The following is a 55,302-nucleotide window of genomic DNA, read 5'->3' as shown; positions in this document are numbered from 1 at the left end:
GTGACAGGGGCGGCCGGCGTCGCTCGGTGCCGGTCGGCGAGAAGTCCGAGGCAACGTCGCCTTTGCTCCGTGTCTGTCGCCAGCTCCACGCCGACCTGGGCGAGGGCGATGGCGGCGTCGAGTACGGCGCGGTCCGCTCCGGGCGAGTCGCCGTACCGGGCGAAGGGCGTGGTGTGGTGCAGGGCGCCTCCGGTGTCGTAGCCGATGGTCGGGTGGAGCGCGGGCAGGATGTGGGAGACGTTGCCCATGTCGGTGGAGGCCATGACCTCGCCCCGGCGGTCTACGGGGTCGCGGCCGAGAAGGCGGGCCGCGCGGGTGTAGGCCTCGGTGAGGAAGTCGTCCTGGCGCAGGTCGGCGAAGTCGGCTCCGTGCGAGGTGAGTCGGAGTTCGGCGCCGGTGGCCAGGGCGGCCGCCTCCAGGCAGGCCCGCACCTTGCGGCGGACGTGGGCGAGGTCCTCGGTGGTACGTGCGCGCAGTTCGTAGCGCGCACGGGCGATGTCGGGGATGACGTTGACCGCGTGACCGGCTTCGAGGACGACGTCGTGGATCAGGGCGCCCGGCGGGAGTTGTTGGCGCAGCAGGCCGACCGCGGTGCGGGCGAGGGTGATCGCGTCCAGGGCGTTGATCCCTTCCCAGGGGGCGAGCGCGGCGTGGGCCGGCTTCCCGCGGTAGGTGACGTCCCAGGCTCCGATGGCCAGCGACGAGGCGCCGACGGAGTCCTCCGGTGCGGCGTGCGCCATGAACGCGGCGGCCACGTCGTCGAAGACGCCGGCCTCCAGCAGCAGTGCCTTGCCGCCGATGTCCTCCTCGGCGGGCGTACCGATGAGTTTCACGGTGATCCCGAGGACGTCGACGACGGCGGCGAGGCCGAGGGCGGCCCCGACCGAGGCGGCGCCGTTCACGTTGTGTCCGCAGGCGTGCCCGATGCCGGGCAGCGCGTCGTACTCGGCGCACAGCGCCACCACCAGCTCGCCGGTGCCGCGGGTGGCGACGAAGGCGGTCGGCAGGCCGGCCACCCCGCGGGTGACCGTGAAGCCGGCGTCCTCGGCGACGGCGGCGATCTTGGCGGCCGACTTGTGCTCCCGCATGGCTGTCTCGGGTTCGGCGTGCAGGCTGTGGCTGAGCGCGACGAGAGTCTTTCCGTGCGCGCGTACGGCGGCGGCGGTCTCGGCGAGGGCGCGCTCGCGCGCCTGTGAGATCGTGGTGGTCACGCGGTCCTCCCCGCGGGGACGGCGCCGGCTTCGGGTGTCAGGGGCGCGGACGGGGTGCGGAACAGCAGGCCGACGGCGGCTCCGGCGAGCGCCACGATCGCGCAGGCGGCCCATGCCCACCGGTAGCCCGCGTCGGTGACGGCTCCGTGGGCGGTGGTGTGGCCGGACCACAGGGCGCCGATCACGGCCGCCCCGATCGCCGCGCCGAGGGAGAGCGCCATCTCGTTGACGCCGACGGACAGCGCGGTCTCCGCCTCGTCGACCACCTCGACCGACAGGGTCCGGGTGACGGCTTCGAACATGCCGGTGGCCAGGCCCACGATCAGCGCGCCCGCCACGTACTGCGGCACCGAGGAGTGGAAGAGGACCAGGCTCAGGAACCCGATCGCGCCGACGCAGCCGCCGGCTCCGAGAACCGTGCGGTCACCGGTGGTTCGCGCCAGGCGTGGCGTCAGGGTGGAGCCGACGAAGCCGACGGCGACCATGGCGAGGGAGATCAGGGAGATGTCCTGGGCGCCGAGTCCGAGCCCGAACCCGTGGCCGTCCGGCTCGGTGCCGAGGTAGACGGCGTTGGCGCCGAGGAAGCCGATCGCGCCGAAGGCGATGCAGAACGTGTGGGCGCTGACCGCGGCGAGGCGGGGGTTGCGCAGCAGGCCGAGGTCGACCAGCGGATGCGCGGAGCGCTGCTCGACCCGGATCCAGGCGGCGAGCAGCAGCAGTGCCGCGAGGATCGTCAGCAGGGACCAGGCCGATGCCCAGCCCCAGGACGCGCCTTCGGTGAGGACGAGCATCAGGGCACCGAGACCGAGGGTCAGCAGCAGCGCGGCGGCGGAGTTGAAGCGGCCTGCGCGGGCGGTGGTGCTCGTCGGCAGGGCGATGGCGGCGGCCATCGCGAGGGCGCAGAAGGGGACCGCGGTCCACAGCCCGGCGAGGGCGTGCTCGTCGCTGAGTGTCCCGGCCACGTAGCCGCCGGCGCCGATGGACAGCAGCAACGCGCCGACCAGTACCGACATGCCGATCCGGCCGTGCTCGGGCGAGCGCGAGCGCAGGATGCCCGCGAGCAGCGGGAAGAAGCCGACCACGGAGCTCTGGAGCACCATGCCGACGGCCAGGCTGGCGGTGGTGGGCCACACGGCGATCGTCAGTGAACCGGCGGCGACCATGGCGACGGCGATCAGCAGCAGCCGCTTGTGGCCCCACATGTCGCCCCAGCGCGACAGCAGCGGGGTGAGGACGGCGAAGGCGACCTGCGACAGCAGGTACAGGTTGTTCTGGCCCACGCCGCCGATGCCGACGTGAGCGCCCACGACCGGCAGCAGCGGAGTCAGATACCCCTGGACGACACCACTGCAGACCACGACCACGCACATCGTCGCGATCAGTCCCCGGCCCCGGCTGATGGGGTTCGTCACGGTCTCACCCTCTTTCCCTTGGCTGGAATACGCGTGGTGGCTAGGGTGCGGCCGAGGTGCGAACGGGATGGGAAAACGACAGAAACCTTCGAGCGACAAGGGCTTGGTGTTGGAATCGGTCATGGTGAGCGAGCTGGATCTCGCTCTCGTACACGCGTTGCAGGTACGGCCCCGGGCGGCCTGGACGGATCTGGCCCCTCTGCTCGATGCCAGCGCGGTGACGCTCACCCGCCGCTGGCAACGGCTCACCGCGCGCGGACTGGCCTGGGTGTCGGCGGTGCCCGGACCGGTCTTCGCCCGCAGCGGCTGCACGGCCTTCGTCTTCGTCCGCTGCGTTCCCGGAGCCCGGCGGCGTCTGGCCGCGCGGGTGGCGGCGCTGCGGCAGGCGGTGACGGTCGAACTTCTCGCCCCGGGGCGCGCCGACCTCATGCTGGACGTGCTGGCGCCCGATCTGCCCGGCGTCCACCGCTTCGTCGACGAGGAACTGTCGGTGCTGCCCGACGTCCTGGAGGTGGAGTGCGTCGTCGCCACCTCCCTGTACCAGGAGGGCACCCGCTGGCGCCTCGGCTCCCTGGACTCCTCCCAGTTGTCCGTGCTGGGGCGGGCCGCGGGCCCGGACGGGGCGCCGGGTACGGCCGTGGACCTCGGGGAGGCGGATCGGGCCATGCTCGACGCGCTGGTGCGGGACGGGCGCGCCCGGTTGTCCGATCTGGCCGCGCTCACCGGCAGCAGCGCGGCGACCGTCCGGCGGCGCCTGGGCCGGCTCACCGCCGCGGGGGTCGTGGCGTTCCGCTGCGACGTGGCCCCGGCGGTGTCCGGTCTGCCGGTGTCCGTCACCTTCCGCGGCCGCGCTGCGGCCGGCGACGTCAACCGCCTGCACCGCACCCTCGCCACCCTGCCCGAGTGCCGCCTGCTCGCCGCCGTCACCGGCCCCGCCAACGTCCTCGCCACCTACTGGCTGCGCGACACCGGCGCCGTGCAGCAACGCGAGACCGCGGCCTGCGCCCATCTGCCGAGCCTGGAAGTCACCGACCGTGTTCTGGGCGTGCGCACCGTCAAGCGGATGGGGCATCTGCTGGACGACGACGGGCGGCGGGTGGGAGTCTGCCCGATCCGGCCTTGGTGAGGGCGGAACACGGGCGGGACGGCCGGGCAGCCGCAGATCGCGTCGAAGGCGGGGTCTTCCTGGGCGGGGTGGTTCGTCTCGCCGGCCGGCGGCTCGGTCCAGGCACGCAGGGTGCCGTCGGCCAGGTGCTCGCGCCAGGGTGCCGGTGGGGCGGGTCAGACGTGGATCGCGGGGGTGGACCGGAGCTTCGGAACCCAGCCGTTCTCCGTCTGTCGCGCGGCCTTGACGGTATTGGTCTGCGCCAATAACGTCTGTCTCGCACAAAACTCCACACGGATCAACACCGCCGACTCCCGAGGGAGTTGACGTCGCATCCACCGGCTCGGAGACGGGAGCCCGACGAGAGCCCGGCCGCCTGCCATCGCGGGACAGCCCGTCGACGGCGGCCCGGGCACCGGCCGTCGCCCCCGTTCACCGTGACCCGGATCCGCAAGGGCGCGTGCACTGCTCACCGTCGCTGGAGCTCACCGGAGGCGGCGCAGCGAACAGACACGATCATGTCCTTCCTTCGGAGGCCAGACCTATGCACATACCCCCCGCAAGGGCACGGCGCGGCGGCTGGAAGAGAGCGCTCTCTCTGATTCCCGTCGTCGTGATGACGGTGGCCGCGACCGTCACCACGACACTGAACGCCCAGGCGGCAGTGCCCCCGACACCGTCGGGCTTCACACTCACCTGGAGCGACGACTTCAACGGTGCGTCCGGCACCGGCATCGATCAGAGCCTGTGGAAGTACGACACCGGCCCGGGCAGCAGCTTCGGCACCGGCGAGATCGAGACGATGACCAGCAGCACCTCGAACGTCCACTACGACGGTCAGGGCCATCTGGTGCTCCAGGCCCTGCACTCGGGTTCCGACGCACGCAGCGGTTGGACGTCCGGGCGCGTGGAGACCCAGTCGGCGGGCTTCGGCGCCCCGGCCGGCGGCGTCGTACGCATCGAGTCCGTCCTCCAGCAGCCCAACGTCACCACCGCCGACGGCGCGGGCTACTGGCCGGCGTTCTGGATGCTCGGCGCGCCGCTGCGCTCCGGGGTGACCTGGCCGAAGTCCGGCGAGGTCGACATCATGGAGGACATCAACGGCCGCGGCTCCGTCTTCAGCACCCTGCACTGCGGAGTGAACCCGGGCGGGCCGTGCAACGAGTCGACCGGTATCGGTTCGGGTGAACGCCCCTGCCCGGGCTGCCAGACCGGCTTCCACGACTACGCGGCGGAGATCGACCGCTCGGTGTCGCCGGAGCAGATCAGGTTCTACCTCGACGGGAACAACTTCTTCACCGTCAACGCCAACCAGGTGGACGCCACGACCTGGTCCGACGCCGTCGACCACCCCTTCTTCATCATCTACGACCTGGCGATCGGCGGCGGCTTCCCGGACGCCTTCGGCGGGGGCCCGAACGCGTCCACGGTCTCCGGCGGCAAGCTCGTCATCGACTCGGTGGCCGTCTACAACAAGGCGCCCGGCTCCGGAGGCGGTGGCGGCGGCGGTTCGGTGAGCGGCCAGACGATCACCGGACCCGGCGGCAAGTGTGTGGACGTGGCGGGTGACGACACCGGCGGCGACGGCACCGCGGTCCAGCTCTGGGACTGCCAGTCGGCGGCCAAGGACCAGCACTGGACCTGGAGCGGCCAGACCCTGCAGACCCTCGGCAAGTGCCTGGACATCGCCGGCGGCAACAGCGCCGCCGGTACGAAGCTGCAGCTCGCCACATGCAACAGCGGTGGCTACCAGTCATGGGTGCGGCAACCCGACGGCTCGCTGCGGAACCCGACCAGCGGCCGGTGCGTCGACTCGCCGTCGGGGGCCACCGCGAACGGCACACGCCTGCAGATCTGGGACTGCAACGGCTCCGCGGCCCAGAAGTTCGCCATCGGCACCCCGATCTACGGACCGGGCGGCAAGTGCGTGGACGTGGCGGGTGACGACACCGGCGGCGACGGCACCGCGGTCCAGCTCTGGGACTGCCAGCAGGCCACGTCGCTCGACCAGAAGTGGACCTGGAACGGCCAGACCCTGCGGACGCTGGGCAAGTGCCTGGACATCGCAGGCGGTGTGAACGCGGCCGGTACGAAGCTGCAGCTGGCCAACTGCAACGGCGGCGGCTACCAGAACTGGGTCGCCAACGCCGACGGCTCGATGTCCAATCCGACCACCGGCCGGTGCGTCGACTCGCCGTCGGGGGCCACCGCGAACGGCACACGCCTGCAGATCTGGGACTGCAACGGCTCCGGCGCCCAGCACTTCTCACTGGCGTGAGCCGCCAGAACACCGTCTGAATCGAGGAAAGGACACGTCGGAGGGGTGCGCCTCGACCGGTGCGGCCCTCCGGCGTATCCGCCGCGCGGGTGACCGCCGGGTTCCACGTCGCGCGAGCCGGCCCCGCACGGGCGCCGTCACGGTCCGCTTCCGCGCTGGATCCACCTGCGTTGTGGCCGACTTGCCCGGCGGAGGAGCCTCCCGCCGCGCCGACTGCGCGCCACCGACGTGCCGCACAGTCGGGGCTTCGTCCTCTCCGAGGAGGAATGTGGGCAGACGGCGCCGGGGTCGGCCGCCCGCCCTGCGGGAGTCGCCCACCGCGCGGGCTGGTGGGCATCGCCGGGCAGCCCATCGGGAGATCGGAGGCCACGTCGTCCGAAGCCCCTCGTTTCCTTGCGGGCGCGATGCTCACGGATCGCATGGACGGGTCCGGACCGCCGGCCCCGTGCGCGGTCGTAGGCGCTCGCCCTGCGGTCCGAACATGATCAGGTACTCGACCGGACCGCCGCGGCCGGTGTTCGCCACCCCGTGCGGGGTGCGGGTGTCGAACTCGGCGACGTCCCCCGGGGTCAGGACGAGGTCCTGGTCGCCGAGCGCGAGCCACAGCCGCCCGTAGAGGACGCACAGCCACTCGTAACCGTCGTGGGAGACCTGACGGGGGCGCGCGGGCGGGTCCTCACGGGCGGGCAGCACATGCTTGTGGGCGTGCAGGCCGCCGACGTAGCGGGTCAACGGCAGCACCGCCTTGTCGTCGCCGAAGCTCAGGGGCGCCGTGGCGCGCGGCTCGGCCGCGGGGGCGGGCGCCGTGCCGGCCAGCTCGTCCAGCGAGACGCCGTACTCCTTCGACAACTGCAGCAGCACCTCCAGGGTGGGCTTGCGCCGGCCGGTCTCGATCCGGGACAGCGTGCTGGTCGAGATGCCCGTCGTGCGGCTGACACCGGCGAGCGTCGCGCCGTGCCGCTCGCGCGCGGCCCGCAGCCGGGGCCCCATCGAGGCCGGCGTGCCGTCCACCTCGTCGACCGCCACCTTCCCGCTCCTTCCCACCGTGCCGCTCCAGCCCTCTGTCCTGGCAGTTTGCCAGGCCGGCAAGGCTCATCGCGTCGGACAGGCGCCGCGCCGCATGATCGACGGGTAGCCGCGTCCGCCGCGAACCGAGGAGAAGGCCCATGGAGCCCGAGCCGACCACCGAACTCCGCCACCGCACCGTCGAGGGCCCGGCCGGGCGCCTGCACCTGGTCGAGCAGGGCGCCGGCCCGCTGGTCCTGCTCGTGCACGGCTTCCCGGAGTCCTGGTACTCCTGGCGTCGTCAGCTCCCGGCCCTGGCCGCGGCCGGCCACCGGGCGGTGGCGATCGACGTGCGCGGTTACGGCCGCTCCTCCAAGCCGGAGGCGACCGACGCCTACCGGATGCTCGACCTGGTGGAGGACAACGTCGCCGTCGTGCGCGCCCTCGGCGAGGAGAACGCGGTGGTCGTCGGCCACGACTGGGGCTCCAACATCGCCGCCGCCTCCGCCCTGCTCCACCCCGAGGTCTTCCGCGCCGTCGGCCTGCTGAGCGTGCCCTACGCGCCGCCCGGCGGCCCCCGCCCCACCGAGGTCTTCGGCCGGATCGGCGGTCCCGAGCAGGAGTTCTACGTCTCCTACTTCCAGGAACCCGGCCGCGCCGAGGCGGAGATCGAGCCCGACGTCCGGGGCTGGCTCGCGGGCTTCTACGCGGCCCTGTCCGCCGGCACCATGCCCGTCCGGGGCGAGGCCGACCCGCACTTCGTCGCGCGCGACGGCGGCCGGCTGCGCGACCGCTTTCCCACGGGGGTCCTCCCGGTCTGGCTGAGCGAGGACGACCTCGACGTCTACGCCGGGGAGTTCGAGCGCACGGGGATCACCGGCGCACTCAACCGCTACCGCAACATGGACCGGGACTGGGAGGACCTCGCCCCGCACCGCGGAGCCCCGATCACGCAGCCGTCCCTGTTCATCGGCGGCGTCCTGGACGCCTCGACCACCTGGATGTCCGACGCCGTCGACGCCCACCCCACCACCCTGCCCGGCCTGTCGGCCTCCCATCTCTTGGACGGCTGCGGCCACTGGACCCAGCAGGAGCGCCCCGCCGAGGTCAACCGCCTGCTGACGGACTGGCTCGCCACCCTCCGGGGCTGAATCAGGCGGGCGGGCCGACCCCACCGCCCGAACAGCGTGGGACGGGGCCCCACCGCCGGGCCCCGCTCCCTGATCCGGCCTGATCCCGATGAAAGACCCTAGTCGGGGGTGTGGGCGCGGATGCGGGCGAGGAGGGCTCGCAGGTGGGCGCGGTCGTCGTCGTCCAGGGCCGCGGTCGCCTCGGCGAGGGCGAGGCGGTCGATCTCCTCCGCCTCGCGGTGGCAGCGCAGCCCTTCCTCGGTGAGCCGGACCAGCAGCGCCCGCCGGTCCCGCGGGTGGGGGATCCGCTCCACCAGGCCGTCGCGTTCCAGGCTGTCCACGATGGTGGTGGCGGTACGGGCCGCGATGCCCGCCATCTCGCTCAGTTCCCGCATCCGCAGCGGTTGCCGGGCCCGGGCCAGCATGCGCAGGGCGCGCAGGCGGGCCACCGAGGCGCCCTTCTCCCGCAGCCGGGCTTCCACGAACTGCCGCAGCCGGTACGTCGTCTCGTACAGCTCGTCGACCAGGACGTCGCTGCTGCCTTGCACTGCCATGGTGCCCAGTCTCCCGTGTCCCGCGCCGCCCCTGCACGTGCCCCGTGTCGGCCGAGCCACTGCCGCACCGCGAGAAAGCGATGTACTGAGCAAACACATAGTGAGTATGCTCAGTATATGCGACGACGACTCACCTTGTTCCCGGCCGCCCCGTCGTTCCGGCTCAGCCAGCGTCTGGTCGTCCCCGTCGTGTGTGTCAGCGTGACGTTCATCGCGATCGTCGACGGAGCGATCACCACCGTGGCGCTGCCCTCGATCGCCCGTCAGTTCGGGCTTTCCGTCACCGACTTGGACGGCGCGGTCGTCGTCTACCCGGTATGCCTGGCCATGGCCATCCCGGCCTCGGCGTGGCTGGTCGAGCGATTCGGCGGCAAGCGCGTCCTGCTCACCGCCCTGGCCGGTTTCCTCGCCTCGTCGCTGCTGTGCGGGGCGGCGCTCGGGATCGGTCAGCTCGTCGCCTACCGCGCGCTGCAAGGGCTGTCGGCCGGCGTGCTCTTCCCGGCCTCCACCGCGCTGCTGTTCGGCACCTTCACCTCGGCCGAGCAGATACGCGTCTCCCGCTACATGATCGTCCCCCAGCAGATCGCTCCGGCCGCCGCCCCGGTCCTGGGCGGCCTGCTCGTGGACGACCTGTCCTGGCGATGGGTCTTCTACGTCAATCTGCCGGTGGGCCTGCCCGCGCTGCTGTTCGGCGCGCTGTTCCTGGCGGACGGCCGCGGCAGCCGGCCGGGCCGCTTCGACCTGCCCGGCTTGCTGCTGAGCGCGGGCGGCTTGAGCGCGGTGATGTTCGGCGTGTGCGAAGGGCCCGACCGCGGCTGGTCCTCCCCCGCCGTGCTCACCTCCCTCGCGTCCGGGACGGTCCTGCTGACCGCCGCCGTGGCCGTGGAGTTGCGCACGGACCGGCCCGCGATACGGCTGCGCCTGTTCGCCGACCGGCTGTTCCGGGACACCAACCTGATCAACCTGGTCGGCCTGGTCCCCATCATGGGCACCCTGTACCTGACCCCGCTCTTCCTCCAGCAGGCCCAGGGCCGTTCGGCGCTGGAGTCGGGCCTGACGACCTTCCCCGAGGCATTCGGCGTGCTGCTGACCGTCCAGCTCTCCGGCGCCCTGTACACCAGGGTCGGCCCACGCGTCATCGTCGGCTGCGGACTGACCGGTGTCGGCGCGGTACTGCTGCTGTTCGCCCGCTGCGACACGGACACCGGCCTGTGGACCTTCCGCGGTCTGATGTTCCTGTTCGGGGCGGCGATCGGCTGCTTCTTCATCCCCACCACGGTCGCCTCGCTGTCCACCGTCGAGCGGGCGGACCTGCCCCAGGCCACCATGCTGAACACCGTCGTACGCCAGACCGGCGGCGCGCTCGCGCCCGCGGCGGTCACCACGGCACTCGTACTGGGCACACCGTCGGCCGCCGGCGACGTACCGCCGCCGGCGGCCTATCAGCACTCCTATCTCGCTCTGGCCGCGATCGCGGCGGCGACGGCGGTCTTCGCCTTCACCCTCCCCGACGGCCCCGCCCGCGCCGCCGCCCGCGGCACCGCCGGTCACACCGCCGGCACATCCGGCCGGCCCGCTCTCCCGCGGCAGCGACAGGACCGGGTCGACTCCTGAGACCCCCCGGGGATCAGGAACGCGCCGGGAGAAGAGCGCCACCCGCACGGCGGCCGCGCGAGACCGTATGAGGCCTCCGGTCGGCTGGACCGAACGTTCCGGTCCGCCCGCGCGTCGCCCAACGGCGGTGTCACAGCAGGAACCGAAGCAGAGGTCAGCTGTCCTGGATCGTCAAGCCGTCGACACTGCCCGCCAGTTGCGTACCTGGCGGGCAGGAGCATTCAGGTGGGCGAGGTCGGCACCGACCCCGGGGGAGTTTCTGGCACCGGTCGGTCAGTAGGCGGAGTTGACGTTGTCGATGGAGCCGTAGCGGTGGGCGGCGTAGTTGGCCGCGGCGGTGATGTTGGCGACCGGGTCGGTGATGTTCTGGGAGGTGCCGGAGACGTGGTACGCGTTGAAGGTGGGCTGGATCACCTGGAGCAGGCCCTTGGACGGGATGCCCTTCTGCGCGTTGACGTCCCAGTTGTTCTGGGCGTTCGGGTTGCCGGAGGACTCGCGCATGATGTTGCGGTGCAGGCCCTCGTAGCTGCCGGGGATGCCCTTGTCCTTCATGATGGCCAGGGACTGCTTGATCCAGCCGTCGAGGTTGTTCGCGTGGCCGCTCTTGCCGGTGGCGGCGTGGGTGTCGTGCGAGGCCGAGGCCACGGTGGCGGCCTTGGCCTGGACGGGCTCGGCGGCCTGCGCGGTGGTGGGCATCAGGGTGATGGCGGCGGCCGCGGCGCCGGTGGTGGCGATGCCGGTGAGGGCGAGGGTGCGCAGGCGGGCGGCACGGGGGGTGCGGGTGGCGATCATGAAGGGAAACTCTCCAGGGGGATCGTCGTCGTGGCGCCGGCCGTCGGGGTCCGGGGCCGGCGTCGGGGCGGCGGTGCCCCGCTGTGTTCCGAACCGGTGGGCCGCGGCGTGATCCGCCGGTCCCGTTCGTCGTGGCTCGGAGCAACGACAGCCATGGTTAGCGGCGGACCGGGCGGGGTGCAAAGGTGTGACGTACTACCCCGCTACGGAGTCCCAGATGTACCGGTTTCGGATGTGCCCGTCGCTGATGCCGATCCGGACCTACGAACCCCGGTAGGACGTGATCCGGCTCCTATGGGTGGCGTCACAGAAAAGGGCCCCGACGGGGACGTCATCATCCGAGCCGCACACCGGGCGCTCCCCCGCCTCGGGGCCGGCAGCCGTCCGGCTGCCGGCCCGGCGCCACACCCGCACGGCGCGGGTGCCGGCCTGGCCGCGCACCCGCACGGCGCGGGCCTGTCGGCGATGTGACGCTCGCGCCGCGGGACGTCACGCGGGGCGTGATCGTCCTCGGTCGCCCGACTCGTGGCCCGTGCGGTTCTCCGTCGGCGGGTCGGCGGCGTGGCTCGGAGAGGTGAAGAAGGACGCGGGCGACAGGTGGGCGGCCGCACACCCGCACACCCCCAGCCAGCCGACGGCGAACAGCCAGCCGCCGACGACGTCCGTGAACCAGTGCACGCCGAGGTAGATCCGGGTCAGTCCGACCAGCAGACCCCAGCCGCACACCGAGAGCCGCAGCGCCGTACCGCCACGCGGCGCCCGGAGGGTGAGCGCCACGATCAGCAGGCCGGCGGTCAGCGCGGCCGTGGTGGTGTGCCCGGAGGGGAACGCCCACCCGCTCGCGTGCGCCCGCCAGTCGCCCCGCGGTGGACGCGGCCGGTGGACCAGTTCCATGACGCCGTACCGCAACAGCTGGCCCAGGCCGAGACAGGCGAGGCCGGCGACGGCGGCGAACAGCCGGGAGCGCGTCGTGCGCCCCGCGATGGCGCCGGCCAGCCCGGCGAGGACGTAGGGGACGGCGCCGCTGCCCGTGGCGGTCACCGCACGGGCCAGTGCCACCGCCGCCTCCGGACGGTGGTCGACGGACCGTATGAGGAAGCCGTCGTCCGGCCACAGCGGTGCGCCGGACCGGCCGGTGACGACCAGCGTCAGGACGGTGAACGCCGCCCACGCGCCGAGGCCGACGCTGCCCGCCAGATCGGCGGTGTCCCTGCGGTTCATGAGCCGGACAGCAGCAGCCGCAGGGGCGCGGCCGCCGTCAGTCGCCGGGCCAGCGCCGCCGACCGGCGGTTGACCAGCGGCATCAGGGCGAGTGCGACGAGCCCGCCCACGACCAGCCCGGCCAGCACGTCGTGCGGATAGTGCACGCCGACCCAGACCCGGGAGGCCGCCATGGCAGCAGCCGTCCCGCAGGCGACCGCGCCCAGCCGACGCGAGACGAACAGCAGCGCCACGGCGGCCGCGGCGGCGATCGCCGCGTGGTTGCTCGGGAACGACCAGTCGCCGTGCGCCGGGCACGCCTCGAGGGTCCGCACCCGCAGGCTCTGGCACGGCCGGTCCTCGTGGACGGCCGTTTTCAGGAGGTCGTTGACGCCGTACGCCAGCACCACGGCCGCCGGGACGGCCAGCGCCGACACCGCCGTCGCGGCCCCCGTACGCCGGGCCCGCCACCAGGCCAGGACCATGAACAGAGCGAACACCGCCAGTCCGTACGTCGACCACACCTGGATCACGGTGTCCAGCCAGCCCGGCGAGCGCTGGGCGAGGTCGACCACGTCCCGGTACGCGGAGCCGTCGACCGACGCTCCTCCGAACGCGAGCGTCATCCGCGGGACCCCCTCACCTGAGGGCGCCTGCGACCGCGGAGCAGCTCGGCGGCGAGCGGGATCAGGGAGACCAGTACGACCAGCGCGACCAGGGGCAGCAGATAGCGGTCCACGTCGGGGACGGAGGAGCCCAGAGCGTAGCCCGCCAGAGTCAGGCCGACGCTCCACACCAGGCCGCCGACGACCTGCCAGACGGTGAACTCACGGGCGGACACGCCCAGCGTTCCGGCGAGCGGATTGAGCACGGTCCGCACCACCGGCACGAATCTCGCCAGGACGATCGCCTTCGCGTGCCCGTATCGCGCGAGCATTTCCTCGGCTCTCCTCACCCCCTCGTGCAGGCGCGCCGAGCGGCTGCGGGCGAGCAGGGCGCCGGCCGCGCGGCGTCCGATCAGGTAGCCGCACTGCGCACCGGCCAGCGCGCCGAGGACCGCGGCGGCCAGCAGCGGCGCGAGGGACAGCTTCACTCCGTGCTGCCCGGTGCCGGTGCACAGCAGGCCCGCCGTGAACAGCAGGGAGTCGCCCGGCAGGAAGAACCCGATCAGCAGCCCCGTCTCGGCGAACATCACCGCGCCGACGCCGAGCACGCCGAAGGCGGCCAGCAGCGACTGCGCGCTGAGGGGATTCACCGCGAGCTGCGACGATAGGACCACGGATGCGGTCATCGGCAGAGTTCCTTTCTGTGTGGGCGACCGTGAGCACGACGCCTCGACCGTCTACAATGATGTAGACGGTCTACAGCACTGTAGACGATTGCGGGGGTGAGGACGTTCCCATGGGCACCCGAAAGGACGAGCACCTGAGCGGCGAAAGAGACGAACGCAGACCGGCCGGTGAGCTGGAGGCCGCGGTAATGGCCGCGCTGTGGGCCGCCGGCGTCCCGCTCACCCCGGCCCAGGTTCAGGCGGAAGTGGCCTCGGACCTGGCCCGGACCACGGTGACGACGATTCTGACCCGTCTGTACGAGAAGGGGACCCTGGACAGGGAGCGGCAGGGCCGCGCCTACGTCTACCGGCCGCTGCAGGACCCGCACGGCCTCACCGCCCTGCGCATGCACAGCGAACTCAACCGCGACAGCGACCGGGAGACCGTACTGGCCCGGTTCGTCGCACAGCTCAACCCCGACGACGAGCAGGTCCTGCGCCGGCTGCTGGAGGACGGCCGATGAGGATCGCCCTGCTCCTGGTACCGCTGTTCCTGCCCTGGGCCGCGGCCCTGCCGGCCCGCCGGCTCCTCGCTCGCAGCGCCCCGGTGGCCGCCCTGTGGACCCTCACCGTCTCGGCGCTGCTCCTCGCGGCCGGCACCGTCGCGGCGCTGGGCACCCTCACACTGACCGGCCTGCTCAAGATTCCGGCCTTCGCCGCCCTGGGCGAACTCGTGCACCCGCTGCGCACCCCCTCGGTCCGCCTGGTGCTGCCCCTGGCCGCGCTCGCCGCCGGCCTGCTCGCGCTCGCGGTGCTCACCCTCGGGCGTTCGGCCGTGCGGCAGGTCGCCGGGCTGCGCGCCGCCCGCTCCCAGGCCCGCCGGCCCGCGGCGGGCGACCTGTGCGTCATCGACTCCCCCCGCCCCGACGCGTACGCGCTGCCCGGGCGGCCGCACCGCATCGTCGTCACCACCGCCATGCTGCGCAGCCTCGACGCGCGCGAACGCCAAGTGCTGTTCGCCCACGAGCGCGCTCACAACACCGGCGGTCATCACTATTTCCTGGTCGCGGCAGAGGTCGCCGCCCACTGCCACCCCGCCCTGCGGCCGGTCCGCGAGGCCATCCGACTGGCCGCCGAGCGCGCCGCCGACGAAGCCGCCGCGACCGTCGTCGGCGACCGCCACCTCACCGCGCGCGCCATAGCCCGCGCCGCCCTCGCCGCACACACGGCGGACACCGCCCGGCCGGCGGTGACCCCGGCGGCCACCTCCGGTCCCGTGCCCCAGCGCGTCGCAGCCCTGCTGTCGCCACCGGCCGCCCGTTCACCGCGCGCCATCTCCTGGGTCGCCGCGCTGCTGACCGTCTGCACGCTGCTGTCCTGCACCACCGCCGCGTCCGGGGCGCTCGGCGTCCACCAGGACATCGAGATCGCCCAAGGCGAGGCGACCGGCCGTTGAGCCGCCTTCACGGGGCGGCGCGTCCGGTCCGCCGACAGCCGCGCGAGCCGTCTCCCCGACACGTCTTCCCGTGCCGACCCGCCACGGTCCGCTCCCCCGGGCGCCTTCATCGTCACCATGGCCGCTCCTGGTCAAGGCGCGTGCATGCAGCAGCGTGAGCGGCACGCGGCCCCGTAGCCGGGTGTATGTTCGCGCAAGAGGTCCGCCGAACGCCTCGCCCACCAGGCCTCTCCGCGCCGTCCGGGGCGTACGCGCGGCACCGATGACGGCGCACCGAAGGACGGGCACGGGTGAACATCGCGACGGACGACCTCTCCGGTCCCGAGATCGCCGTCTTCCTCGAGGAGCACGTGCGTCAGTTGCGGTCCGTCTCGCCGCCGGAGAGCAAGCACGCGCTCGACCTCGACGCTCTGCGCCGGCCCGAGATCACGTTCTGGTCGGTGCGGGACGGCGAGATGGTGGTGGGCTGCGGTGCGATCAAGAGGCTGGACGCGGACCACGCCGAACTGAAGTCGATGCGGACCACGGCGGCCCGCAAGCGGAGCGGGATCGCGTCCTTGCTGCTGGAGCACATCATCGCGGAGGCTGGGCGCATGGGGTTCACGAGGCTGAGCCTGGAGACGGGGTCGGCCGAGTTCTTCCTGCCCGCCAGGAGGCTGTACCGGAAGTTCGGGTTCACGCTCTGCGAGCCGTTCGCGGACTACCGGCCGGATCCGAACAGCACCTTCATGACGAAGAGGCTCTGAGCGACCTCGCCCGGCAGCGACCGTTTCCGCCCGCCGCGGACGGAATCGCGTGATGAGCCCTTGTCCCGGATCTCGATCAGCAGTGATCATGACCGCCATGAACAGCCGCCCCCAAGGGGAGACACCCAGCAGCAGTGATCCTCAACTGTCAGACGATCACGCAGCGAGTGCGGCGTAGTGCGCGAGCGCGAGTGCGGGTCAGCCCCGGAAAGCTGGTGAGGAGCTCCGAGTCCGGGTGGGCGAGGAGTGCTTCCTCGGTGGCCGTCGACGGTTCCGTCCTGGTCCGCCAGGGCGATGCCGTGCTGGTTCCCGGCCCAGGACGCTGTCGAGTGCGGCATCGTTTGTCTGAAGCGCCACCGGCCGTGGCTACGAGGTGCGGCACGGTCGGCGGTCCGATATGAGGCGACCGGGCTGGTCGCGGTCATCAACGAGTGGCTGTGGCCACACATCCGCACCGGCTTTTTCGTCAACCCTTTGCCGAGGAGCCGACGGGGCAGCTAAATTCTTCCAGCCGTCCGATGTCGTGGGCCGGCTATGTCGACGAGGAGGTGTGGAGCACGTGCGCACGAGTGCCCAGGTGTTGAGTCCGCGTACTGACCTTTGCCACTGCCTCACGACGGAGACACCTTGTCGTTTCGCATCACCCCACTGACCGACCCCGTTCACGGCCCGAACAGCCGGCGTCTCGCATGGCTGGCGTCCGGCGCCGATTCCATTCCCGTCGGGACCGCCTTTCTGCGCCTGTTCAACAGTCCCGGACAGGAGCACCTGGCCGAACTGACCCTCGGTGTCCATCCCGCAGAACGACGCAGGGGCGTCGGTTCCCGGCTCGTCGACGCCGCCGTGGCCGCTGCCCGGGCCGATGCCCGACGCTGCGTCATCGCGCAGGCCGAGGCCGGATCGCCGGGCGACCACTTCCTGCCGGCGCTCGACTTCAGGAACGTCCTCACCCTGAGGTTCTCCCGCTTGCCGCTCGCCGACGCGGACACCACCGCCCTCGCCCGCATCATCGAGCGTCCGCATCCCGGATACCGGCTGATGTCGTGGTACGGAACCGTGCCCGACGCACTCGCCGAGACGTTCGCCGCCTCACGTCGCGCCATGGACGACATGCCCATGGACGAGACCGACTACGGCACGGTGACCTGGGACGTGGACCGTGTCCGGGCCGCGGCGAAGGCTGTCGAGCAGCGTGGCGACCACCTGCACACCGTCGTCGCCGTCGACGCCTCCGACGGCTCGATCGCCGGGTTCACCGAGCTGGTCGTCCCCGGCGACGGCGAAGGCGACGGCCAGCACTACGGCACCGGTGTGTTGCCCGAGCACCGCGGACACGGCCTCGGCCGATGGATGAAGGCCGAGTCGATCCGGCATGTCCGTGAGCGCTATCCGGACCTCGGGGGCCTGCTGACGGACACCGCCGACAGCAACACACACATGAGACAGATCAACGACAGCCTCGGCTACACGCCCACGCACACGACACACCAGTACCAACTCGACCTCTAGCGGCGGACAGACGGGCCGGATCTGGACATCACATCGTCCGGCCCGTCCATGCTCTCGACACACGGCCCAGCACACTCCGTCGTTTCACATCGGCCTCCTCGCCCTTCGGGCGCCGTCGGCGGGCAGCCGTGGCCTGGTCATGACGCTACGGCCGGGCGGGCCGACCGGGCAGGGCGCACGAGCCGGCCCTGCGGGCGGCCTCGACATCGCCGGCGTCGACCGGTCCCGTCCTCGACCAGCGGCTCCCTGACGGCCGTACGACGGAACGCCGGTGCCCTGCTGAGACGCCGACCCGCGCGCCAGTGGCCGCGGCCGCTCCCGCTCATGTCCCTGGCCGGAGTGAAGGAGTAAGGACAGGGTGCGGTGCGGACAGCTGTGGCCGGCACACCGGCGGGAGTTCCAGGAGACACCCATCCCAGCCGCATCATGATCCGCTGGACACGCTTCAGCCGACAGGCGTGCCGATCTTGTCGTGTTCGAGCGCGACGCGCAGTCGTCGCAGCGCCTGCGCCGTGGCCTGCAGCTGTTCGGGGTCGAGCGCTGCTTGGACGAGTCCGCTGATGGTCGCGAACGTCTTCTCCGCGTCGTTGACGAGTTCGGTGCCGGCGTCGGTGAGTTCGAGCAGCGAGGAGCGGCGGTCTGCGGGATTGGGGATGCGCCTGACCAAGCCGCGCCCTTCGAGGCGGTCCATCCCCTTGCTGGTCGCTCCGACCCCGATCGCGAAGAACCCCGCGAGGTCGCCGACGCGTGCGCCCGGGTGATCGCGCAGATAGCGGAGGAACTCGAACTGTGAGGCCGCGATCCCGTGGCGGTCGCGCATCTGATCGTTGAGCGCGTTGTACAGGCGTGTCTCACACCGCACCAGATCACTGAAGAACGTCACAGTCGTCACCCTACCCTCTTAGATGCCGCGGCATATATATTACCTTCCACGGCATACAGTTTAGTGACGTACCTCTGGAGGAGCACAGCCATGAGCAAGGCACAGCGGGCGGCGGTCGACGCCATGCTGAGGCGGGGCCCGCAAGGCTTCATGCCGCGGCCCGTCGAGCAGATGCGCGGCGACTTCACGGCGTTGATGGCGCTGTTCCCGGTGCCGGACGTGCGCACGTCCGGCACCGTGCTCGGCGAGCGGCCCGCGGTACTGGTCGAACCGGAGGGCGAGGCACGCCCGGGCACCCTCCTCTACTTCCACGGCGGCTCGTTCTCCCTGGGATCGCCACAGACGGCGATGGGGCTGACCGCCGGCCTGGTCGCCCGTACCGGGTTCCGTGCGCTGTCGCTCGACTACCGGCTCGCGCCGGAACATCCGTTCCCCGCCGCGATCGAGGACTGCCTCGCCGCGTACCGGTCACTGCTCGACGACGGGGTCAGCCCGGAATCCGTCGCGTTCGCCGGCGACTCGGCCGGTGGTGGCTTGACGGTGACGACCACCCTCGCCGCCAAGAGGGCCGGACTGCCCATGCCCGGCGCCATCGTCGCGTTCTCCCCCGGCCTCGACCACACCCGCTCAGGCGCCAGCATGGACACCAAAGCCGGGATCGACCCCTTCTTCACCCGCGAGGGCATGGCCCACACCGGCGACTGGTACCTCGGCGGACAGGACCCGAACCAGGAACTGCTCGCGCCGGCCGTCCTGGCCGACCTCACCGGCTTCCCGCCGCTGCTGCTGCAGGTCGGCACGAACGAACTGCTGCTCGACGACTCGGTGCGCCTCGCCGAACGAGCCCGGGACGCCGAGGTCGACGTCATCCTGGACATCACGGCCGGAGTACCGCATGTCTTCCAGTCCTTCATCGGCCAACTCGACGAAGCCGACCACGCACTCGACCGCGCCGCCCTGTTCCTCACCCAGCGCCTCAGCGCCTGAAGGAGAACTCCGGACGACGAGACCGGCAGGCGCCCGCCGGCCGTCAAGCTCTCGTGGCAAGCGGGCGAGATCCTCTGGCCGAGGTCATCGGCGGCCGGGGCGGCGGTCGCGCTGACCGGTGAGGTGACGGCGGCGCGGCCGCAGACGGCGGTGGGCCCGCTCCTGGCCGTTGCCCACTTGCGGTGGGGCATGCGGAGCGGGCCCGTGTGTACGACCGCCCGGGACGCGGCGGACAGGCTCACACGTCTCGCAGGAACCGCCGCCACCCGTGACAACGCGGCACGGTTCACCGGACTGGTCCGGGCTACATCGCCTGTGTGCCCACGACGGTCAGCAGCGCGAGCTTCTCGGCGGTGTCGGTACCGGCGCGTGGGGTGAACCAGAGCAACCGCCGGCGGCCGTCCTCGCTGAAGAGGCTGAGGCAGTTGAGGTCCAGCACGCCAACGGTGGGGTGGACGATCCGCTTGCGCTCGTCCCTGCGCACCTCCACGTCCTGGTCGGCCCAGAGCGCCTCGAACTCCGGCGACTGCCGCAGCAACTCGTCCACCAGCTCGGTCGCCTCGGTGTCGCCCGGGCCGCGCCGCCCGACCGCCGCGCGCAGGTCGGCAACGAACGAGCGTGACTGCGGGGCGAGGTCCTCCTGCGGGTAGATCCGCCGCGAGGCCGGGTCGGTGAACCATCGGTGGATGAAGCTCGCCGCGCGGCCGTGGTGCGCGGACAGGTCGCCGAGCATCGCGATGGCGAGCCGGTTCTGGACCAGAACGGTGTGCAGGTCGGTGCTCACCATCGCCGGGGTCCCGTCGATCCGTGTCAGCAGGTCGAGCATCGCGGGGTGGACGTGTGACGCCGTCCCGCCCTGGTGCGGGATCGGGCGGTTCGCCAACCGGTACAGGTGGTCACGCTCGTCGCGGCTGAGGCGCAGGGCGCGGGCGAGCGCGGCGAGCATCTGGTCGGAGGGCTGAGAGCCGGCACCGCGCTCGAGCTCGGTGTAGTACTCCACCGAGGCGCCGGCCAGCACGGCGACCTCGTCGCGACGCAGACCGGGGACGCGGCGCCGCGGGCCGGGCGCGAGCCCGACCTCCCCGGGGCGGATCCGCTCGCGCCGCGAACGCAGGAAGCCACCGAGTTCGGAGTACCGCGTGTTCGACATAGGCACAGCTTCCCTGGGTGGCCACGTCGATGCCAGGGGATGTCGTCCCCACCTTCGGCAGCAACTGTCGCGGGCCCGCGCCGCGCCACAGAGTGGACGCCATGAACGCCTCACTCACTGACACACTCACTGACTCCGGCGCATCGCCGGTCGCCGGAAGGACGGTCCTGATCACCGGTGGCACGAGCGGAATCGGGGCCGCGACCGCTCGGCTCCTGCTCCTGCGTGGCCACCGGGTCGCGGTCACCGGGCGCGACCCCGGTCGGCTCAAGGCCTTCCTCGACGAAGTCGGCCACGCCGACCGCGTCCTGGGCCTGGTGGCAGATGCCTCCGACTGGGACAGCACGCACGCGGCGGTCGCCGGCACGGTGGAGCGCTTCGGTGCGCTCGACGCGGCGATCGCGAACGCGGGCGGCGCGTCCGCGGATCACTTCCGGACGGGCGGTGCCGGCGTCATCGACGGCGGCGATCCGGAGCTGTGGGCACCGATGGTGCTCGCCAACGTGCTCGGCCCGGCTCTGCTGGCCAAGGCGGCCCTGCCCCACCTGGAGCAGTCCCACGGCCGGCTGGTGCTCATCGGCAGCGTGGCCGGAATCAAGAACAGCCCGGGCAACCTCTACTCCGCCACGAAGTGGGCGGTGGTCGGCTTCGCCGAGAACCTCCGCCTGCACGCCACGACCCGCGGCATCGGAGTCACGGTCGTGAACCCAGGCATGATCGACACCGCGTTCTGGCACGGCCAGGCTCCCCCCATCGCGATGAGCCCGGATTCGGTGGCCGAGGCGATCGGCTTCGCGCTCGACCAGCCGGCAGGCGTCGACCTCAACACGGTGACGATCCGTCCGATCGGCCAGCCCGCCTGACCCCGTGCGGGCGGGCAGCGTGCTCACTGCTGCACCGTTCTTCGACGTGTCCCGCGACACCCGTCGCATGCGCTCGTTGACGGCGGCGGAAGGCGGCATGGAGGACGCGTCCCCGCGCCCGCCGCCCGGCCGGCCCCGGTGGCGAGCGGGTGACGCCGGGGGCGGGAACGCGACATGGAGGTTGCGCGGGTCCTGGCGCGCGTGCCCGTCCCGCCCTCGAACTGCACCACACCTACCCGGAATTCCCTTCTGGACGCATCCGCCCGACGCGGTCCACGGACAGTTCGCCGGTCAGACCGGTAGGGCCCTGCCGATCTCGGCAGGGCCCTACCCGGGGGTGCGTGCGGTGTGTCAGGTCACCATCGGTACCAGCGGCCGCGGCCGCCGCCCGTGTTGGTGGAACGCATCACGAAGCCGAGCAGCCACACCACCAGGACGATCAGCGCCACCCACCACAGGATCTTCAGGGCGAAGCCGGCGCCGAAAAGGATGAGCGCGAGAAGCAGGACAAGCAAAAGGGGAACCATCGTTATCTACCTCCTGCCCTCCGATTGCCCTGCATTGCTGTTCGCATTCCTCGGCAACACCTTTGTTTGCGGTGAGAAAGGCGGGGCACGAGCCGGTTACCGCCGCGAGCGGACACTACGAGGAGGCTGTCTTTCATGAGTGCCGGCGAAAAGGCGAAGGCGAAGACCGAGCAGGCCGAGGGCAAGGCCAAGGAGGCCGTGGGCAGCGCCCTCGGCAACGATCGTATGGCCGCCGAGGGACAGGCCGAGAAGAGCACCGGCGACGCCCGCGAGGCCAAGGAGAAGACCAAGGACGCGTTCAAGCACTGACGTCCTCGGTCCTCGATCGCCGCAGTACCTCACGAGAAGAGTGGGAGCCTTCCTTACGTCAGGAAGGCTCCCACTCTTCTGTGTCGTCACGGTTCAGCGATTTCCGGTCTCCGGTCGGCGGCTGTTCGAGCACCGACGGCCGTCGCGGATCGATGGGGAGGCCGGGCAGCCGCGTTCCGTCGGCACGGGGCGGAGAGCCTGATCACCGCCACGGCTGTGACCGCCGCCGACGAGACGTGAAGCTGCTCCGCCGTGCGGCCGAGATGCGGTCCTGCGGCCGGAGTCAGGAAGATCCCGATGCCACGCGGCTCCGCATGAGCCCTCTGATCCAGACGCGAGGCCCTATACGGGCTCAAGGTCGTCGTGGATGGTCAATGCTCCGGCGAGGTCGAGATCGGCGACAGTGCCGTGTGCGCCGGCGCGGACGAGCAGCACCGCGCCGAGCGCGGTGCTCCAGAACGTCCTGGTCTCCACATCGAGCGGTCGACGGGCCCTCCAGCCGCGGCCGTCGATGAGCCGGCTCACGAAGCGCTCGGATTGCCGGAACAGCAGCTGGAGGTGCTGGTCGACCACGGGGGCGAGTTCGGGCTTGGAGATCCCGGCGGCGAGTGCTCGCGCGACCGACGGGAGCGAGGGCATGGCCAGTACGGCGCGGGCGATGTTGCGTCGAAACGCCGCCGCATCGGGGGCTTGCCGCCCGATGCGCTCGATCCGTCGGGCGTCGTGCAGCAGGCCGAGGAAGGCGGCGTGCACGAGCAGCGAGTCCTTGGAGCCGAAGTAGTAGGTGACCTGGTTGGGGAAGACGCCCGCCGCGTTCGCGATCTCCGCGACGCTCACCTCGGCGCCGGGCCGCTCCTTGCAGAGCTCCGCAGTGGCCTCGATCAGCCGGCGCCTCGTCGCGCGACCGCGGTCACGCGAGCGCGCCGACGTCGACCGGGCTTCGGTCCGCTGCTTCTCCACGCCGGAATTGTATGTGATACAACAGGGTTCCATTCACTTGTATCGCATACAAGAAAGGGCCATGGGTATGCACGGGACCGAAGTCGTCGTGACGGGACTCGGCGCGATCACACCACTCGGTGGAGACGTGGAGTCCACCTGGACAGCCCTGCTCGCCGGCGAGTCCGGCATCCGCCGAGCCGTCCTGCCAGGCCAAGAGGACACCGGCCTTCCCTGCGCCGTCGCGGGGACGATGGCGGTCGACCCCGCCGAGTCGCTACCGCCCGTGCAGGCCAGGCGGCTCGACCGCTCGCAGCAGGCAGCCCTCACCGCGGCGGCGGAAGCCTGGGCCGATGCCGGTGCCCCGCGGGTCGATCCGGACCGGCTCGCCTCATCGATCGGCACGGGCATCGGGGGCGTACGGACGCTGCTGAAGGAAGACGACGTACTGGAGGCGGCCGGGGCGCGGCGCGTCTCGCCCCGCACGGTGCCGATGCTCATGCCCAATGCCGCGGCGGCGCTGATCAGCATCGAGTACGGCGCACGGGCCGGGGCCTACACGCCCGTCTCGGCATGCTCCTCCGGCGCCGAGGCGATCGCCCTGGGAGCCCGGCTGATCCGCGCCGGCGAGGCGGACGTGGTCATCGCGGGCGGGACCGAGGCCGCGATCACGCCGATCACCGTCGCCGGCTTCGCCCAGGCGCAGGCTCTGTCGCGGTACACCGACGAACCCGCCTCGGCGTCACGGCCGTTCGCCGCGGACCGCAGCGGCTTCGTCCTCAGTGAAGGCGCCGCTGTCGTGGTGCTCGAAAGCGCCGAGCACGCCGGCGCCCGGGGCGCCCGCGTCCACGCGGTACTCGCGGGCGCCGGCATCGCCGCCGACGCTCACCACATCACGGCGCCCGCTGCCGACGGCTCCGGTCAGATCTCGGCCATGCGGAAGGCCCTCGCGCAAGCCGGCCTGGCTCCCGAGCGGATCAGCCACATCAACGCCCACGCCACCGGAACTCCGGTCGGCGACGTGGCCGAGGCGCACGCGATCAGGGAGGTCTTCGGCCGGGCCACCGTGACGGCCCCCAAGGCGGCGCTCGGCCATCTCTTCGGTGCCGCCGGCGCGATCGAAGCGCTCATCGCCGTCCTCAGTGTGGAGCACGGCGTCGTCCCGCCGACTCGCAACCTCACCGCGGCCGGCGTCGATCCCGACATCGGCCTCGATGTCGTCGCAGAGCGACGAGACGTCCCCCAGGACGCCGTGCTCAGCAACTCCTTCGGTTTCGGCGGACAGAACGTCTCACTCATCGTCACCGGCGCACGGCACATGGCACGGTGACCGGCACCTGGCCTTCCTCGGTCCGAGCCGACGGTGACTCATCGAGCCGTACGGCAGGACCGTAGCCTCGGGGCAACGGCCGGCACTCGCGTACGAGGCCCTGGGAAGCGCGCTGGGCTCCCCAGGTCCGGGCCGCACCACCCATGAGCTACCGGGCTCGGCCCGATGCCCGGGCACCGGTCAGTTCCGCTACGCGACCAGCGGTCTCCTCCGGCAGAACAGGCGGCTCGCCCGCGGTCCAGAGAGTGCGCACGGACATGTGGCTGATGCGCCAGCCGCTGTCGGTGCGTCGGAACTTCCCCTCGTAGACGCCGCCCACCGTGAAGAGGGGGTTGGCGTCCTCGCCCCGCGCACGGAGCGTGGAGTCCAGGTGGACGTGGGTCATGTGGGCGTTCCAGGAGGCATCGGCCGTCCTCGCGCCCGGTTCGGCCCGGACCACGACGTCGGAGGAAAGGTGCAGGGTGGCGGCGAACCGACCGACGGACTCCTCCACCTGGCGTATCGCCTCGGCGCCTTCGGCCACGCCGAGCGGCGTCGTGGTCCGCGCGTCTTCGGTGAAGTAGGCCCCGGCCCAGCTCTCCTCGAACCGCCGCTCGTCCATGGCGCGGAAGAAGCCGCTGATGACGGTGGTGATCTCGAAGTGGTCCCGGAGAGTGGACGTGCCACTGATCTCATGCATGTCTCGATCATCGGGTCTCAAGCGCGCTTGAGGTCAAGACGCCGCCTTCCGTCCCGTCGAAGACGTGGTCGTGGCAAGCGCCGGCCCTGGCCTCCCTGCGGAGGCCAGGTCGAACGCGACGTGAGACGCGGCCACGGGCTCGGCCGATGCCCGCTCCGCGCGCGGAAGGATCCTTCGCCCTCTCGCGGTTCTCGGCCGGCGGCTTCGCCGCGAACAGAACCTCCGGCATACCTTCCCACCCGCGGCATCGGGCGATGTCAGTGGTGGCAGGCAGGGTGACGGGCATGACAACTCCTGCAGCTGTGATCATGGATGCCGCCGCTTACGCGCAGGCGGTCGAGGACGCGGTGAAGGCGTCGGCCGCCTACTACGCGGGCGGGACGTCGGCCCTGGACGACGACGCCTACGACCGACTGGTGCGGGGCATCGCCGCGTGGGAGGCCGAACACCCCGATCGGGTGCTGCCCGACTCCCCGACGGGGAAGGTCGCCGGCGGCGCGGTGGAGGGAGATGTCCCGCACACGGTGGCGATGCTGAGCCTGGACAACGTGTTCTCGCCGGAGGAGTTCACCGCCTGGACGGCCTCCCTGACCCGGCGCGTCGGCCACGAGATCGAGCGGTTCAGCGTGGAGCCGAAGCTGGACGGGCTCGCGGTCGCCGCGCGGTACACCGACGGCCGCCTCAGACAGCTGATCACCCGCGGGGACGGGACGGCCGGGGAGGACGTCTCGCACGCGATCGGCACCATCGCGGGCCTGCCGGACGAACTCGCCGAACCGGTCACCGTCGAAGTCCGCGGCGAAGTCCTGATGACGACCGCCCAGTTCGAGCAGGCCAACGAGGTGCGCACCGCGCACGGCGGGCAGCCGTTCGCCAACCCGCGCGGCGCCGCGGCGGGCAGCCTGCGCGCCAAGGAGCGCGCCTACACGGTGCCGATGACGTTCTTCGGCTACGGCCTGCTGCCCCTGCCCGGCACCGGGGCGGCGCTCGCCGCGCGGCTGGGCGGCCTCGCGCACAGCGATCTCATGGTCCGGGCCGCCGCGTACGGGGTGAACACCACCGCCGCCACCGCGGTGCCCGGCGTCACCGCCGACACCGTCGAGCAGGTGCTGATCCGGGTGCGGGAGATCGCCGCCCTGCGGGCCGATCTGCCGTTCGGCATCGACGGGATCGTCATCAAGGCCGACCTGGCCGCCGACCAGCAGGCGGCAGGATCGGGCTCACGCGCTCCGCGCTGGGCGATCGCCTACAAGCTGCCGGCCGTCGAGAAGATCACCCGGCTGCTCGAGGTGGAGTGGAACGTCGGCCGCACCGGCGTCATCGCCCCGCGCGCCGTCCTGGAGCCGGTCGAGATCGACGGCGCCGTCATCACCTACGCCACGCTCCACAATCCGGCCGACATCACCCGCCGCGATCTGCGACTGGGCGACCACGTCATGGTGCACCGGGCCGGCGACGTCATTCCCCGCATCGAAGCGCCCGTGGCCCATCTGCGCACCGGCGACGAGAAGCCCATCGCCTTTCCCGAGACGTGCCCGCGCTGCGGGGCCGGCATCGACACCAGCGAGCAGCGCTGGCGCTGTGAGAACGGACGCGCGTGCCATCTGGTGGCCGCCCTGTCCTACGCGGCCGGCCGCGACCAGCTCGACATCGAGGGCCTCGGCCACACCCGCGTCGTCCAGCTCGTCGACGCCGGTCTCGTCGCCGATCTCGCCGACCTGTTCACCTTGAACCGGGAGCAGCTGATGAGCCTGGAGCGGATGGGGGCGACCAGCACCGACAACCTCCTCACCGCTCTCGCCACGGCCAAGGGACGGCCGCTGTCGCGGGTGCTGTGCGCGCTCGGGGTCCGCGGCACCGGCCGTTCCATGTCCCGCCGTATCGCCAGGCACTTCGCCACCATGGACAACATCCGTGCCGCCGACGTGGAAACGATGCAGCAGGTCGAGGGCATCGGCACCGAGAAGGCCCCCTCGATCGTCGCCGAACTCGCCGAACTCGCCCCGCTCATCGACAGACTCGCCGCCGTCGGGGTGAACATGACCGAACCCGGCGCCACCCCGCCCGCTCCGCCCCACGACGACACCGGAGACACCCGCGACGCCGGCGGCCAGGACGAGGACACCGAGCGTGCGGGCGGACCACTGGCCGGAATGACCGTGGTCGTCACCGGCGCGATGACCGGCCCCCTGGAGACGCTCAGCCGCAACCAGATGAACGAGCTCATCGAACAAGCCGGCGGCCGCTCCTCCTCCAGCGTCTCCAAGAAGACCACCCTGGTCGTCGCCGGAGACAACGCGGGATCCAAGCGGGCCAAGGCCGAGGACCTCGGTATCCGCCTGGCCACCCCGGACGAATTCGCCGCCCTGGTCGCCGACTACCTCGGCTGAAGAGCTGTCCGGTGATCACCGGTGGGCGCGCGACGACAGCTACGGCACTCCCCCAGCCCCCGGTGGGGAACAGCTGCCGCACCACCCCGCGCGCCGACGTCGGGTCTGCCCCCCGTCCCCGCCGACGAGTCGACGCTTGCCCGGCGGCTCTTACGGCCAGGACGACGGAGGCGCCACCGGGGTGAAGCGCATCGTCAAGGCCACCCGACCGTGGTGCCCGGCCCGACCGGCACGTCGACGACGACCGCCCGCCCGTCGAGAGGTGCCCGTCAGGCCCTTGACCGGGTACCGCTTCGACGGAGGATGGAGGAAGAGAGCGGTCTGCGTGGTGAAGTGTGGGCCTCTGACAACTCCGACAGCAAGGAGCGTTCGTTCCGATGCCCGCACACCCTGGGCGCGGCGGTCCCCGAACCGCCTCGGTCAAGCATGTCTCGTCGTTCAAGCCTCCTCTCGTCAAGGCGGTGTTCAGGGACGTGACCTCGATGCACGTCTCCCGGTCGGCCGCGTGGGCCGCCGCGTCGGTGACACGGACGGTGCTGACGGAGATCATCGACGGCGCGAGGAGAGCGGCGGCGGCGGAGGCCCGGAAGAAGCTGATTCCCCAGGACCTTCTGTCGGCGATCGACCGGAACGTCGAACTCGAGGTGGGGACCGAGTGGTACGACCACAGCCCGACGTTTCAGGGCATGACCGGTGTCCTGTACGACTCCGAGGGTGTCGTCGCGCCTTCCCGTCAGCGCGGCAGGTCGCGCAGACCGAGCGCTGTGGTCGGCGCCCACAGGTTCGAGGCTGGGGTCAAGAAGCTCCTGCGGAGCCGGGGAGCGACCGCGGTCCCGGCGATGGTCCGCGACCTGGACGGCATCGCGAGCGTGTTCCTGACGGACCTCGCCCGGGACGCGGCCATGGTCGCCCGCGAGGGCGGGGTCGAACGCTTCGGTACGGTCGCCCTGGTGATGCCGGGCGAACCCGAGCCACCCACGTTCGTCAAGGATTCTTTCAGCGCCCTCTCCCCTCCCAGGAGGGACGGACGGACCATCGGCCGGGAGGACATCCTGGCCGCCACCACGATTCAGTTGTTCGGCGGCAACCTCAGGCAGCGAGCCCTCACCGAAGCACGCGAGGCGACGCGGTCGCGGGCGGACGATGACCGAACCTGGCGTTCCCCGGAACGAGATCTGCCGGTCTCGGTAAAACTCGTGGAATCCCATGCCCAACGGACATGAGGGCTGCACCATCCATTTCCCAACGACGCGTGGCACTTCGAAGCCAGGACCGATCGCTGTCCCGGAGAGTACGTGCGTGACCCCGCCTTGGAGCCGCGCTGCTTCCTGTCGGTGAATCCGCTGGGAGGTTCCAAGGTGACCGCCCGCTCGCATCCACCACATACAGCCCATGGCCGCCGACACCCTGTTGGCGCAGCCGGGTGAAAAGGGTTTATCTTCTTGCGCATGGATCATCAGGGGGAGTTTCGTCGGGCAGCGCTTGAAATGGGCATACCGGACGACGAGATCAGCAGGTTCAGTCGGCACCTTCGTTTGTCGATCGGGCTGTTCGGGGGCAGCGGTGGTTCTCCGGCCGGGCAGTTCGGTGGGTTGCCCCGGCTGCCGGTGGGCATGAAGTGGCCGTCTGCCGGGGGCATTCCGTTGCCGTTCCTGTTCTCCGTCGATTGTGGGGCGCTGCCGAGAGTCGACGGCTTCGACCTGCCCGCGGACGGGACGCTGCTCTTCTTCGTTCACCAGGAGAGGGACCACGAGGACAGTTCCGGGAGGTACGCGCGAGTCGTGCATGTACCGGACGGCAGCGAAACCGCGGTCGCGGAACCCCCCGACTCCGCGTGTGTCCGCGTGCGGTTCGACGTCTGCGCCGAACTCAGAGCCGAACTGCCCATGTGGCTCCAGGAGGGCGACGAGGACTGGCACGAGTACTGGGAGGACCTCGATTGGGAGGACATGTCTCCCTTCCAGCAGCAGTTGTTCCGGTACATGGAGCATGACCTGCCGCACCTGGAAGAACTTCGCGCTCTGGCTCACGACCTCTGGCCGTCCGGCGCCGGCGTCCTCATCGGCGGGTATGCCGATGACGAGGTGATCAACAGCATCGCGGAGCAGACTCTCGCGGGACGCGAGAAGGCGGGCGAGATTCCCGCCATCCCGATCGCGAAATGGTATTCCCACCTGGAGGAGGAAAAGCACCGGATGACGAGCGAATGGATATCGCTCGCCAGGGAACTCCCGGAGTACGAGGCCTACTGTACGAGTTTCGTGATCCGCCACGACGACTTGGCCGCCGCCCGAGTGGACAAGGCACTGGCCGTGACCAATTTCGAGGCCCCTTGACCAGATCGAGCACCTCTGCGGTGGCAGACGACGCGTCTCGCGCGGCGATCACGGAGTGAGAACGTGGAAGACGTTCCAGAGATGCGGCTATGTCAAGGAAGCCCGTTTCCCCACGCACCGCGCTGGGCCGGTCGTCGTCCGGTGCGTCCGCGGCGAGCGGGATGCCGTCCAGCGAACCGAGGCTTGACGCCGGAACTTGTGACCTGGGCGCGGAAGTAACACCCCTTCCGGATCTCGCACAACGTGATCCACAACGGTTTGCCACTCGGCCAGTGTTGTGGCATCGTTCCGCTCGGTCACGGTGCCGATCGCACCGAGGACCGGCTCCCACGACCGTGTGGGGGTGAGCACCGATCTCCCTGCCGGTGGGTAAGGGGGTCCTTCGTCCACAGGAGGCCCCTCATGCAGGTTCGACGCTGCGACCACATCCCCGGGCCGGGAACTCCACCGGTGCACGGTCGTCGACAGCCGGTTCCCGGACCGAACGGCACGGACCGATTCCGCGTCCGCGAGGCGCGGTCGGGGGCCCTTTCCCTGACTTCCCGGGGCCTGCCTGCCGGCACCGACATCCTCCACGACGTCACGGCGTGCCCCCCTGACAGCCGTCCCGCTTTCGCCCATGACCTCGCCCACGTGACTGGAGTCTGCTGTCCCGCGACGGCGGCGCGACGGACATCGGCGCGGGTCCCCGTGCGTGACGCTGTCGGGACGGTCCCCGCGGATACGGGGGCGGGCGACGGGGCGCCTGGAAGGCTCCCGCACCGTCCTCCTGCAGCACCACCGCCCGCCGCCGGAGACAGCGCCGTTCGGTCCGTCCGTTCAAGCAGCGGCCGTGCCATCGGAGGACAACGCGCGTCCATCGCTGCGTGATGCGTACGCACCCCCTGCGTGCGGGCGTCCGGCTCGACATCCGAGTCCGGCGAGCCGTCCCGCACCCGAACAGCGAACCACCTCGACCCAGGAGGGGCCCCATGGCCACGAACCGACAGATGAGCCGCGCCGACTACGAGACCATCTCCGCGGCCATCGCTGAATCCGGCGACCAGGACTTCCACGCCCGCCGGAACATCGCCTTCAACCTCGCTGACGCCCTCACCGGCACCGCGGACCGCTTCGACCCCGTGCTCTGGCTGCGCCAGTGCGAGGTCGGACCGGTCTCCCCGGCCGACGTGGCGGGCTGGTCGAAGCGTCTGGAACTGCGCGTGATCTCCACCGGCAGACGGCGTCGCAGCAGCCTCGCCATGGGCTACACCCAGGTCGAGCAGTACATCGACGCCGACGACAACCCTCTGGACGAGCGCGAGTAGGGACGCCCCCGCGAGTGCGAGGGGCCGGGGCGTCCCCGGCGGGGCGGGTCTGGCGGGGCGGGTCTGGCGGGGCGGGTCTGGCGGGGCCGATCTGGCAGGCGACCTTCGACGACACCATCCGGGCGAGCAAGCGCCCTGCTCCTCGCCGAACCACCCGCAGCGATCCTCGGTGATCCGGCAGCGCAGTGCCCGTGCCTGCGGCGCGGAACGAAGCCGCACCCATCCCTCCAGCGCGGCCCGTTCCGCGTCCGACAGGATCAACTCGGCCTTCGGCCACCCGGACCGCCGAGTACGCGTCATCGGACGCCCCCTGCGTCTGACCTCGATTCCCGACTCGGAGGACCAGCTCCGCATCGTCTGGAGCCGGCCTCGTCCGTGAGCCCTCCCTCGGCGCTCAGACAATCAGCAGGGGAACGTGCCGCTGTAGAGGGCGTGTCCGTAGGAGGAGGTTCCGGAGCCGAAGCCGTATACGCCGTCATCGCTCCACACCGCTTCGCGCAGGCCGCCGACGCAGGTCGATGTGGGGGCGATGGCGAAGCCCTCCAGGTTGTCGATCGGCATGACGGCCGGGTTCGTGTAGGTCACATCCGGCACGATCGTGCCGGCGGCGTCGACCTTCATGAACGTGTGCGTCTCGCCGCAGGTGTTGTCACAGGTCGCGACGATGCGCTGGGTCCCGGCGTCGAACATGACGTCCATCACGGACGCCTTGCCGGTCGAGACCGTGCCGAACGTCGTGAACGAGCCGTCGGAGTCGAGACCGTAGGCGTGCAGCGTGCCGTCCCACTCCAGACCGGCGAAGAACAGGCCCGAACCGTGCAGCGGGTAGTTGCCCGGGTCGTAGGCGGCGTGGGTGAGGGGGTCGACCCAGCCGTTCGCGGTCAGCCAACTGTCGGGCACGTACCCGACGCCCTCGAAGCCCAGGTTGGCGTCGTCCTTGCTGCCGGTGTCGAGCTGGGGAAACTGCGACGTCATGTCCCACTGGTGGACGGGCGTCAATGTCGATCCGGTCGCGGCCGGGTCGAACTCCATGATCGTGTCCTTGGGCACCGTGTTGTCGGCGTTGTCTCGCTCGGACGTCACGTAGATGTGGCCGTCGCCCCCGACCGTCACGCCCTCGGAGTCCGGCCGGCCCGAGCCTCCCGCGAAGCGGATCTGCTTGCCGGTCGCGCTCCACGACGGGTCCGGGACCCACTTGCCGTTGCTCTTGACCAGCTTGTACAGCCAGTTCTTGTTCTTGGCGGCCCACAGCACCGACGGGTTCGCCGGGTCGAACGCCAGCCCGCTCACGTCGCGGCCCTCCGGGCCGGTGGACGTGGTGAACGCGCAGACGTTGTCGGCGATGGTGACGTCCAGCCCGCCAGGCCACGCCGACGCGCCCGCCGGTGTCGTGCCCGAGCCGGAAGGCGCCTCAGGAGTGCAGCCGCTGGTCAGAGAGCCGCCCCCGCCCAGCAGATGGCCGGTCTGACCGCCACCGCCACCTCCACCGCCGCCACTCCCGCCGCCGGAGCAGGAGTTGGCGTCGCCGAGCGTCGCGGTCGTCGAGGTCTGGAACCAGCCGGTGCCGTTGGCACAGCGCCCGTCCGACGGCTTGGCGCCGTCAGTGGCCCAGGTCACCGAGTCGATGGAGTTTCCGCTGCCGTCGACGAGGAAGAGCGAGTCCTGGTCGCCCAGGCCAAGGGTGGAATCGAAGGTGACGTAGCCGCCCGCGGGGATGCTCGTGGCACTCGGAGAGGAGGAAGAGACCGAGACCGGGGCGTGGCCGGTGTCGTTGTCGACGTACTTCCACGACCCGATGCCGACCGCGCTCGCCCCACCGTTGTACAACTCCACGGTGTCCGAGCCGTCGGAGGTGACCTCGTTGATCCGCACCTGGCTCGCCGACGGAATCGACGACGGGCAGCCCGAGGCGTTCGCGGCGCCGAACGTGGTCTCCTTGGCCGTGGTCACCCATGCGCCGGTCCCGTCACCCCCGCAGCGGGCCATCGCCGGCTTCGCCTTGTCGCCGGCCCACTCCACGCGGTCGACCACCGTGCCGTCGGCCGTGTAGACGATCAGCTCGTCCGAGTCACCGAGGCCCTTGGGCGAGTTGAAGGTGACGAACCCGCCGGCAGTGATCGTGGTGGCGGACGGGATGAACGACTGCGGCGAGAAGCTGTCGTCGGACATCTTCCAGCCGCTGATGCTCACCGCGGTGGAGCCGGTGTTGTACAGCTCCACCGTGTCGTTGTTCGAGGAGGTGACCTCGTTGATGCGAACGTTTCGGTAGCCGGCCGGGTCAGCGGCAGCCGCAGGCTGAGCGGCCAGCAGCCCGGTGGCGACCAGTCCTGAGAACGTCAAAGCCGCGGCGCATACCGAGGCGACGCCGACGCGTGAGTGTGAAGTAGGCACGAGGCGGAACTCTGGCGAAGCGACTTGGAGACAGCGTGTACTCCGGCTGAATGCCGGCTGCTGACCACCGGAACGGCGGGCGCGCATCGCCGCCACGATTGAGACAGCCTGACCGGTGACCGTGGTGGAGACCGGCCGTGGTGAGACCGGTCTGGCTCACATCGATACGCTCCTGTCACCAGCGCTCACCTCCGAGTGCTGCTGCCGAACGCGAACAGCGGCAGGCTCTTGGTGTCGACGACCGTCCTTCTCCCTCCTGATCAGGGGCGCCCGGCCCCGTCCGGCGACGATGCCGCGCGGGCGGGCCACGCGCCGAGAGGGGGATCCGTTGCACGCCTTGGCGTTCGTGCTCGGCGGCGGGGACCTACGTCTGCCAGCGCACCGGCAGCTCCCGCAGGCTCCGCATGAGACTGGTGCGCCACCGCGGTGTGCCGTCACCGTCGAAGTCCAGGCGGGGGAAGCGGTCCAGCAGGATGCGCAGGGCCAGGGTCGCCTCCATGCGGGCCAGCGGGGCACCTAGGCAGTGGTGCAGTCCGTGCCCGAAGGCCAGGTGGGCGCGGGTCGCGGCCGGATCGCGGCGGATGTCGAACCGTTCGGGGGCCGAGAAACGCGCGGGGTCGCGGTTCGCGGCGGCGATGGAGAGCACGACACGCGCGCCCGCCGGTATCCGCACGCTGCCGAGGGTGATCGGTTCGGCGGTGTAGCGGTAGGTGCCCGCCGGTACGGGCGACTCGAAGCGCAGCGTCTCCTCCACGGCGCCCTGCGACAACGCGGGGTCGGCGCGGAGGGCGGCGAGCTGCCCAGGATGGCCGAGCAGCAGGTGGACGGCGTTGGCGATGAGGTTGACGGTGGTCTCGTGCCCTGCGACGAGCAGCAAGAAGGCCATGCCGAGCAGTTCCTCGGGTGCGAGCCGGTCGGCGCCGTCCCCGTCGTTGGCGCGGACCAGGGCGTGCAGCAGATCGCTTTCCGCCGCGTCCCGCAGCCGCCGCTTCTCCTCGATCAGTCCCGCGAGGTACGCGGCCATCTCCTGCGAGGCTCGGGCGGACTGCTGCGCGTCGTCGAGGGCGACGACCTGTGTGGACCACGCCCGAAAGGCAGCCCGGTCGACGTCCGGCACGCCGAGCAACTCGCAGATGATGGTGAGCGGCAGCGGGTAGGCGTAGGCGGTGATGAGGTCGGCACGGCCGTCGGCGACCACGGCGTCCAGGAGCGCACCGGCCGCCTCCCGCACGCGGGCCCGCAGCGCCTGGACGCGGCGGGCGGTGAACTCGCGGGCCACCAGGATCCGCAGGCGGGTGTGATCGGGGGGATCGACCTGGAGCATGTTGCGGCCCACGGCGTACAGCCCGTCGTCCTCGAAGTCGGCGGAGTGCCGCACGTCATGGCGCAGCCTGGGTTCGGCGAACGCGGCGCGCACTTCCTCGTGCCCGACCACCAGCCATGACTCGTCCCCGGTGGGGAAACGCACGTGGTGGACGGGCCCGCGGGAGCGCAGTGCGGTGAAGGCGGAATAGGGGTCGGCGGTGAAGTCGTCGGTGAGGTCGGCGAGTCGGACGGTGGGGTGTTGTGTGCTCATCGGCCACTCCGGACAGAAGTGGGGACCATTGCCCGTTCAGGTGTCAGGAGTCGGACCCTAGCACGAAGCGGGGAGTGGTCCTCGCTTCGCCCGTGGGGTGCGTGGACCCAGCCCGCGACCTGGCCGCCCGTCACGGCGAACGCCGTCGAAACGGCGACCACGCCGCCGGGAACACGGGTGGCGTCCTGGCCGACGACGTTCTCGTTCCCGCCGTCGTGACCGCCCCGGTCGCCCGGGACGTCCGGGACGTCCGCCGCGCCGGCTCGGGGCGCGGCCGCACCGCCCGCCCGGCCGCCTGATCACGGCGGTCCACCCGCCCGGCAGCGGGTCGACTCGCCCGGAAGGGCGGTGAGATGCCCGGGCCGCTGGGGCCGGTCGCCCGGTCGGTCCGGTCAGCGCAAGCCGGTGTCGTGGCTGAGCAGGTGGTGGTGGACGTCGTACTGGTCGACCGCGGTGATGGTCAGCCCGTCGGGAACGGCCACGGCCCACGCACGGTAGACGGTGCCGGGCACGGAGACCGTGGCCGCCTTCACCCGCGTACCGTCGGACAGCGACACCACACCGTAGGCGACCGCCGCTTCGGGATTGGACACCAGCAGCCGGCTGCCGCTGAGGCCCTTGTCGTGCACACCCCACAGACCCAACTCCCCCGCGACACCGGGATCCTGGGTGCCGGTGACCGACTGGCAGTCGGACCAGGGGCCGCCCTGGTGGTCGATGCGGACACCGCCGATGTACATGCGCTGGCACAGCAGCGACGAGGCGCCCGGTGTCGTGGCTCCGCCGGGCGGGGTGGGCGGCGCGTAGCCCTCGGGCAGTGTGCGGTGGAACTCCAGCGCCACCGACCAGCGGTGGCCGCCCGTCGTCCCCTCGGCCACCCGGGCGCTGACCGCGCCGGGGGCGGGGGCGGGTGTGGGGGCGGCGGAGTGGGGCGTCGAGGGCGAGGGCCGGCCCGCGGCGCCGACGGCGCCGGGCGGTTGCCTCAGAGACGGGGCCGCCAGGCCGAGGCCGAGGACGCAGGCGGCGCTCGCCACGGCGGCCGCGACCCGGCGGCGTTTCCTGCGGGCGCGCGCGACGGTCAGGATCCGGCCGACGGGAGCCTGGGACGCGGGGTGGGCGTCGCGTGACCGGGCGACGGCGGCGCGCAGCCAGTCTTCTTGGTCCTGGTCAGGAGTCATCGTGCCTCTGCGGGGCGGCTGGGGAGGTAGGTGCGGGCGAGAGTCGAACGGCTGCGCAGTTTGGCCAGGGCCCGGGACGCCTGGCTCTTCACGGTGCCGGTCGAGCAACCGAGGATGTCCGCCACCTCCTCGACGGACAGGTCCTCGCAGTAGCGCAGCACCACGACCGCCCGCTGCCGCTCGGGCAGTTCGGCGAGCCCGCGGGCCAGAGCGTCGTGCACGTCCGAACCCCCGGCACCGGCCCCGTCGTCGTGGACGGGACCGGTGTCGGGCAGCGACGGGAGAAGGAGGTGGGTGATCCTGCGGCGGCGGTAGCGGCTGCGGTTGGTGTTGACCAGGGCGCGCCGAACGTAGTGCTCGGCGCGCTCCGGCTCCAGGCGCCGCCAGTGCGGGTACACCTTCGCCAGCGTCGTCTGCACCAGGTCCTCCGCCTCGTGGAAGTCGCCGGTGAGGAGGTACGCGGTGTGGGTCAGGGCCCGCCAACGGGCGGTGACGAACCGGGTGAAGTCCGAGTCCGGTCCGCTGTCCGCGGCCCTGCGGTCACTTGGCTGCACGGCAGGATGTGCCCGTCCTTCGTCTGGGTGGTCAGTGCCAGCCGGTGTCGTGGCTGAGCAGGTGGTGGTGGACGTCGTACTGGTCGACCGCGGTGATGGTCAGCCCGTCGGGAACGGCCACGGCCCACGCACGGTAGACGGTGCCGGGCACGGAGACCGTGGCCGCCTTCACCCGCGTACCGTCGGACAGCGACACCACACCGTAGGCGACCGCCGCTTCGGGATTGGACACCAGCAGCCGGCTGCCGCTGAGGCCCTTGTCGTGCAGACCCCACAGACCCAACTCCCCCGCGACACCGGGATCCTGGGTGCCGGTGACCGACTGGCAGTCGGACCAGGGGCCGCCCTGGTGGTCGATGCGGACACCGCCGATGTACATGCGCTGGCACAGCAGCGACGAGGCGCCCGGTGTCGTGGCTCCGCCGGGCGGGGTGGGCGGCGCGTAGCCCTCGGGCAGTGTGGGGTGGAACTCCAGCGCCACCGACCAGCGGTGTCCGTCCACCGTGCCGCTGCCGATCACCTGCGTGACCACCTGCGGCAGCGGTGCCACCCGCTGGTGAACGGAAGCGGATCGTACGGCGACGGCTGAGGCGGGTGCCGACGCCGTGTGGGCGGCCGGGCCCGGCGTCGCCGCGACCGCGGAGGCACCGAACGACATCCCGCCGAGGACGGCGACGGCGACGGCCGCTTTGGCCGCCTTCCTGCCAGGACTGAGAGCCATGGAGCACTTCCCCTTCAGAGCTGCCGCCCGGCACCGCGCCGGGCGGTCCTCGACGGCCGGCGCGCTGGGCCCGCGTGCCGGCCTGCCGCGATCACCAGGACGGCGTCGCGGCTCGGACATCCGCTCGTAGGTACTCCCGAACCCCCGCGACGGGTTGCACGCCCGCACGACATCACTTCACGAAGACCGATTCATCACGGTCGCGAGGCCGGGGGCGAGCACGTCGGTGGCCGCATCGACGGTGAAGCTACTCGCGGCCGGGAAGCGGGTGATGTACACAGGGAAGGTCAACTACAGTCACACCACGGGTCACGCGGACGGCAGCACCATGTCCGCCTGCGCCGAGGACGGACCGCTGTCCACCGACGTCGTGGTCCAGAACAGCACGGAGCGGCAGACGACATGCTGAGGCTCGAAAAGCTGGAGGCCGCGCTTCCGGCGATGACACGGTGGCGTGTGCCCGGCGGGCGCGGCGTGGACTGGGCCGCCCTCGAGGCGGTTCTCGGCACGGCGCTGCCCTCGGACTTCCGCTCCCTGGCGGAGGCGTACCCGGTGCTGGTCATCGACGACTTCCTGACCGTTGCCGTTCCCCGGCCCGGCGCCGAGGCGTCGTGGGCGTCCGCGTCCAGGGAGGACGAGATCCTCCAGGACCTGTACGAGATGGGGGACGCCGAGGACTACGTTCCCTACCCGCGGCCGGGAGGCCTGATCTCCTGGGGTGAGTCCGATTCGGGTGACGTGCTGTACTGGAGGACGAGCCCCGGGGACCCGGAAGCGTGGCCGGTGGTCGTCCGGACGGACAACGCCGAGTGGCACGAGTTCCCGGTCGGCGTCGTGGAGTTCCTGACCGGCGTGTACGGGCGCACCCTCGATGTGCCGGGCATGCCCGGCGACTTCCCCGGTGACGACCCGGAGGTGCTGGGCCTGAGCGACCGGATCGACTGACCTCCGGCTGAGCACCACCGCATGTGCCGGACGATCGCCCTCCGGAACCGCCGGGGGCGATCGTCCGAGTTCCGCCGCGGGCGGCAGGGGCGGTCAGCGCAGGGTGTAGGACTTCTGGGTCAACCGTCCGTCGGTGAAGGCGTACACGAAGGTCGGGTTGGCCTCCGCGGCCGTACCGGTGCACTGCACCAGGGTCTGCCACCCCGCCGACGAGGGGTACGCGGGGTACTCCACCCACATGTCGGTGCAGGCGGCGCCCGCGAGAACGGCGTTCACCGCGGAGAGCTGCTCTCCCTGGGTCACGCTGTCGTACTGGCTCATCGTCGCACCGGGCTTGTCCCGGGTGTAGGCCGCGTAGGCGAAGGCACCGTTCTTCTCCTTGCGGTACAGCAGGCCGTCGCCGTTGAAGGAGAAGGTCGCGTACATGTCGACCTGCTGGTTCGGCGTCCAGCATTCGAGGCCGGCCGAGGTGTCGTAGCAGTGCGGGTTGGGACCCACGACGTTCTTGACCTGCTGCGCCGTCATGCCGGCGGTGACCGCGTCGTAGGCGGCCTGGGTGAGGTAGCTGTCCCGGACGGGGGCGGCCGTCGAGGGAGCCGCCGCGGAGAGGGCCAGGCCGGTCACGAGGGCGGCGAGGGTGGACAGGCTCGTCAGGGAGCGTGCGTGCATCATGCGTCCTTCCGTAGGCGGGCCGGGCGGCTCCGCGTCCGGCCCGCCGGGAGCACGGCGGAGGCCCAGCACCGCCCGCCGTGCCGCCCGCAACCGGGAGCCGCTTGCCGGTCCCCCTATCCTCGGTCGCGGACCTCTCGCCACGCTCTCCCACGGCCGTCCCCCGGTTCGGCTGCTCCGCTCCGGGCCTCGGAGGCGGAACGTCTCGCGGTACCGTCCGCCGGTGCCCTACGGTGCCGCCCGGTGGGGGCTGGGTGACGGCGGACAGCCCGCGTGGTGGCCGCCTTCGGGGATCAGGGCACGAAGACCAGGCGCTCGTCCGTCTTGTGGGTCCATGCCTCGGAGATCCGGGCGAGCGGTACGGCCCGGGCCCGGACGTCGATCGCGCCCTGGGCCACCGCTGTGGCCAGCTCCGGCAGTTCCGCGATGAAGTCACGGGCGGGAACCGAGCCGATGCCGCTGCCGATGATCTGCAGTCGGGCCGCACGCAGCGCGGCGGACGGGACCGGCGCGAGCGGGCCGGCGACCGACCCGATCTGGATCCAGGTCAAGGGTGCGCCGCGGTCGGCGCGGGCGGTGAGCATGGGCATCATGGCGTGGGCGGACGGCTCGCCCCACACGAAGTCCAGCACGACGTCGACGTCGGCGGCGACCCGGGTCTCGTCGAAGGTGATCGTCTCGTCGGCGCCGAGGTCCTTCAGCGCCTCGAGGCGGTGGGTGTCGCGTCCGGCGGCGATCACCCGTGCGGCGCCGAACCGCTTGGCGATCTGGATCGCCATGCGTCCGGCGCTGCCGGTGGCGCCGAGGATGAGAACGCTCCCGCCCGGCCGGAAGTCGGTGCGGCGACGCAGCGCGACCCAGGACGCGATGCCGGGGTTCATCGCGGCGGCGATCCGGACCGGGTCGACGCCGTCCGGCAGGACCACGCTGCGGCGCAGGTCGATCGCCGTGCGGTCGGCGAACGTTCCGAGAGACGTGTCGTCCATGACCACATAGCGGAGATCGCCCCTGGGATCGCGCACGACCGCGTCGACGCCGGGCACCAGCGGGAGCGCGCCGGTGGTGGAGTAGTGCGAACCGTTCGCCTTGGCTCGGGTCAGATGGTGGAGCCCGGCCGCGAGGACCTCCACGACCACCTCGTTCTCATGGCCGGCGACCGGCTCGGGGTGCTCGGCGTAGACCGGCGGAGCGTCGAGCGCCGTCACGATGGCGGCATGCATGGTGACCTCCCACGAGGAGTAGTTTGTGTTACCAACGAAATCAACGATGATTGGTAAAACAAACCATGTCAAGTAGCATGGGGTCATGACCACCGACGACTCCACGGACGCCGTGCTGGACGGCCTCGTCCGCAGTGCCTTCCAGATCATGGGCGTGCTCACCCGCGTCGGCGCCGCGCACGACCTGTCGCTCACTCAGCTCCGGGTCCTGGGCATCCTCCGTGACCGCAGGCCCCGGATGACCGACCTGGCGGCCTTCCTGGGTCTGGACAAGTCGACGATGTCCGGCCTCATCGACCGTGCCGAACGCCGAGGTCTGCTGGCCCGTGACAGGAACCCGGACGACAAGCGCGCCGTCGACGTCTTCCTCACCCCGGCCGGACTCGAGCTCACGCAACGGCTGGACGGCGAGATCAGAGACGCCCTGGCACCAGCGACCGGGCGGCTGGACCCGCGGCAGCGCCGTCAGCTCGCCCAGCTACTGGAACCCGTCGTCACCCCGCCGCTGCCGGCGACGCGGCGCACCCCCGCCCAGCGCTGAGCGGTCTTCACTCCCCGCGCCTCCGACCAGGGCCTTCGGCTGCCCGGCCCTGTCCCGGACGGGCGCGACCGCGGCAGCCCGATGCGGCTCGTCGCCCGTGAGAGGCCGGGGCCCTCGATCTGCTCCGTGGTCGGCGACCTACGGGCGCCGGACCGGAGGCGGCCGCCTTCGCCGAATCGAGGGCTGTGAGACACCCGCCCCGATGCGCGGACCTCTGGCCGACGGCGTCCGTCGGGGACCCGTCGGGGCCGGGCAACGGTTCGGCGCAAGGCCCGGTGTCTTCCCGCACCACGAAGGCCGGACCGCCGCCGCCCGCCGGGCTCAGTCGAGGACGGGGTGCAGCTCCGGTCGGGATTCCCACCAGAGGCGGTAGAAGGTGTTGTTGGGGATGCTGTCGAGGTACGCGCGTCCCGCCGCCCGGTACAGCAGCCCGGCACGCTGCTCCGTGACTGCCGCTCGGTTCCAGGCGATCCGGATGCGTTCGGTGAGCGGGTCGCCGGCCAGCGGGCGCAGGACCGTTCCCTCGACATGCGGAGAGGTGGGCTGGCACATGGAGATGGCCCGTCCGGCGGCGATCAGTTCCCAACGCATCTTGCGGTCGGCGATCCGGTAGCGCAGTTTCGGCGTGAAGCCGGCCCGGAGGCAGACGTCGGTCATGGCCTCCGGGCCGCCGTCGTCGTCGTCGGTCAGCGCCGTCCAGGTTTCGCCCGCCAGGTCGGCGAGTTCGATCTCCTCCTGCCCGGCCAGGGGGTGGGTGGCCGACAGGCGCACGCAGGCGGGTTCCTTCGGGATGAGGGTGCGGGCAGCCACGCCGTCGGGGAGCGGCACTTCGTGGTCGCCGACCTCTCCGTACAGGATCGCGTCGTACTTGCCGGCACCGAGCATGCGGGTGAGCGTGGTCGCCGAGTGCTCGGTGGTGATGTCGACCTCGTGACCGGGCAGTTCCTCCTCCAGGTATGCGAACAACCGGTCCACCAGGACGAGCAGGACGCAGCCGAGCCGCAGTGTCGGATGCGGTGCGACTGCTCGCGTTCCGGCCGCCAGGGCGTCCATCTCGCCCAGCACCCGGCGTGCCGCGGACAGCACCAGCTCGCCCAGCGGGGTGGGCTCCACGCCGAGTCTCCCGCGGACGAACAGCTCGCCGCCCATGGCCCGTTCGATGCGCCGCAGCTGCGCCGACAGGGCCGGCTGGGACACCCCGAGCCGAACCGCCGCACGCCCCACGCTGCCCGCTTCGGCTATCGCGCGGACAGCTTCGAGATGCCTCAACTCCAGCTGCATTTCACCAGCATATGCAGGGCGGCGGGCGGCGTGGAGGGGTTCGGGCGGGGCCGGTCATAACACCGCCGTTATGACCGATGAGATGTCCCTTTCTTGCCATGCCCACGCCCATACTCGGCGCATCCCACCGGCTCCCCCTTACAGAAACCGGAGCAGACGTGCCCCCCATCAGACTCACGGCGGCCCTTTCCGCGCTCGCGCTGACGGCGGGCCTCGCGGGCACTCTCGCGAGCACCGCCGCGGCCGCCGAGGGCAGTTCCGCCCCCGCCGCGCACCGTCTCAGCCCCCTGCGCGCCGGCGCGCTGGAGGCCAGGCTCAGCCCCGCCCAGCACCAGGACCTGATCCGGAGCGCTCGGGACAGGACGGCCGGCACCGCCCGCACCCTGGGCCTCGGCGCCAAGGAGGAACTGGTCGTCAAGGACGTCGTCAAGGACGCCGACGGCACCCTGCACACGCGCTACGAGCGCACCTACGACGGCCTGCCCGTCCTCGGCGGCGACCTCATCGTGCACACCCCGCCCGCCTCGTCGGCCAAGGGGACCGTCAGCGCCACGTTCAACAACAAGCGCCGGATCGCGGTCTCCTCCACCACAGCGACGTTCACCGCGGCGTCCGCCGAAGGCAAGGCGCTGAAGACCGCCAAGGCCCTCGACGCGAAGAAGCCCGCCGCGGAAAGCGCCCGCAAGGTGATATGGGCCGGCGACGGCACCCCGAAGCTCGCCTGGGAGACCGTGATCGGCGGCTTCCAGGACGACGGCACGCCCAGTGAACTGCACGTCGTCACCGATGCCACCACCGGCAAGGAGCTGTACCGGTACCAGGGCATCCAGACCGGCGTCGGCAACACCCACTACAGCGGCCAGGTCGCGCTGACCTCGACCAAGTCGGGTTCGTCGTACACCCTGACCGACGCCACGCGCGGCGGCCACAAGACCTACAACCTCAACCACGCCACCTCCGGCACCGGCACCCTGTTCTCGCAGAGCAGCGACACCTGGGGCGACGGCACCAACTCCACCGCCACCACGGCCGGCGCCGACGCCGCCTACGGCGCGCAGGAGACCTGGGACTTCTACAAGGACACCTTCGGGCGCAGCGGCATCAAGAACGACGGCAAGGCGGCCTACTCCCGCGTCCACTACGGCAACGCCTACGCCAACGCGTACTGGGACGACAGCTGCTTCTGCATGACCTACGGCGACGGCACCGGGAACAACGACCCGCTGACCTCGCTCGACGTCGCCGGCCACGAGATGAGCCACGGTGTCACCGCCAACACCGCGGGCCTGGACTACAGCGGCGAGTCCGGCGGCCTCAACGAGGCCACCTCCGACATCTTCGGCACCGGAGTCGAGTTCTACGCCGACAACAGCTCCGACCCGGGTGACTACCTCGTCGGCGAGAAGATCGACATCAACGGCAACGGCAGCCCGCTGCGCTACATGGACAAGCCCAGCAAGGACGGCAACTCGGCGGACTCCTGGTCGTCCTCCCTCGGCAACCTCGACGTCCACTACTCCTCGGGTCCGGCGAACCACATGTTCTACCTGCTCTCCGAGGGCAGCGGCAGCAAGACGATCAACGGTGTCACGTACAACAGCCCGACCTCCGACGGTGTCGCCGTCACCGGCATCGGCCGCGACGCCGCCCTGAGGATCTGGTACAAGGCGCTGACGACGTACATGACGTCCAGCACCGACTACGCCGGCGCCCGCACCGCGGCCCTCAACGCGGCCTCCGCGCTGTACGGCGCCAACTCCGTCCAGTACGCGGCCGTGGGCAACGCCTTCGCCGGCATCAACGTCGGCAGCCACATCACCCCGCCGAGCAGCGGCGTGACGGTCACCAACCCGGGCAGCCAGTCCTCCACCGTGGGCACCGCCGTCAGCCTCCGGGTCCAGGCGAGCAGCACCAGCAGCGGCTCCCTGACCTACAGCGCCTCCGGCCTGCCGACCGGTCTGTCGATCGACGGCTCCACCGGTGTCATCTCCGGTACGCCTTCCGCGGCCGGGACCTACAGCACCACCGTCACGGTGAAGGACTCCACCGGCGCGACCGGCACCGCGGCCTTCTCCTGGACCGTCAGCACCAGCGGCGGCGGTGGCGGTGGCTGCACCGCGACGCAACTGCTGGCCAACCCGGGCTTCGAGTCCGGCGACACCGGCTGGACCGACAGCGGCGTCATCAACAACGACAGCCGTGAGCCGGCCCACAGCGGTTCCTACACGGCCTGGCTCAACGGCTGGGGCTCCGCGCACACCGACACCCTCTCCCAGTCGGTGACCATCCCCGCGGGCTGCAAGGCGACCCTGACCTTCTATCTGCACATCGACACCGCGGAGATCGGCAGCACCGCCTACGACAAGCTGACGGTGACCGCCGGCTCCAAGACCCTCGCCACGTACTCGAACGCCAACGCGGCCTCGGGCTACGGCAAGAAGACCTTCGACCTGTCGTCGCTGGCGGGCCAGACGGTCACCCTGAAGTTCACCGGCGTCGAGGACGCCTACCTCGCCACCGACTTCGTCGTGGACGACACCGCCCTCACCACCAGCTGAGCACGGATCCACCGACACGGTCCCGCGCCCCGCTCCGACGGGCGCGGGACCGGACGACTCCTCCGTCCCGCCGCTTCCCCCTTCTGGACCGCTGGACCGCCCCGGCGAAGAGCCGCCCCCGGCGTCGGACACCCGCCGGACCCGCGAGGTGTGCCCGCGGCGGGCCTCAGTGCTTCGTCACCGACCGGAACGTGGTCGGTGTCATCCCGGTGTGCTGCCGGAAGAAGGCGCTGAAGACGGTCGGGTAGGCGAACCCGACGCGTTCGCCGATGGCGGCCGGCGACAGTGAGGTGTGGATGAGGAGCCGTTTCGCCTCCAGCAGCACCCGGTCGTCGATGTACCGCTTGGCACCGCAGCCCAGCGCGGCCCGAGTCGCGCGGGTGAGGGTCCGCGGGCTGTAACCCAGCTGCGCGGCGTAGTCCTCCACCCGGTGGGTGCGGGCGAAGCCCTCCTCGACGGCCTGGCGGAACCTCTGGAAGGGCTCGCGTCCGCCCGAGCGCGTCCGCTGCCGTGGGTCGGCCAGGTGCACCAGCCGGATGAGGATCACGGACAGCAGGCCGCGCAGCGTCTCGACGTACGCCTCCAGCGGCAGCTCGGCGAGACAGGCGTGCTCCTCGACCAGGGAGTCCAGCAGCCGCAGCATGGCCACCTGACGAGACGGGTCGGGCGTCACCAGGCGGTACGCGATGTGTTCTCCGTCCCGGATCAGCGCGTCGGTCGCGGCGCTGGGGAAGCCCGTCGGGAAGACGAGCACGGTGGCATCGGCCTCACCGGGGCCGTCCGGGAACTGGAGCACCTGACCGGGCCACACCCACAGCCAGTCGCCCGCGCCCATGCGGTACGCCGTGAAGTCCACCGAGCAGTCCACCCGCCCGCCGCGCACCGCGACGACCAGGTGGAACCCCGGACGAGCGGGCTGGGTGAGGGGCGTCTCGCGTTCGCCGGCGCGAACGGCCAGCCCGGGCAGATCGAGAATCTCCAGGCCCGGCGGCCGCCCGGGCGTGGGCCGGTAGACCACCGTCGGGATGCCACCTGCCCCACGGCCGGCCGTGATGTGTCCGTTTCCCTTCATCGCGTGCCCGAGTGTAGGCCGAACAGTGCCGTCCGGCGGGGCTAGCTTGGTGGACATCGGCGCCGCCGGGGTCCGACGAGGGCCCGATGAACGGTCGGCCGCCACAGAAGACACCGTGAGAGCCGCAGCCCGGGACGGGGCGCCCGGCCGCGCCCCCCCTTCCCGATCATGTGCCGGTCTCACCGCTGAAAGGAATTCCCGTGACCATCGAGTACGCCACTCGGTACCGTCAGCGCTCCCTCATTCCGCCGGAAGCCGGCAAGCCGTACTTCATCGAGAAGGGCGAGGGCGACCGCGCCCACCTCTTCGGCGACCTGTTCACCGTCTACGCCGGCGGCGAGCAGACCGAGAACACCTTCAACTTCTTCACCTGCGACGGCCCCAAGGGCGACATCATCCCCGCCCACTCCCACCCGGACACCTACGAGGTCTTCTACATCGCCGAAGGCGCGGTGCGCCTGTTCGTGGAGGATCTGGAGGGCGAGCAGTACGAAAGGCTGCTCTCGGCGGGTGACTTCGGGTTCGTGCCGAAGAACTGCCCGCACGCCTACCGCATCGAGCGCCACCACTCCCGGATCGTCGGAGTGGCGGCCGGCCCGGGCGGCACCTTCGAGCGGTTCTTCGAGAACCTCGGCACGCCCACCGACGAGCACGGCCTGCCCCGCACGCCCTACGTCCCCGACCCGCGGAAGTTCGGGACCGTGCCGCAGCAGTACGACGTGACCTTCCTGCCCGGCCACACGTGGCGCACCGGAAGCTGAGACCACACCGTGCCGTACCTCAAGGCTCTGTTCGCCGGTGTCCTCGTCGGTGTGCTCTACGTGGTGGTGCGGCGCAAGTCGCCGGCGCCGCCCCCGATCGCTCTGGTCGGCCTGCTGGGCATGCTGCTGGGCCAGGCCGTGCTGGAGACACGATGAGGGCCGCCGGAGCGGCCGGTGCTCCGCTCCGCCGGGCCCTGGCCGCCTTCGCCGCGGGCCTGTTCATGGGAGGGGTGTACTGGGCGCTCGACGTCACCTCGCCCGCTCCGCCGCTCGTCGGCCTGACCGGCCTGGCCGGCATCGTGCTCGGCGAACGTGCCGCCGCCGCCGTCCGCGATCGTCTCGCCCGCCGCTCCGCCCTCGCCTCGTCCCGCTCGTCCACCACCGGTTGAGGAGATGTACGTGTCCCCCAAGGCTCCCGGATACATCGACGTCCACGCCCACTTCGTCACCGACTCCTACGTCCGCCAGGCGCGCGAGGCCGGGCACGAACTCCCCGACGGGGTCCCCGCCTGGCCTTCCTGGTCGGCGAAGGCCCACGTGGAACTCATGGACCGCTGCGGCATCGCGACCTCGATGTTGTCGATCTCCTCCCCCGGCGTCCATTTCGGTGACGACGCCGCCGCCCGTCGCCTGGCGCGCGAGGTCAACGAGGCCGGGGCCGACACCGTACGCGAACACCCGGGCAGATTCGGGCTGTTCGCCTCGCTGCCCCTCCCGGACGTCGACGGCGCCCTGGAGGAGATCGCGTACGCCTGCGACATCCTGCACGCCGACGGCGTGGTCCTGGAGACCAACACCCACGGCACCTACCTGGGCGCCCCCGGCCTGGAGCCCGTCTGGGCCGAGCTGAACCGGCGCGGCGCGGTGGTCTTCCTGCACCCGACGTCCCCCGTCTGCTGGGAGCGGTCCGCCCTCGGGCGCCCCCGTCCGATGGTCGAGTTCGTCTTCGACACGGCTCGCACCGTCACCGACCTGCTCATGGCCGGCACCCTGGACCGACACCGGGACCTCGAGGTCATCGTGCCGCACTGCGGTGGGGCCCTGCCGGTCCTGGCGGACCGCGTCAACGGCTTCATGAAGATGTTCATGCCGCCGGACACCGAGGCCCCCGACGCCGTCGAGCAGCTCGGCCGGCTCTACTACGACCTCGCCGGCCCCGCCCTGCCCCGTCAGCTCCCCGCCCTCCTCGGCCTCGTCGGCACCGACCGGCTCCTGTACGGCAGTGACCACTGCTGGACTCCCGCCGCGGGGGTGGAGGCCCACGTCGCGGGCCTCGACTCCGTCCCGGCGCCGGAGGGCGCCACGAGCTGGCGCGCCCTCACCACCGCCAACGCCCGCCGTTGCCTGCCCCGCACGGCCCTCTGAGACGACGGAACCGACCATCGTGACCGACACCGCGCCCTTCCCCCTCCACCTCCTGGCCCCGCCCGATCCGGCCACGCTGCCCCTGCCGTACCCGGCCCGGCCCGCCGACGGTGTGCGGCTGCTGCGCGGCGCCCTCTACGGCGTCCCCGACGGCAGCCGTCCCCTGGCGATCGATCTGTGGCTGCCCGTGGAGGCATCCGCACCCGTGCCCGTCGTCGTCTTCGTCCACGGCGGCGCCTGGCGCACGGGCCTGCGCGACGACCTCGGGCACCGCTTCCGCTCCTGGCAGCCGGGCCCCTTCGCCCGCCTCGTCCGGTCGGGCTTCGCCGTCGCCTGCCCCGACTACCGCCTCAGCGGCGAGGCACCGTACCCGGCCCAGACCGACGACCTGGCCGCCGCGCTCGCCTGGCTCCACACCCGCGCCGACGACCTCGGCCTGGACACCGCACGGACCGTGCTGTGGGGCGAATCGGCCGGCGGCCACCTCGCCGCCCTGACCGCGCTGACCCACTCCACCCGGACCGGCACGGCGACGGTCACCGGCTGCGTCACCTGGTACGCCGCCACCGACCTGCCCGGACTCGCCGATGACCGCCCCCGGGGCGCGTACGACCCGCACGATCCCGGCTCCTTCGAGGCCCTGCTGCTCGGCGGCGCCCCGGCGGACCGGGCCGAGGCGGCGCGGGACGCCAGTCCGGTCACCCACGTGGGCCCAAAGGCGCCGCCCTTCCTCCTCCTGCACGGCGCTGACGACACCCTGGTCCCCGCCCGGCAGTCCGTGCGCCTCGCCGAGGCCCTGGGCGCCGCCGGCCACCACCCGGAGCTGCGCCTGCTCGCCGGCGGCGACCATCTCTGGGCCGGCCTGTCCGAGGAGGACGTCGAGGACTGCTACGCCCGTACCGTGGACTTCGCCCGCCGCCGCACGGGGCACGCCGAGGGGACCCCGTAGCACTCCGCCGGGCCTCTTCCGCCCGCCCCGGCCGAAAGCCGGTCGAAAGACGTGTTCGCCGGACCGGCTGCGGTCGGCGCCGACGGCCTCCGCGCATCGCGTCCGGCGACTCCCTGGGGGCCACAACGGCTTCGGCGCGTTCAGTCCGGACGGCCGCCGATGGCTCACCGCCGAGGGGGACGTCCTGGACCTGGCGACGGGGACGAGCCGCCGCGCGGGCTTCGGCGGCGGGGACGCCGTGGACCTGGCCTTCGACGGCAGTGTGCCGCGCGCCCTGAACGGAAGCCGGGTCCAGTCCGTCGACCTGACGCCCAAGCCGCTCGCCACCGCGGTGTGCCGGAAGGCGGGCCGGGACATCACAGCGGAGGAATGGCACACGTACATCCCGGACCTGCCCCTGCGTCATCTGTGCTGAGGCCGGGCCGGCGTCCGCTGACTCCGCGAACTCGCTCCCCGGCGCCATGCCGCCGGGCCGGTGTCCGCGTATGTCACGTGACCTGCATGGAAGTGCCCGTCGCGGGCAAACGGTCTGCCTCGGACTCGGAGGACGCCATGACGACGAAGCAGCCGGAACGATCGGTGAGGGAGCACGCCGCGTGCTGCGGGCACGCCCACGGCCAGGAGTCCGAGGCCGAGGCGCCGGAGACACCGCGGGAACGCGTCAACCGGCGCTGGAACGAAATACTCCAGGAGACTCGCGTCACCCAGACGGGTGTGCAGATCCTGTTCGGCTTCCTGCTCAGTGTCGCCTTCACGCCCACGTTCAGGCAGTTGGAGACACTGGACCGCGGCATCTACGTCATCACCGTGGTGCTCGGCGCCGCGGCTACCGCGTCACTCATCGCGCCCGTCTCCATCCACCGCTTCCTGTCCGGTCAGCGCATGAAGGACGAGGTCGTGGAGGCCGCCGGCCGTCTGATGATGTGCGGCATGGTCCTCCTCGCCCTGACCATCGGCTGCACCCTCCTGCTGATCCTCCGGTTCGTGGTCCCGGGCGTCTTCGCCGAAATACTGGCCGGCACGGTCATGCTGTGGTTCGCCCTGTGCTGGTACGCGCTGCCGGTGCGCCTGCGCCGTCGGGGCGAACGCCGCTCGCGCGACGCCCATGACCGGCGTGCCGCGTCGATCACCACCCGTCATTCCCCGACGACCTCTCACCGGCAAGTCCGGTAAGAGGAGTTGGCGTTCGCCGACGAGGTCGGACCGGGCCGCCCGCGAGCCTGGACGGCGTCGAGTGCCCGGGGCCGGACCGGCCCGTGGCCCTGGAGAAACGTCCCCTGGGCGGTGCGGAGTTCTTGTGAGGCGCGACGTCCCGCCCCTCCCCGGCCGCGGTGGCCGGCGGACCCGCACGCTGTCCGGGAACCGCGCCCGAGGGCGCGCTGCCCTCAGTCTCCGGCGACCTGGACGATCGTCCGGCCGGCGATCCTCGGCCGTGGACCGAAGGCGGCCACGGCCTCGGCGAGCGGCAGCACCGCGCCGACCCGCACCTGAAGCCGCCCGTCCCTGACACGCTGCACGAGGTCGGTGAGACGTGCGCGGTCCGGTTCCACGACGAAGAACACCGCCCGCCCGTCACGGGGCCGCACGGTGGGAGGGCGGGCGATGGTGACGAGCGTCCCGCCGCTGCGCACGAGGGCGGCCGAGCGGTCGAGCACGTCACCGCCGATCACGTCGAAGACCACGTCGACCTCACCCGCCTCCTCCAGCCGGTCGGCCGCCAGGTCCAGGAACGCGTGAGCACCGAGAGCGAGCACGGTGTCCCGGTCGGCCGCCCGCCCTGTACCGATGACGCGGGCTCCCGCCTCCCGTGCGAGCTGCACGGCGATCGACCCGACAGCGCCCGCGGCGCCATGGACGAGAACACTCTGGCCGGCGTCGACACGCGCGTGCCGGAACAGCCCCTGCCAGGCGGTCAGTCCGGAGATCGGCAGCGCGGCCGCCACCGTGTGGTCCACGTCCCAGGGCAGCGGGGCGAGGTCGCGGGCTTCGACGGCGACGTACTCGGCCAGCGCACCGTCGCGGGCCCAGTCCGTCGTCCCGAGGACCCGCTGCCCGACGGTGAGGCCGCTCGTCCCGTACCCGAGTTCCGCCACGACGCCCGAGACCTCGTGCCCGGGCACACTCGGGGCGCGGTCGCGGCCGGCGCGGTCCGACCAGGTGGCGGGCCAGTCGAGCTCTCCGCGGGTGAACCCCGCGGCGTGCACGCGCACGACGACGTCGTTCTCGGCGGCGTGTGGACGAGGCAGGTCCGCGAGGACGAGCCCGCCCACGCCGGCGTCGCGTTCGGAGGCGATGACGGCTCGCATGAGGCTCCTCGTGTCGGCGCCGCCCGCGCCGGCGGGGCGGTCAGGGCAGTCGGGGCCTGCGGCCTCGCCGTTGCGGCCCTGTGCCCCACTATCCGGGGCCGATGTCCGGTGGGCAATCCGGGGAGGCCTCCGGCGGTACGGCGGCACCGCGTCCGGGCACGGGCCGGGGCACGGGTCGGGGCACGGCAGCCGGCCGTGGTCTCAGAGGAACCGCCGGATCGGGGTCACGGCGGCCTCGCGGGCACGCTGCAGCACGGCCCGGCGCTTCCAGCGAGCGAGGTGGATGTCCTCGCTCAGCCGAAGGTCCTCGTCGTAGTCCCGGTCGAGCGCGGCGGTGAAGTCCTCGTCCAGGACGGCGAGCATGACCTCCTCGTCGTGGTCCATGGACCGGCGGTTGAAGTTGGTGGACCCGATGAGGGAAGCGACCGAGTCCACGGTGATGATCTTGGCGTGCATCATGGTCGGCTGGTACTGCCGGATGCGCACGCCCGCCTCCAGCAGCCTCGTGTAATGGTGCTGGCCTGCCAGCTGGCAGGCACGCTGGTCGGTGTGCGGGCCGGGGAGCAGGATCTCCACCCGCACCCCGCGTCGCGCGGTGCGGCACAGCAGGTCGATGAAGTAGGGGTCGGGGGCGAAGTAGGCCGTGGCCAGGCGGAACCGCTCTTCGGCGGAGGTCAGCATGACGCGGACGAGGGTCTGCATGTCCTGCCAGCCGATGCTGGCCGAACCGCGCACGACCTGGACGACCGACGAGCCGACCTGCCGGTGTTCGGTGAAACGGTCGCGGTCGTCGAAGAGTTCGTCATGGCACTCGGCCCAGTTCTGCGCGAACGCCGCCGCGATGCCGTCCACGGCGGGGCCACGGACCTGCACGTGGGTGTCGCGCCACTCATCCGGATTGCGGGCGTCACCGCACCACTCCTCCGCGATGCCGACGCCGCCGGTGAAGGCCGTGTGTTCGTCGACGACGAGCGCCTTGCGATGGCAGCGGTGGTTCTGCTTGAACGGGGAGAGCCAGACGGGCTTGCGGAACCAGGCCACCTGGACTCCCGCTTCGTCCATCAGATCGAGCAGTTCCCTCTCTATGGCCTTCGCGCCGAAGCCGTCCAGCAGCAACCGGACGCGGACTCCGGCCCGGGCGCGGTCGGCGAGCGCGACAGCGAAGTCCCGGGCGATCTGCCCGCGCCAGTAGACGAAGGTCATCATGTCGATGGTGTGCCGCGCCGAACGGACGGCCCCCAGCATCGCCGGGAAGATGGCGTCCCCGTTGCGCAGGGGAACGAGTTCGTTCCCCTCGGTGGCGGCCACTCCGATGAGCCGCTCCAGGCGGCGGCGCAACCGCTGCTTGCGTGCCGCCGCATCCGGTGCGACGCCACGCTCGAAGACTGCCGGTATGCCGTCGATCACGGCGTATCTCCCTCTTCGTCCCCTGAGGACGGTCCGTCATGGGCTGCCGCCCGGGCCCGAGATGCACATGCCCTGCCGACGCTGTGGCACTCCCGGAGCACCGGTCCGGTCCTCCGCTGACGGCTCAGCCGGGCCGCTCCGTCCGGCCGAGGCGCGCGCCGACCCGGGCACGCGGACTCCTGCCGCGGCATCCGGCCGGATGCCCGTGCCCGGCCGGACGGTAAGGGATCACCACCGCGGGTATCCGCCGCCCGACAGCATGTCACCGGACACGAATCCGCTGATCGGAGAGGAAGACGAGGCATGGCGACCGACGCGCGCTCCGCAAGGATCACGGGGAGGGTCCAGGGCAGGGACATCCTCCTGACCGGTCCTGTGTCGAAGGAGGAGATCCGGAACAGGGTGTGGTGGTGGCACGCCCCCGGCACCGCGACGTCGGAGGAGCGGGAGGAGGACCGTCGGCACGAGTTCGACCCTTCCGCGAGAGACGTGATCAACACGCTGGGCGGCTACTACGAGGTGCCCGCGGATCCATCGACGCCCGAGGCCGACGAGTTGGTGGAGACGGTGTACGCGGAACTCCGACCGGACGAGCACGACGTCCCGTAGCGTCGCGTGAGCGGCCGGATTCCTCGACGACGGCCACCGGGCGGCCGGGTCCGCACAAGGGTGGCGGCGGACCGCCGTCACCCCCGCGCGGGCCGCGTGCCGTCAGGGGCGCCGGGCGGCGATCAGCGACCGGTACCAGTGGTAGCTGTCCTTGGGGGTGCGCGCCTGGGTGTCGTAGTCCACCCGGACGATGCCGAACCGCTTGTCGTAGCCGAAGGCCCACTCGAAGTTGTCCAGCAGCGACCACACGTAGTAGCCCCGGACGTCGACTCCGGCGTCGATCGCCGAGCGCAGCGCGGTCAGGTGGGCGCGCAGGTACTCGACCCGGTCGGTGTCGTGCACCGCGCCGTCCTCGCTCACGGCGTCGTGCTCGGCCGAGCCGTTCTCGGTGATGTGGAGGGGCGGCAGGGCGGCGCCGTACCGCTGCTTCAGCGCCACCAGCAGATCGGTGAAGGTGTCCGGCGCGACCGCCCAGCCCATCGCGGTCTCCCGTACGCCCGGCATCCGGACCTCCTCGTACCGGTTGTCGGTCGCCACCCGCCGGTCCGGGTCGGACTCGCGCAGCCGGGCGTCGGCGACCACGATCGGCCGGTAGTAGTTGACGCCCAGGAAATCCAGCGGCTGGGAGATCAGCTCCAGGTCACCGTCCCGGCGGAAGTCCGCTCCGGTGATCAGCTCGCCGAAGGTGTCCTCCTCGGTCGCCGCGTAGCGGCCCGCCAGGATCGGCTCGGTCCACACCAGGTTGTGCTGGGTGTCGGCGCGGACCACGGCAGCCCGGTCGGCCGCCGAGTCGGAGGCGGGCAGGTTGCGGTCGAGGTTGAGGGTGATGCCGGCCTCGCGCACTCCGGCCGAGCGCAGCGCCTGCACCGCGAGACCGTGACCGACCAGCAGGTGGTGCACGGCGGCCAGCGCGGACCGGCCCTCCCGGGCGCCCGGCGCGTGACGGCCGACGGAATAGCCGAGGAACGCGCTGCACCAGGGTTCGTTGAGGGTGATCCAGCGCGGCACCCGGTCGCCCAGGTGCTCGGCCACCACGGCCGTGTACTCGGCGAACCGCTCCGCCGTCTCGCGCACCCGCCAGCCGCCCCGGTCCTCCAGCGCCTGGGGCAGGTCCCAGTGGTACAGGGTGGCGGCCGGCTCGATGCCCGCCGCCAGCAGCTCGTCCACCAGCCGGGAGTAGAAGTCCAGACCCTTGGGGTTCACCGGGCCGCCGCCGGCGGGCAGGATCCGGGGCCAGGCGATGGAGAACCGGTACGAGTCCACGCCCAGGTCGCGCAGCAGCGCCACGTCCTCGCGGTAGCGGTGGTAGTGGTCGCAGGCCACGTCACCGGTGTCGCCGTTCGCCACCCGACCTGGCGTGTGGCTGTAGGTGTCCCAGATGGAAGGGCCGCGGCCGTCCTCCCGTGCGCCGCCCTCGATCTGGTACGAGGCGGTGGCCGCGCCGAAGACGAAGCCGGAGGGGAAAGCGGGGAAGCCGCTCATGAGGTGATGTCCCTTTCGCGGATGCGCGGTGGTCACTTGACGGAGCCGCCGGTGATGCCGGCGGCGATGTACTTCTGCGCGAGCACGAGCAGGATCGCCGCGGGGATCGCCGAGAGGACGGAGGCGGCCATGACCGAGCCCCAGTCGCCGACGTGCGCGCCGATGTACTGGTAGATGCCCAGGGTGACGGGCTTGACGTGGTCGGTGGTGTTCAGGGTGAGCGCGAACATGAAGTCGCTCCACGCGTACAGGAAGGAGAACAGCCCGGCGGTGATCAGCGAGTTGCGGCTCATCGGCAGCACGACCTGGACGAAGGTGCGCAACCGCCCGGCGCCGTCCACCTCGGCCGCCTCGATCACCTCACGCGGGATGGCCACCATGAAGGACCGCATCAGCACGATCGCGAACGGGATGCCCAGCGAGGCGTCGGCCAGCATCAGTCCGAAGTAGGAGTTGACCAGGCCGAGGTCCACGTACGCGCTGTACAGCGCGTTGGCGACGACGATCCCCGGGACCATCTGCGTGATCAGGGTGCCGAACACCACGGTCTTCGCACCGCGCAGCCTGAACTGGGCGAGGCCGTAGGCGGCCGGCGCGGAGAACGCCAGGCAGATCACGACGGCGCCGAGCGCCACCGCCAGCGAGGTCAGCAGATGGCCGCCCTGCTCGTTCAGGGCCGAGGAGAAGCCGGACAGGTCCAGACTGTGCGGGACCGGGTCCACCTCCAGAAGGCCG

55 protein-coding genes and 1 riboswitch (2 of these 56 cut by a window edge) are annotated in these 55,302 nt (G+C 71.6%); of the genes, 29 read left to right on the top strand and 26 right to left on the bottom strand.

The features are described from left to right. Both ACH5A8_RS13615 and ACH5A8_RS13610 read right to left on the bottom strand, forming a co-directional pair. Nucleotides 1-1,211: the 5' portion of a M20 family metallopeptidase gene (locus tag ACH5A8_RS13615; RefSeq protein WP_399001296.1), read on the bottom strand. 4 nt of this gene lie to the left of the window's left edge; only the first 1,211 of its 1,215 coding nucleotides appear in the window; its start codon is at nt 1,209-1,211; its stop codon lies beyond the left edge, outside the window. Further along, nucleotides 1,208-2,623, bottom strand: coding sequence for an MFS transporter (locus tag ACH5A8_RS13610; RefSeq protein WP_399001294.1), 1,416 nt, complete (start codon nt 2,621-2,623; stop codon nt 1,208-1,210). The genes ACH5A8_RS13615 and ACH5A8_RS13610 overlap by 4 nt, the downstream gene beginning before the upstream one ends. Nucleotides 2,624-2,744: 121 nt before the next feature. On the opposite strand from ACH5A8_RS13610, the gene ACH5A8_RS13605 reads away from it, so the two are divergent. Together ACH5A8_RS13605 and ACH5A8_RS13600 are read left to right on the top strand one after the other, a co-directional pair. Beyond that, nucleotides 2,745-3,749, top strand: a complete 1,005-nt coding sequence (locus ACH5A8_RS13605; RefSeq protein WP_399001292.1) for an Lrp/AsnC family transcriptional regulator — start codon at nt 2,745-2,747, stop codon at nt 3,747-3,749. A gap of 595 nt (nt 3,750-4,344) precedes the next feature. Continuing rightward, complete coding sequence (locus tag ACH5A8_RS13600; RefSeq protein ID WP_399001290.1) at nt 4,345-6,006, top strand: ricin-type beta-trefoil lectin domain protein; 1,662 nt, start codon at nt 4,345-4,347, stop codon at nt 6,004-6,006. A 408-nt stretch (nt 6,007-6,414) separates the two neighbouring features. Here the strand turns inward: ACH5A8_RS13600 and ACH5A8_RS13595 are convergent, their stop codons facing one another. Next, nucleotides 6,415-7,032, bottom strand: coding sequence for a helix-turn-helix domain-containing protein (locus ACH5A8_RS13595; protein ID WP_399001288.1), 618 nt, complete (start codon nt 7,030-7,032; stop codon nt 6,415-6,417). A 140-nt stretch (nt 7,033-7,172) separates the two neighbouring features. On the opposite strand from ACH5A8_RS13595, the gene ACH5A8_RS13590 reads away from it, so the two are divergent. Next, nucleotides 7,173-8,162, top strand: coding sequence for an alpha/beta fold hydrolase (locus ACH5A8_RS13590; protein ID WP_399001286.1), 990 nt, complete (start codon nt 7,173-7,175; stop codon nt 8,160-8,162). 98 nt (nt 8,163-8,260) lie between these two features. On the opposite strand, the gene ACH5A8_RS13585 is transcribed toward ACH5A8_RS13590, so the two are convergent. Then, nucleotides 8,261-8,695 carry a MarR family winged helix-turn-helix transcriptional regulator gene (locus ACH5A8_RS13585; RefSeq protein ID WP_399001284.1) on the bottom strand — a complete coding sequence of 145 codons (435 nt, stop codon included), beginning with the start codon at nt 8,693-8,695 and terminating at the stop codon, nt 8,261-8,263. A 201-nt stretch (nt 8,696-8,896) separates the two neighbouring features. On the opposite strand from ACH5A8_RS13585, the gene ACH5A8_RS13580 reads away from it, so the two are divergent. After that, nucleotides 8,897-10,309 carry a DHA2 family efflux MFS transporter permease subunit gene (locus ACH5A8_RS13580; protein WP_399001514.1) on the top strand — a complete coding sequence of 471 codons (1,413 nt, stop codon included), beginning with the start codon at nt 8,897-8,899 and terminating at the stop codon, nt 10,307-10,309. Between the two features lie 273 nt (nt 10,310-10,582). On the opposite strand, the gene ACH5A8_RS13575 is transcribed toward ACH5A8_RS13580, so the two are convergent. The 4 genes from ACH5A8_RS13575 to ACH5A8_RS13560 form a co-directional block, all read right to left on the bottom strand. Next, nucleotides 10,583-11,101 (bottom strand): transglycosylase SLT domain-containing protein, encoded by a 519-nt coding sequence (locus ACH5A8_RS13575; protein WP_399001282.1) that lies wholly within the window; start codon nt 11,099-11,101, stop codon nt 10,583-10,585. A gap of 489 nt (nt 11,102-11,590) precedes the next feature. Further along, nucleotides 11,591-12,322 (bottom strand): phosphatase PAP2 family protein, encoded by a 732-nt coding sequence (locus ACH5A8_RS13570; protein WP_399001280.1) that lies wholly within the window; start codon nt 12,320-12,322, stop codon nt 11,591-11,593. Beyond that, entirely contained in the window at nt 12,319-12,927 is a 609-nt protein-coding gene (locus tag ACH5A8_RS13565; RefSeq protein WP_399001278.1) for a phosphatase PAP2 family protein, read from the bottom strand. The genes ACH5A8_RS13570 and ACH5A8_RS13565 overlap by 4 nt, the downstream gene beginning before the upstream one ends. Then, nucleotides 12,924-13,592 carry a DedA family protein gene (locus ACH5A8_RS13560; protein WP_399001276.1) on the bottom strand — a complete coding sequence of 223 codons (669 nt, stop codon included), beginning with the start codon at nt 13,590-13,592 and terminating at the stop codon, nt 12,924-12,926. The genes ACH5A8_RS13565 and ACH5A8_RS13560 overlap by 4 nt, the downstream gene beginning before the upstream one ends. Nucleotides 13,593-13,702: 110 nt before the next feature. Here ACH5A8_RS13560 and ACH5A8_RS13555 point away from each other — a divergent pair, with 110 nt between their 5' ends. The 4 genes from ACH5A8_RS13555 (at nt 13,703) to ACH5A8_RS13540 (ending at nt 17,282) form a co-directional block, all read left to right on the top strand. Beyond that, a complete protein-coding gene (locus tag ACH5A8_RS13555) occupies nt 13,703-14,095 on the top strand; it encodes a BlaI/MecI/CopY family transcriptional regulator (protein WP_399001274.1) in 393 nt (130 codons plus the stop codon). Next, nucleotides 14,092-15,027, top strand: coding sequence for a M48 family metalloprotease (locus ACH5A8_RS13550; protein ID WP_399001272.1), 936 nt, complete (start codon nt 14,092-14,094; stop codon nt 15,025-15,027). Before ACH5A8_RS13555 ends, ACH5A8_RS13550 begins: the two co-directional genes overlap by 4 nt. Before the next feature lie 290 nt (nt 15,028-15,317). Continuing rightward, nucleotides 15,318-15,773 carry a GNAT family N-acetyltransferase gene (locus ACH5A8_RS13545; protein WP_399001270.1) on the top strand — a complete coding sequence of 152 codons (456 nt, stop codon included), beginning with the start codon at nt 15,318-15,320 and terminating at the stop codon, nt 15,771-15,773. A 627-nt stretch (nt 15,774-16,400) separates the two neighbouring features. Continuing rightward, complete coding sequence (locus ACH5A8_RS13540; protein ID WP_399001268.1) at nt 16,401-17,282, top strand: GNAT family N-acetyltransferase; 882 nt, start codon at nt 16,401-16,403, stop codon at nt 17,280-17,282. Between the two features lie 445 nt (nt 17,283-17,727). Here the strand turns inward: ACH5A8_RS13540 and ACH5A8_RS13535 are convergent, their stop codons facing one another. Beyond that, nucleotides 17,728-18,165, bottom strand: coding sequence for a MarR family winged helix-turn-helix transcriptional regulator (locus tag ACH5A8_RS13535; RefSeq protein ID WP_399001266.1), 438 nt, complete (start codon nt 18,163-18,165; stop codon nt 17,728-17,730). 90 nt (nt 18,166-18,255) lie between these two features. Here ACH5A8_RS13535 and ACH5A8_RS13530 point away from each other — a divergent pair, with 90 nt between their 5' ends. Beyond that, the gene (locus ACH5A8_RS13530; RefSeq protein ID WP_399001264.1) at nt 18,256-19,152 is read left to right on the top strand and encodes an alpha/beta hydrolase; all 897 of its coding nucleotides are present in this window, start codon (nt 18,256-18,258) and stop codon (nt 19,150-19,152) included. 304 nt (nt 19,153-19,456) lie between these two features. Here ACH5A8_RS13530 and ACH5A8_RS13525 read toward each other — a convergent pair whose 3' ends face one another. Next, on the bottom strand, nt 19,457-20,302 hold the full coding sequence (locus ACH5A8_RS13525; protein ID WP_399001263.1) for a helix-turn-helix transcriptional regulator: 846 nt from the start codon (nt 20,300-20,302) through the stop codon (nt 19,457-19,459). Between the two features lie 101 nt (nt 20,303-20,403). On the opposite strand from ACH5A8_RS13525, the gene ACH5A8_RS13520 reads away from it, so the two are divergent. Next, a complete protein-coding gene (locus tag ACH5A8_RS13520; protein WP_399001512.1) occupies nt 20,404-21,165 on the top strand; it encodes an SDR family oxidoreductase in 762 nt (253 codons plus the stop codon). A gap of 356 nt (nt 21,166-21,521) precedes the next feature. On the opposite strand, the gene ACH5A8_RS13515 is transcribed toward ACH5A8_RS13520, so the two are convergent. Continuing rightward, complete coding sequence (locus tag ACH5A8_RS13515) at nt 21,522-21,692, bottom strand: hydrophobic protein (protein ID WP_399001261.1); 171 nt, start codon at nt 21,690-21,692, stop codon at nt 21,522-21,524. Nucleotides 21,693-21,827: 135 nt separating this feature from the next. On the opposite strand from ACH5A8_RS13515, the gene ACH5A8_RS13510 reads away from it, so the two are divergent. Continuing rightward, complete coding sequence (locus ACH5A8_RS13510) at nt 21,828-22,001, top strand: CsbD family protein (protein ID WP_399001259.1); 174 nt, start codon at nt 21,828-21,830, stop codon at nt 21,999-22,001. Between the two features lie 342 nt (nt 22,002-22,343). Here ACH5A8_RS13510 and ACH5A8_RS13505 read toward each other — a convergent pair whose 3' ends face one another. Then, entirely contained in the window at nt 22,344-22,961 is a 618-nt protein-coding gene (locus ACH5A8_RS13505) for a TetR/AcrR family transcriptional regulator C-terminal domain-containing protein (protein WP_399001257.1), read from the bottom strand. A 67-nt stretch (nt 22,962-23,028) separates the two neighbouring features. On the opposite strand from ACH5A8_RS13505, the gene ACH5A8_RS13500 reads away from it, so the two are divergent. Next, entirely contained in the window at nt 23,029-24,270 is a 1,242-nt protein-coding gene (locus tag ACH5A8_RS13500) for a beta-ketoacyl-[acyl-carrier-protein] synthase family protein (protein WP_399001509.1), read from the top strand. 148 nt (nt 24,271-24,418) lie between these two features. Here the strand turns inward: ACH5A8_RS13500 and ACH5A8_RS13495 are convergent, their stop codons facing one another. Further along, a complete protein-coding gene (locus ACH5A8_RS13495) occupies nt 24,419-24,949 on the bottom strand; it encodes a nuclear transport factor 2 family protein (RefSeq protein WP_399001255.1) in 531 nt (176 codons plus the stop codon). 284 nt (nt 24,950-25,233) lie between these two features. On the opposite strand from ACH5A8_RS13495, the gene ligA reads away from it, so the two are divergent. From ligA to ACH5A8_RS13475, 4 genes are all read left to right on the top strand, one after another. Next, on the top strand, nt 25,234-27,339 hold the full coding sequence (gene ligA / locus ACH5A8_RS13490) for an NAD-dependent DNA ligase LigA (protein WP_399001253.1): 2,106 nt from the start codon (nt 25,234-25,236) through the stop codon (nt 27,337-27,339). Nucleotides 27,340-27,716: 377 nt separating this feature from the next. Then, entirely contained in the window at nt 27,717-28,562 is an 846-nt protein-coding gene (locus ACH5A8_RS13485; protein ID WP_399001251.1) for a hypothetical protein, read from the top strand. 225 nt (nt 28,563-28,787) lie between these two features. Next, nucleotides 28,788-29,675 (top strand): DUF1963 domain-containing protein, encoded by an 888-nt coding sequence (locus ACH5A8_RS13480; RefSeq protein WP_399001249.1) that lies wholly within the window; start codon nt 28,788-28,790, stop codon nt 29,673-29,675. Nucleotides 29,676-29,772: 97 nt separating this feature from the next. Further along, nucleotides 29,773-29,879: riboswitch (SAM riboswitch) on the bottom strand. A 767-nt stretch (nt 29,880-30,646) separates the two neighbouring features. After that, nucleotides 30,647-30,982, top strand: a complete 336-nt coding sequence (locus ACH5A8_RS13475) for a hypothetical protein (RefSeq protein WP_399001248.1) — start codon at nt 30,647-30,649, stop codon at nt 30,980-30,982. Between the two features lie 402 nt (nt 30,983-31,384). Here ACH5A8_RS13475 and ACH5A8_RS13470 read toward each other — a convergent pair whose 3' ends face one another. Together ACH5A8_RS13470 and ACH5A8_RS13465 are read right to left on the bottom strand one after the other, a co-directional pair. Continuing rightward, on the bottom strand, nt 31,385-33,322 hold the full coding sequence (locus ACH5A8_RS13470; protein ID WP_399001246.1) for a lamin tail domain-containing protein: 1,938 nt from the start codon (nt 33,320-33,322) through the stop codon (nt 31,385-31,387). A gap of 415 nt (nt 33,323-33,737) precedes the next feature. Then, nucleotides 33,738-34,949, bottom strand: a complete 1,212-nt coding sequence (locus ACH5A8_RS13465; RefSeq protein WP_399001244.1) for a cytochrome P450 — start codon at nt 34,947-34,949, stop codon at nt 33,738-33,740. A gap of 101 nt (nt 34,950-35,050) precedes the next feature. On the opposite strand from ACH5A8_RS13465, the gene ACH5A8_RS13460 reads away from it, so the two are divergent. Then, a complete protein-coding gene (locus ACH5A8_RS13460) occupies nt 35,051-35,248 on the top strand; it encodes a hypothetical protein (RefSeq protein WP_399001242.1) in 198 nt (65 codons plus the stop codon). A 93-nt stretch (nt 35,249-35,341) separates the two neighbouring features. Here ACH5A8_RS13460 and ACH5A8_RS13455 read toward each other — a convergent pair whose 3' ends face one another. Genes ACH5A8_RS13455 through ACH5A8_RS13445 form a run of 3 tightly spaced genes read right to left on the bottom strand, consistent with a single transcriptional unit; the run spans nt 35,342 to nt 37,402 of the window. Next, nucleotides 35,342-36,127 (bottom strand): hypothetical protein, encoded by a 786-nt coding sequence (locus ACH5A8_RS13455; RefSeq protein WP_399001240.1) that lies wholly within the window; start codon nt 36,125-36,127, stop codon nt 35,342-35,344. After that, nucleotides 36,124-36,681: a SigE family RNA polymerase sigma factor gene (locus ACH5A8_RS13450; protein ID WP_399001238.1), complete on the bottom strand. Its 558-nt coding sequence runs from the start codon at nt 36,679-36,681 to the stop codon at nt 36,124-36,126. Before ACH5A8_RS13450 ends, ACH5A8_RS13455 begins: the two co-directional genes overlap by 4 nt. 31 nt (nt 36,682-36,712) lie before the next feature. After that, on the bottom strand, nt 36,713-37,402 hold the full coding sequence (locus tag ACH5A8_RS13445) for a hypothetical protein (RefSeq protein ID WP_399001235.1): 690 nt from the start codon (nt 37,400-37,402) through the stop codon (nt 36,713-36,715). Between the two features lie 271 nt (nt 37,403-37,673). Here ACH5A8_RS13445 and ACH5A8_RS13440 point away from each other — a divergent pair, with 271 nt between their 5' ends. Both ACH5A8_RS13440 and ACH5A8_RS13435 read left to right on the top strand, forming a co-directional pair. Then, a complete protein-coding gene (locus ACH5A8_RS13440) occupies nt 37,674-37,811 on the top strand; it encodes a hypothetical protein (protein WP_399001233.1) in 138 nt (45 codons plus the stop codon). Next, a complete protein-coding gene (locus ACH5A8_RS13435) occupies nt 37,805-38,347 on the top strand; it encodes an SMI1/KNR4 family protein (RefSeq protein ID WP_399001231.1) in 543 nt (180 codons plus the stop codon). Before ACH5A8_RS13440 ends, ACH5A8_RS13435 begins: the two co-directional genes overlap by 7 nt. Before the next feature lie 93 nt (nt 38,348-38,440). Here the strand turns inward: ACH5A8_RS13435 and ACH5A8_RS13430 are convergent, their stop codons facing one another. Then, on the bottom strand, nt 38,441-39,019 hold the full coding sequence (locus tag ACH5A8_RS13430; protein WP_399001228.1) for a BLIP family beta-lactamase inhibitor: 579 nt from the start codon (nt 39,017-39,019) through the stop codon (nt 38,441-38,443). A gap of 290 nt (nt 39,020-39,309) precedes the next feature. After that, the gene (locus ACH5A8_RS13425; RefSeq protein ID WP_399001226.1) at nt 39,310-40,236 is read right to left on the bottom strand and encodes a zinc-binding alcohol dehydrogenase family protein; all 927 of its coding nucleotides are present in this window, start codon (nt 40,234-40,236) and stop codon (nt 39,310-39,312) included. Between the two features lie 85 nt (nt 40,237-40,321). On the opposite strand from ACH5A8_RS13425, the gene ACH5A8_RS13420 reads away from it, so the two are divergent. Further along, a complete protein-coding gene (locus tag ACH5A8_RS13420; RefSeq protein WP_399001224.1) occupies nt 40,322-40,777 on the top strand; it encodes a MarR family winged helix-turn-helix transcriptional regulator in 456 nt (151 codons plus the stop codon). 321 nt (nt 40,778-41,098) lie between these two features. Here the strand turns inward: ACH5A8_RS13420 and ACH5A8_RS13415 are convergent, their stop codons facing one another. After that, entirely contained in the window at nt 41,099-42,058 is a 960-nt protein-coding gene (locus ACH5A8_RS13415) for a LysR family transcriptional regulator (RefSeq protein WP_399001222.1), read from the bottom strand. Nucleotides 42,059-42,216: 158 nt separating this feature from the next. Here ACH5A8_RS13415 and ACH5A8_RS13410 point away from each other — a divergent pair, with 158 nt between their 5' ends. Further along, nucleotides 42,217-44,616, top strand: coding sequence for a M4 family metallopeptidase (locus tag ACH5A8_RS13410; RefSeq protein WP_399001220.1), 2,400 nt, complete (start codon nt 42,217-42,219; stop codon nt 44,614-44,616). 166 nt (nt 44,617-44,782) lie between these two features. On the opposite strand, the gene ACH5A8_RS13405 is transcribed toward ACH5A8_RS13410, so the two are convergent. Beyond that, entirely contained in the window at nt 44,783-45,688 is a 906-nt protein-coding gene (locus ACH5A8_RS13405) for a helix-turn-helix domain-containing protein (RefSeq protein ID WP_399001218.1), read from the bottom strand. A gap of 200 nt (nt 45,689-45,888) precedes the next feature. On the opposite strand from ACH5A8_RS13405, the gene ACH5A8_RS13400 reads away from it, so the two are divergent. From ACH5A8_RS13400 to ACH5A8_RS13370, 7 genes are all read left to right on the top strand, one after another. Next, nucleotides 45,889-46,449: a quercetin 2,3-dioxygenase gene (locus ACH5A8_RS13400; protein WP_399001216.1), complete on the top strand. Its 561-nt coding sequence runs from the start codon at nt 45,889-45,891 to the stop codon at nt 46,447-46,449. Nucleotides 46,450-46,458: 9 nt separating this feature from the next. Then, nucleotides 46,459-46,605, top strand: coding sequence for a DUF1427 family protein (locus ACH5A8_RS13395; RefSeq protein WP_399001214.1), 147 nt, complete (start codon nt 46,459-46,461; stop codon nt 46,603-46,605). Then, nucleotides 46,602-46,838: a DUF1427 family protein gene (locus ACH5A8_RS13390; protein ID WP_399001211.1), complete on the top strand. Its 237-nt coding sequence runs from the start codon at nt 46,602-46,604 to the stop codon at nt 46,836-46,838. The genes ACH5A8_RS13395 and ACH5A8_RS13390 overlap by 4 nt, the downstream gene beginning before the upstream one ends. A 4-nt stretch (nt 46,839-46,842) precedes the next feature. After that, entirely contained in the window at nt 46,843-47,814 is a 972-nt protein-coding gene (locus ACH5A8_RS13385) for an amidohydrolase family protein (protein WP_399001209.1), read from the top strand. A gap of 19 nt (nt 47,815-47,833) precedes the next feature. After that, nucleotides 47,834-48,763 carry an alpha/beta hydrolase fold domain-containing protein gene (locus tag ACH5A8_RS13380; RefSeq protein ID WP_399001207.1) on the top strand — a complete coding sequence of 310 codons (930 nt, stop codon included), beginning with the start codon at nt 47,834-47,836 and terminating at the stop codon, nt 48,761-48,763. Nucleotides 48,764-49,001: 238 nt separating this feature from the next. Further along, a complete protein-coding gene (locus ACH5A8_RS13375) occupies nt 49,002-49,178 on the top strand; it encodes a hypothetical protein (RefSeq protein ID WP_399001205.1) in 177 nt (58 codons plus the stop codon). Between the two features lie 137 nt (nt 49,179-49,315). Then, complete coding sequence (locus ACH5A8_RS13370) at nt 49,316-49,936, top strand: DUF6328 family protein (RefSeq protein ID WP_399001203.1); 621 nt, start codon at nt 49,316-49,318, stop codon at nt 49,934-49,936. A gap of 212 nt (nt 49,937-50,148) precedes the next feature. On the opposite strand, the gene ACH5A8_RS13365 is transcribed toward ACH5A8_RS13370, so the two are convergent. Together ACH5A8_RS13365 and ACH5A8_RS13360 are read right to left on the bottom strand one after the other, a co-directional pair. Then, nucleotides 50,149-51,069 carry an NADP-dependent oxidoreductase gene (locus tag ACH5A8_RS13365; protein ID WP_399001201.1) on the bottom strand — a complete coding sequence of 307 codons (921 nt, stop codon included), beginning with the start codon at nt 51,067-51,069 and terminating at the stop codon, nt 50,149-50,151. Nucleotides 51,070-51,270: 201 nt separating this feature from the next. Continuing rightward, on the bottom strand, nt 51,271-52,473 hold the full coding sequence (locus tag ACH5A8_RS13360; protein ID WP_399001507.1) for a phosphatidylserine/phosphatidylglycerophosphate/cardiolipin synthase family protein: 1,203 nt from the start codon (nt 52,471-52,473) through the stop codon (nt 51,271-51,273). A 306-nt stretch (nt 52,474-52,779) separates the two neighbouring features. Here ACH5A8_RS13360 and ACH5A8_RS13355 point away from each other — a divergent pair, with 306 nt between their 5' ends. After that, on the top strand, nt 52,780-53,085 hold the full coding sequence (locus ACH5A8_RS13355; RefSeq protein ID WP_399001199.1) for a hypothetical protein: 306 nt from the start codon (nt 52,780-52,782) through the stop codon (nt 53,083-53,085). A 102-nt stretch (nt 53,086-53,187) separates the two neighbouring features. Here ACH5A8_RS13355 and ACH5A8_RS13350 read toward each other — a convergent pair whose 3' ends face one another. Next, nucleotides 53,188-54,567, bottom strand: coding sequence for a GH1 family beta-glucosidase (locus ACH5A8_RS13350; RefSeq protein ID WP_399001197.1), 1,380 nt, complete (start codon nt 54,565-54,567; stop codon nt 53,188-53,190). A 32-nt stretch (nt 54,568-54,599) separates the two neighbouring features. Next, on the bottom strand, nt 54,600-55,302 hold the 3' portion of the coding sequence (locus ACH5A8_RS13345) for a carbohydrate ABC transporter permease (RefSeq protein WP_399001195.1). 146 nt of this gene lie beyond the right edge of the window; the window shows 703 of its 849 coding nt (coding positions 147-849); its start codon lies beyond the right edge, outside the window; its stop codon occupies nt 54,600-54,602.

The sequence above is a fragment of the Streptomyces sp. NPDC018610 genome (assembly GCF_044391765.1).
Taxonomy (GTDB): Bacteria; Actinomycetota; Actinomycetes; order Streptomycetales; family Streptomycetaceae; genus Streptomyces.
The sequence above is the reverse complement of the archived record's forward strand: the minus strand, read 5'-3'. Positions and strand labels throughout refer to the sequence as shown.

What these genes read in the sequence shown, in the direction of transcription:
- ACH5A8_RS13605 (WP_399001292.1), top strand. Translation starts at nt 2,745, where the DNA reads ATGGTGAGCGAGCTGGATCTCGCTCTCGTACACGCGTTGCAGGTACGG.
- ACH5A8_RS13600 (WP_399001290.1), top strand. Translation starts at nt 4,345, where the DNA reads ATGACGGTGGCCGCGACCGTCACCACGACACTGAACGCCCAGGCGGCA.
- ACH5A8_RS13590 (WP_399001286.1), top strand. Translation starts at nt 7,173, where the DNA reads ATGGAGCCCGAGCCGACCACCGAACTCCGCCACCGCACCGTCGAGGGC.
- ACH5A8_RS13585 (WP_399001284.1), bottom strand. Translation starts at nt 8,695, where the DNA reads ATGGCAGTGCAAGGCAGCAGCGACGTCCTGGTCGACGAGCTGTACGAG.
- ACH5A8_RS13575 (WP_399001282.1), bottom strand. Translation starts at nt 11,101, where the DNA reads ATGATCGCCACCCGCACCCCCCGTGCCGCCCGCCTGCGCACCCTCGCC.
- ACH5A8_RS13570 (WP_399001280.1), bottom strand. Translation starts at nt 12,322, where the DNA reads ATGAACCGCAGGGACACCGCCGATCTGGCGGGCAGCGTCGGCCTCGGC.
- ACH5A8_RS13565 (WP_399001278.1), bottom strand. Translation starts at nt 12,927, where the DNA reads ATGACGCTCGCGTTCGGAGGAGCGTCGGTCGACGGCTCCGCGTACCGG.
- ACH5A8_RS13560 (WP_399001276.1), bottom strand. Translation starts at nt 13,592, where the DNA reads ATGACCGCATCCGTGGTCCTATCGTCGCAGCTCGCGGTGAATCCCCTC.
- ACH5A8_RS13555 (WP_399001274.1), top strand. Translation starts at nt 13,703, where the DNA reads ATGGGCACCCGAAAGGACGAGCACCTGAGCGGCGAAAGAGACGAACGC.
- ACH5A8_RS13550 (WP_399001272.1), top strand. Translation starts at nt 14,092, where the DNA reads ATGAGGATCGCCCTGCTCCTGGTACCGCTGTTCCTGCCCTGGGCCGCG.
- ACH5A8_RS13530 (WP_399001264.1), top strand. Translation starts at nt 18,256, where the DNA reads ATGAGCAAGGCACAGCGGGCGGCGGTCGACGCCATGCTGAGGCGGGGC.
- ACH5A8_RS13525 (WP_399001263.1), bottom strand. Translation starts at nt 20,302, where the DNA reads ATGTCGAACACGCGGTACTCCGAACTCGGTGGCTTCCTGCGTTCGCGG.
- ACH5A8_RS13520 (WP_399001512.1), top strand. Translation starts at nt 20,404, where the DNA reads ATGAACGCCTCACTCACTGACACACTCACTGACTCCGGCGCATCGCCG.
- ACH5A8_RS13515 (WP_399001261.1), bottom strand. Translation starts at nt 21,692, where the DNA reads ATGGTTCCCCTTTTGCTTGTCCTGCTTCTCGCGCTCATCCTTTTCGGC.
- ACH5A8_RS13510 (WP_399001259.1), top strand. Translation starts at nt 21,828, where the DNA reads ATGAGTGCCGGCGAAAAGGCGAAGGCGAAGACCGAGCAGGCCGAGGGC.
- ACH5A8_RS13500 (WP_399001509.1), top strand. Translation starts at nt 23,029, where the DNA reads ATGCACGGGACCGAAGTCGTCGTGACGGGACTCGGCGCGATCACACCA.
- ACH5A8_RS13495 (WP_399001255.1), bottom strand. Translation starts at nt 24,949, where the DNA reads ATGCATGAGATCAGTGGCACGTCCACTCTCCGGGACCACTTCGAGATC.
- ligA (WP_399001253.1), top strand. Translation starts at nt 25,234, where the DNA reads ATGACAACTCCTGCAGCTGTGATCATGGATGCCGCCGCTTACGCGCAG.
- ACH5A8_RS13485 (WP_399001251.1), top strand. Translation starts at nt 27,717, where the DNA reads ATGCCCGCACACCCTGGGCGCGGCGGTCCCCGAACCGCCTCGGTCAAG.
- ACH5A8_RS13480 (WP_399001249.1), top strand. Translation starts at nt 28,788, where the DNA reads ATGGATCATCAGGGGGAGTTTCGTCGGGCAGCGCTTGAAATGGGCATA.
- ACH5A8_RS13475 (WP_399001248.1), top strand. Translation starts at nt 30,647, where the DNA reads ATGGCCACGAACCGACAGATGAGCCGCGCCGACTACGAGACCATCTCC.
- ACH5A8_RS13465 (WP_399001244.1), bottom strand. Translation starts at nt 34,949, where the DNA reads ATGAGCACACAACACCCCACCGTCCGACTCGCCGACCTCACCGACGAC.
- ACH5A8_RS13455 (WP_399001240.1), bottom strand. Translation starts at nt 36,127, where the DNA reads ATGACTCCTGACCAGGACCAAGAAGACTGGCTGCGCGCCGCCGTCGCC.
- ACH5A8_RS13445 (WP_399001235.1), bottom strand. Translation starts at nt 37,402, where the DNA reads ATGGCTCTCAGTCCTGGCAGGAAGGCGGCCAAAGCGGCCGTCGCCGTC.
- ACH5A8_RS13440 (WP_399001233.1), top strand. Translation starts at nt 37,674, where the DNA reads ATGTACACAGGGAAGGTCAACTACAGTCACACCACGGGTCACGCGGAC.
- ACH5A8_RS13435 (WP_399001231.1), top strand. Translation starts at nt 37,805, where the DNA reads ATGCTGAGGCTCGAAAAGCTGGAGGCCGCGCTTCCGGCGATGACACGG.
- ACH5A8_RS13430 (WP_399001228.1), bottom strand. Translation starts at nt 39,019, where the DNA reads ATGATGCACGCACGCTCCCTGACGAGCCTGTCCACCCTCGCCGCCCTC.
- ACH5A8_RS13425 (WP_399001226.1), bottom strand. Translation starts at nt 40,236, where the DNA reads ATGCATGCCGCCATCGTGACGGCGCTCGACGCTCCGCCGGTCTACGCC.
- ACH5A8_RS13420 (WP_399001224.1), top strand. Translation starts at nt 40,322, where the DNA reads ATGACCACCGACGACTCCACGGACGCCGTGCTGGACGGCCTCGTCCGC.
- ACH5A8_RS13415 (WP_399001222.1), bottom strand. Translation starts at nt 42,058, where the DNA reads ATGCAGCTGGAGTTGAGGCATCTCGAAGCTGTCCGCGCGATAGCCGAA.
- ACH5A8_RS13405 (WP_399001218.1), bottom strand. Translation starts at nt 45,688, where the DNA reads ATGAAGGGAAACGGACACATCACGGCCGGCCGTGGGGCAGGTGGCATC.
- ACH5A8_RS13390 (WP_399001211.1), top strand. Translation starts at nt 46,602, where the DNA reads ATGAGGGCCGCCGGAGCGGCCGGTGCTCCGCTCCGCCGGGCCCTGGCC.
- ACH5A8_RS13385 (WP_399001209.1), top strand. Translation starts at nt 46,843, where the DNA reads ATGTACGTGTCCCCCAAGGCTCCCGGATACATCGACGTCCACGCCCAC.
- ACH5A8_RS13370 (WP_399001203.1), top strand. Translation starts at nt 49,316, where the DNA reads ATGACGACGAAGCAGCCGGAACGATCGGTGAGGGAGCACGCCGCGTGC.
- ACH5A8_RS13365 (WP_399001201.1), bottom strand. Translation starts at nt 51,069, where the DNA reads ATGCGAGCCGTCATCGCCTCCGAACGCGACGCCGGCGTGGGCGGGCTC.
- ACH5A8_RS13355 (WP_399001199.1), top strand. Translation starts at nt 52,780, where the DNA reads ATGGCGACCGACGCGCGCTCCGCAAGGATCACGGGGAGGGTCCAGGGC.
- ACH5A8_RS13350 (WP_399001197.1), bottom strand. Translation starts at nt 54,567, where the DNA reads ATGAGCGGCTTCCCCGCTTTCCCCTCCGGCTTCGTCTTCGGCGCGGCC.